Genomic DNA, 56,617 nt, shown 5'->3' with positions numbered 1-56,617 from the left:
TGGCTTCACGGATCGGGAATGACCCCGACCACAGCCAGGAGCCGGATCATGAAACTTCACCACCATCCCCTGTCAGGCCATGCCCATCGCGCAGTGCTGTTCGCCTCGCTGCTTGGCGTGCCCCACGAACTGATCGAAGTCGACCTGGCTGCGGCCGCCCACAAGTCGCCTGAATTCCTCAAGCTCAACCCCTTCGGCCAGATCCCGGTGCTGGAAGATGGCGATCTGGTCATCGCCGACTCCAACGCCATCCTCGTCTACCTGGCGAAGAAAGCCGGCCGCAGCGACTGGCTGCCGGAAGACGCCGCAGGCGCTGCGCGGGTGCAGCGCTGGCTGTCGGTCGCCGCCGGCGAACTGGCCTACGGCCCGGCGGCGGCGCGGCTGATCACGGTGTTCAACGCCAGCTTCAACCCCGCCGAAGTCATCGCCCGCGCCCATGTGTTGCTCGGCCGCCTGGAACAGCACCTGGCCGACCGCCAGTGGCTCGCCGCCGATCACCCGACCATCGCCGACGTCGCGATCTACAGCTATGTCGCCCGTGCACCGGAAGGCAATGTCGATCTGTCCGACTACCCGGCCGTCAATGCCTTCCTCGCCCGCGTCGAGGCATTGCCCGGCTTCGTGCCCTTTGCCCGCACCCCGGCCGGCCTGACCGCCAACGCCTGATCACCGCCGCTCCACATCACGGGAGACACGAACATGGCCGAGCACCTGAAAAAACTGTCTGTTTGGCATGAAGGCGAGCAATTCATCCAGGAAAAAGTCGGCGTCGCCGAGCGGATGGAAGGTGTCGGCCAGCGTGTCATCCGGGATTTCATGCCCGACCAGCATCGCGACTTCTACGCCCAGTTGCCCTTCATCGTACTGGGCAGCGTGGACGGCGAAGGCGATGCCTGGGCAACCTTCCTCGAAGGCGAGCCGGGCTTCATGTCCTCGCCTTCGCCCACGGCACTCGATATCCGTGCCTTGCCGGATCCACAGGACCCGGCAAGCGCGGGGATGTTCGACGGCGCCCCCGTGGGCTTGCTGGGCATCGAGATGCACACCCGCCGGCGCAATCGCATGAACGGCCTGCTGTCGCCGATCGACCAGGGATTCCGGGTGCAGGTAGACCAGAGCTTCGGCAACTGCCCGCGCTATATCCAGTTGCGGGACTTTCGTTTCGACCGTGATCCGCGCACACCGGCCACCGCTCAGCGGGAAACCTTCACCGCGTTCGATGCGGCCGCCCGCGCCTTGATCGAAAGCGCCGATGCCTTTTTCGTCGCCACCTACGCCGACCGTGATGACCGTCGCCAGATCGATGTCTCGCATCGCGGCGGCAAGCCAGGCTTTGTCCGTATCAATGACGATGGTTCGCTGACCATTCCGGATTTCAACGGCAACCTGTTCTTCTCCACCCTGGGCAATATCCACCTCAATGGCCAGGCCGGGCTGCTGTTCGTCGATTACGAAACCGGCGACCTGCTGCAGATGACCGGCGACGCCGAGGTGATCTTCGATTCCCCCGAGATTGCCGCCTTCCAGGGCGCCGAACGGCTTTGGAACTTCTCGCCGCGCAAGATCGTCCGTCGGACGGGCGGGCTCGCCCTGCGCTGGGCCTTCCAGCAGGACGGCGAGGCCGACAGCTCGCTGATGACCGGCGACTGGCGGCAGGCCGCAGAACGCCTGCGCGCCGCCGAACTCGCCAGCCAATGGCGTGCCCTGAAAGTGTCGCGGGTGGTGCAGGAAAGCGAATCGATCCGCTCGTTCCACCTGCAGGCCGACGACGGCGCCGCGCTGCTGCCTCATCTGGCGGGCCAGCACCTGCCGATTCGCGTGCGTCTTGCCGGTTCGGACAAGCCAGTGATTCGCACCTACACCCTGTCGGTTGCGCCTTCCGACGGGCTCTACCGGATCAGCGTCAAGCGCGACGGGGCGGTGTCCCGCCATCTCCACGATCACCTGCACGAAGGCGACACCCTGGAGGTCCGCGCACCGGCGGGCGACTTCACCCTCGACACCGACAGCACCCGCCCGCTGGTGCTGCTGGCGGGCGGTATCGGCATCACGCCGATGCTGGCGATGCTGCGCCACCTGCTGTTCGAGGGCGCACGCACCCAGCGGATGCGCCCGGCCACGCTGTTCTACGCGGCCCGCTCGAAGCAGGACCGCGCCTTCGACCGCGAACTGGCCGACCTGGTCGCCGCCAGCAACGGCTCGGTCAAGCTGGTCCGCGTGCTGAGCGACACCCATGACGCCGAAGCCGGCCGCGACTACGACGCCTCCGGCCGCATCGACATGCCACTGCTCGGTCGCAACCTGCCCTTCGGTGACTACGGGTTCTACCTGTGCGGCCCGCCCGCCTTCACCCAAGCGCTCTACGACGGCTTGCGCAACTACGGCATCGACGACGGGCGCATCCACGCCGAGGCCTTCGGCCCGGCGTCACTGACTCGCACGACTGCCGCGGCGGCCCCTGTGCGTCTTCCGCCAGCGACCGCGCCCGTGGCCGTGACCTTCATGGATTCGCTGAAAGAGGCGCGCTGGACGCCGGAGTCCGGGACCCTGCTGGAACTGGCCGAGGCCCGTGGCCTGTCGCCGGAATACAGCTGCCGCGAGGGCCATTGCGGCACCTGCCGTACCCGCCTGCTCAAGGGGGCGGTCACCTATATCAAGGAGCCCGGCGCCAGCGTCGGTGCCGAGGATGTACTTATCTGCTGCGCCGTCCCCACCGGCGAAGACCCGATCCAGCTTGCCCTTTGACCCATCATTCAATCAGGAGCCATTGCCATGTCACGCCCACCACTGCCCCCGTTCACCGAACAGAGCGCCCTCGAGAAAGTCCGCCTCGCCGAAGATGGCTGGAACAGCCGTGACCCGGCGCGGGTGGCCCTGGCCTACACCCTCGACACCCGCTGGCGCAACCGTGCCGAGTTCGTCAGCAACCGCGCCGAAGCCGAGGCGTTTCTCACCCGCAAGTGGAACCGCGAACTGGACTACCGCCTGATCAAGGAGCTGTGGGCCTTCACCGGCAACCGCATCGCCGTGCGCTACGCCTACGAGTACCGCGACGACAGCGGCCAGTGGTTCCGCGCCTACGGCAACGAGAACTGGGAGTTCGCCGAGGACGGCCTGATGCAGGCACGTCACGCCAGCATCAACGAACACCCGATCAGCGAGGCGCAGCGCCAGTTCCGCTGGCCCCTGGGCCGCCGTCCGGACGATCACCCGGGCCTGAGCCACTTCGGCTTCTGAACAACGATCTGGAAGGATTCGCAAAATGGCACATAATCCCGGGCACCCCGAGGGCGCTCCGGGACTCACCGGAGACGTCCATGACCTGCCCTTAACGCGAAGGAAGAACACCGGTATGGATCGTTGGCTGGCGATGCGCGTCTTCGTCAAGGTCGCCGAGACCGAGAGCTTCGCCAAAACCGCCCGGCTGATGCACATGAGCGCGCCGGCGGTCACGCGCATCGTCGCCGCGCTGGAGGACCTGGTGGGCGCGCGCCTGCTGGTGCGCACCACCCGCTCGGTGAAGACCACCGAAGCCGGCACGCATTACCTGGCGGACTGCCGGCGCATCCTGGGCGATATCGCCGACGCCGAAGCCGCGGCAGCCGGGCATTACCGCGAACCCTCCGGGACCCTGGCCATCACTGCACCGATCCTGTTCGGGCAGATGCATGTGCTGCCGATCGTCACCGAATACCTCGACACCTACCCTGCCATGCACGCACGGACGCTGTTCATCGATCGTCAGGTCAACATCGTCGAGGAGGGCCTGGACCTTGCCCTGCGCATCGGCCACCTGGCGGACTCGGGACTGACGGCGGTGCGTGTGGGCGCTGTGCGCCATGTCATCTGCGGGTCGCCGCGCTACTTCGAGACCCACGGCGTTCCCGCCTCCCCCGCCGACCTCAGGCAGCACCGCATCGTCGCCTCCAACAGTTCCTGGGCTTCGCCGGAATGGCGCTTCGCCGGTGGCCAGCGCATCAGCATCGACCCGGCCTTGCAGTGCAACACCAACCAGGCCGTGATCGACACCGCCCGCTCGGGCTGGGGCCTGACCCGGGTGCTGCACTACCAGATCGGGGCGGCGTTGCTCGCAGGGGAATTGCAGGTGGTGCTGGAAGCATTCGAGGAGCCGCCGCTGCCGATCCATCTGGTGTACCCGGAAGGACGCCAGGCGCCGGCCAAGGTCAGGGCATTCGTCGATATGGCAGTGTCGCGGCTGCGGGGTAATCCGCTGTTCGGCGAGGAATGAAGCACTTCGGCGCCATGACGGCGCCGAAGTAGTGGAAGCACAGGTCGTTACAGCAGGACCGAATGCACCTTGCTGCCGTTCACCCAGGTCTCCAGTACCGGGATGTCACGCATGCCCGCTGCGGACGGATCGGTCCACTGCAACGGGTCTTTCCCCAGAATCACCAGGTCGGCCTGCTTGCCCTCGAGCAGCGAACCGATCTGATGATCGAGGTGGCATTGCCACGCCGCATCGATGGTCACCGCCCGCAGCGCCTGACGGACGTCGATGCATTCGTGTTCGTTGAGCACCCGGTTGACGCCCTTGGGCGCGTGCTTCAAGGCTTCCATCACGCGGCCAACAGCCTGTTCCATGTAGCGCAGCGGCCCGAACGGCGTGACGAAACGGTCGCTGTGCAGGCTGATGCGCAAACCCGCCTTCAACGACGATGCGCAACGGTCCAGCAGGTCCGCACGCTCGGTACCGAGGATGGTTTCCTTGAACGCGTTACCCCAGTAGCCGACGTGTCCGATCAGGAAGCTCGGCGAAATCGCCATCCGCTTCATCAGGCCGATCGCATCGTCATGGAGCAGCGAGCAGTGCTCGATGCGGTGGCGCTGGGCAGCCCAGGCCGGCTCGGTGGGGAACGGACGCTTCGGCGCCGGCGGCGGGGGTACCTTGCTCAGCGCGGTCTGGTAGGCAGCCAGCACGTTGCTGATGGCCTCGTCGCCGTTGGCATGGGTCAGAATCGGCCAGCCGGCGCTGGTTACCACGGCCATCACGTCCGCCAGTTTCCTCACCGGATCGAAGTTGAACAGGCCATAGGCGCCGACGCCCGGCACACTGTGCTCTTCGCAGCATTGATACGGCACGCTCTGCAGCCCGGTCAGGCCCTGGTTGGAGCCGTCAGCGATCAGCTTGATCGCACGCAGGGTGAACAGGCTGTTGGCATCGCTGGACAGCTCGGGCTGGTAGCAGTTGACCCAGGTCATCAGGTCATTGCTGTTGCCATACAGCGCACCGCCGACACGGACCGTCATCGTTGGGGTTTGCGCCAGGGCCTTCATCAGAGTGACTTCCTTCGGCCCCTGGAACAACCCGATGCTGGCATCGAACACGGTGGTGATACCGCGCTCGTTCGCCTCGCGGAACACCGTCTGCAGGCCTTCGAGGATCTGCGCGTCGGTCACCGGAGGCATCACGCCCAGCATGGCCTGGGACTGGTCCTCGGTCAGCACCCCGTCCGGGAACTGCTTGTCGAGACCGGCCGCCTGCAGAGCAGGAGTGTTGGCGTAGCTGATGTGACCGGAGGCATTGAGCAGGAAGATCTTGACCTCGGTACTGATACCGTCGAGGAATCTGGCATCGATATCGGTCCATTCGGTCATCAGCGACGGGTCGATGCCATAACCGCGCACCCAGGCCTGGGGCGGGGTTTTCGCCAAGGCGTCGGTGACGGCTGTACGCAGCCGGGTCTCGATTTCCTTGATGTCATAGCCGGTGTTCAGGTTCTGCCCGTCGAGTGCCGAGAGGTCCGTCCAACTGCTGATGATCGCCGTCGACAGCAGGTGTGCGTGGGGGTCGATCAAGCCAGGCAGCAGCGTCTCGCCGGCCGACAGCGGACGCTCGACCGGGCCGAACCCGGTCATGACATCGCGCACGTAAGTCAGGTCGCCGCTGGCGATGACTTCGCCGTTGGCGATGCCAAGTGCTTCGACGGTCTGGTCGGGATGCTCGGGGTCGGGATAGATGTTGCCGCCATGAAAGATCACGGCCTGTTGCGGGCCTCTGGAGCCCGGTTGCGGAGCCGCGCCCGCCAGCAGGTTTTGCCAGTCCTGATGATCGTGCTCGTAAGCCGGCAGCATGTGGGCACTGCAGCAGGCACAACCGAAGTGATGACGTTCCGACATGATGATTCCTTTCTGTCCGTAGGTAGGGTCTCTGAAATGACATTCAGCATCGCAGGGCATGTCGATCGGCAGCCCGGCCCCGGTGACGCTCTCCGGCGCCAGCCTGGCGGGCTGCGGTGTTGCAGGAAACGCGACGAGAATTGCGGCAGAAGCGCCACAAGAGGTGCGGCGGGAGCTGGAGGGTCATCCTGGCCCCTGCCCACACGCCGATGTAACTTAGCATTACTGAATGACGGTTGTATGCCGCCCCGCCGACGTATGGCAGCTATGGCTGAAACACCCCCGGTGGCGCCAGCGACGGATCGAGGTACTCAAAGGGTTCGGCACGCGTCTGCACTGCCAGGCGCCAGTCGGCACGTACCACACCGTCCGGTTTGCCCATCGACGGCAGATAGTATTCGCCAGGGTCCAGGGTCATGTTGGTGGCCTGGCCCGCCCCGGCATCGACAATGCGCAGGCCGGTCACATCGGTCAGTTGCGCCAGGCCAGGCACGCCCTTGTAAGTGCTGACATGGCTGTCGCCGACCAGCGCAACCCACTTGCCGCTGCCCGGCGCGGCCTGGTTCAAGCCGATCTGGCGGCTGGCAAAGGCACTGAACAGACGATGGCGTAGCGTCCCGCCCAGGTGCTCCAGCCCGTCGAGGCGATAGCTCGCCGCACAATCCAGCGCCACCACCCTGATGCCGTTGGCTTGTGCAGCCTGGACCAGGCGGGTGAAGGTGTACTGGCCCCGAGGGTCGGTGCGGTGGCCCAGGTCGAGGTCACGCAGGTAGTCCTGCAGCGACGCCGGCATTCGCCCGCCGGTGGCGAACTGGTCCAGTTCGAGCTGATGCAGGTCACTCATCAGGTGCTCCAGATAGAACGTGTCGACGCCGCGCCGCGCCAGCGCCGGCAGGTTCTCCATCAGAAAGCGCTTGCTCGCGATGGACTGGTGAGACTCGCCGATCACCACACCGGGCGCATTGTCGAACATCCGCCGGAACGCGACGTCGGCGGGCAGTTCCGGATCAGGGGCAAACAAGGCGCTGCGTGCCGGTATGCCGGGCATTTCGTCGATGAAGCGGGTGGCATCCTCGATCAGCCCCGCGCGCAGACGCAGCAGACTTTCGAGCACCGGATTCAGATGAAACGCCGGGTCGTAGAAGTCGCCGCCCAGCGCCCGCCGAAACTGTGCGCCGAGCAGTTCCCTGACGGCCTCGCGGGCCGTCGGCGGTACTTCATACTCACCGACCGGCACATCGAATTCGCCGTAGTCGAGCACCACACGCGGCGCCGGCGCGACACGGCTGAAGCAAGGGCCACCACCGCGTACGCAGGCACCGTCGACCTGCTCCCACTCCAGGGCCTGGTTCAACCTGACCGGATAGTTGCCGTAGAACGAGAATGGCCGCTCGGGGTCGACCACCAGCCAGCAAGCCAGGCGCTCGTCGTAGCGCACGGCATAGAGCCCGCCATTCATTCGAATGAATTGCCCACTGTCCGTTGTCAGCACTCCGCGGGCGTCCGCCAGCAGCGGCGCCTGCCTTGGAACCACCAGCGGCGCCTGCACCCGCTTGAGGGCCGACGCGGGCGCCCGGACCAACGGAATCAGCAGCAATGCATTGAGCAACAAGGCGATCGCGCCAGTGATCGCATTGACGATGCCGGCCCTGCGTTCGCCGGGGTCATGGGCGTTGACAGCCTGGTTGACGTTCAGCCCGAGTTCGGCGATCCCGGCAATGACCGCCACTACCGCCAACGGCCAGCCCATGGGAAGAAACGGCGAGGCCAGACGCAGGCCGACGCGCAGGTAACCGATCCACATCTGTTGGCGAAGCTCGGCGTTGGAATGCAACAACAGGTCGGCCTGCCCGAACATCTGCAACTGCACCTGGCGGGTCAGCCAGGCGCAACTGTCGCCCTGCATCCGGCGCAAACGCACCTGAGCGACGAATTCGGCCAACGGCCTGGCGGCCCACTGGACGAACTGATGCAGAAGGCTTTCGCTCTTTTCGGCAGCGACCATGCCGGCATGCCCGAGCAAGCGCAGGCGCAGGGCCTCGTCCGCCAGTTGGCCATGCAGCCAGGCACACAACGACGCCTCATCGGCAAAATACTCGAAAGCTCGCTCCTGCCCCGCCAGATACAGGACCAGGCCGCCCGCAGGCAGCCACAGGCAGAAAACATTGACCAGATCGACGCCCAGCACACTCACCGCACCAAAGCACACCCCGCGCAGCGGCGGTCGCACGCTCTCCAGTTCAGCGAGCGTCAACGCCAGTGGCTGGTCGACGCCCAGGCCGTCGAAGACGCCTTGCAACTGCGCGGGCGTCAGTTGTCCGTTGGCACAGGCGGAAACGGCCGATGCCAGGGCCATGATACGGATCGACGTGCGCACTTCACCGTGGTCGGTTTGCCAATACGCACTCAGTTGCTGGCGGTACTGTGCGGCGAAATCGACATCCCACAGCGCATACAAGACCTTTTGCGGCAACAGGCGGATCTCGTTGCGCTCGTCATAGGACTGCGCCTGCGGACCGTCGCGGTAGAAACCACTGTTGCTGTTCAGTAGGTCCGAGTTGTCCTGGTCGTGGGCGTTGAAACGGCGCACCAGCAATTGGGTGAAGGTCATGCTTTCGACCGGCACGCCGCCATGACGAAAGCCGGTGAAGGTCAGCGAACTGGTGGCCGACCACTTGAAGCGATGCCACCAGATCAGATCCGGGTCATCGCTGATGTCCATGCTGCGCAGTATTCCCACCGCCGCCGCATGGGCCTTGTCATGCAGGTTGGGCAGGGTGTCGACGGTCTGCGCAGCCAGGGCTTCGAGCTTGCCGCGCAGTTGCTCGAGAGCAGGAGAAGAGTCCATGGATAAGCCTCCGTGTGGGTGGAGGCAATACTTTGGCCAGCCGGCCCGGCGGGTTGAACCGGGATACATCAGCCCATGAAAAAGGGCACCCGGAGGCGCCCTTGTTTCACATCATTCCCACTCGATCGTCGCCGGCGGCTTGCTCGACACGTCGTAGGTCACCCGCGAGATACCTTCGATCTCGTTGATGATCCGGCCGCTGACGGTTTCCAGCAGCTCGTACGGCAGGTGCGCCCAGCGTGCGGTCATGAAGTCCACAGTCTCGACGGCACGCAGTGCCACGACCCAGGCGTAGCGACGGCCATCACCGACCACCCCCACCGATTTCACCGGCTGGAACACCACGAAGGCCTGGCTGGTCTTGTGGTACCAGTCGGCTTTGCGCAGTTCTTCGATGAAGATGTGGTCGGCACGACGCAGCAGGTCGGCGTATTCCTTCTTCACTTCGCCGAGGATGCGCACGCCCAGGCCCGGGCCCGGGAACGGGTGGCGGTAGACCATGTCGTACGGCAGGCCCAGCTCCAGGCCGATCTTGCGCACTTCGTCCTTGAACAGCTCACGCAGCGGCTCGACCAGCTTGAGGTTCATTTCCTCAGGCAGGCCACCGACGTTGTGGTGGGACTTGATCACGTGGGCCTTGCCGCTCTTGGCGCCAGCCGACTCGATCACGTCGGGGTAGATGGTGCCTTGGGCGAGGAACTGGATGTTTTCCAGTTTGCTGGCTTCGGCATCGAACACGTCGATGAAAGTGCGACCGATGATCTTGCGCTTCTTCTCCGGATCGCTTTCGCCGGCCAGGTTGCCGAGGAACTGGGCTTCGGCATCGGCGCGGATGACCTTGACGCCCATGTTCTCCTTGAACATGGCCATGACCTGGTCACCTTCGTGCAGGCGCAGCAGGCCGTTGTCGACGAAGACGCAGGTCAGCTGGTCGCCGATGGCGCGGTGCAGCAGCGCGGCAACTACCGAGGAGTCGACACCGCCGGACAGGCCCAGCAGCACGTTGGCCGAACCGACCTGCTCGCGAACCTGAGCGATGGCGTCCTCGACGATGTTGGAGGCGGTCCACAGGGCTTCGCAGCCACAGATGTCGAGGATGAAGCGGGACAGGATGCGACCGCCCTGCTTGGTGTGGGTCACTTCCGGGTGGAACTGCACGCCGTAGTAGCCGCGGGCGTCGTCGAACATGCCGGCGATCGGGCAGCTCGGGGTGCTGGCCAGTACGTGGAAGTCCTGCGGCATGCGGGTGACCTTGTCACCGTGGCTCATCCACACGTCCAGGCCGAGAACGCCGTCGTCGTCGACATGGTCTTCGATGCCGTCGAGCAGGCGGCTCTTGCCGACCACGTCAACGCGGGCATAACCGAATTCGCGCAGGTCGGAACCTTCAACCTTGCCGCCCATCTGCTCGGCCATGGTCTGCATGCCGTAGCAGATGCCCAGTACCGGTACGTTCAGGTCGAACACCGCCTGCGGCGCGCGCGGGCTGTTGGCTTCGTGGACGGACTCGGGGCCGCCGGCGAGGATGATCCCGCGCGGGTTGAAGGCGCGGATCGCTTCATCGTCCATGTCGAACGGGTGCAGTTCGCAGTACACGCCGATTTCGCGCACGCGGCGGGCAATCAGCTGGGTGTACTGGGAACCGAAGTCGAGAATCAGGATACGGTGAGCGTGAATGTCGAGGGCCATGACTCAATCTCTGATGCAGCTGCAAGCTTCAAGTCGCAAGCTGCAAGTTGATCTGGGGGGAACGCGGTAGTTGCTGCGGGGCAACTACCGCTTGAAGCTGAAAGCTTGTAACTTGCCGCTGGAGGCGTCAGCCGACCCGGTAGTTTGGCGCTTCCTTGGTGATCTGTACGTCATGCACGTGGGACTCGGCCATGCCGGCACCGGTGATGCGCACGAACTCGGGCTTGGTGCGCATCTCTTCGATGTTGGCGCTACCGGTGTAGCCCATCGAGGAGCGCAGGCCGCCCATCAGCTGGTGGATGATCGCGGCCAGTGCGCCCTTGTAGGGAACGCGGCCTTCGATGCCTTCCGGAACCAGTTTCTCGGCGCCGGCCGAGGAGTCCTGGAAGTAACGGTCCGAGGAGCCCTGGGCCTGAGCCATGGCGCCCAACGAGCCCATGCCGCGGTATGCCTTGTAGGAACGGCCCTGGAACAGTTCGACTTCGCCCGGTGCTTCTTCGGTACCGGCGAACATCGAGCCCATCATCACGCACGAGGCGCCAGCGACGATGGCCTTGGACAGGTCACCGGAGAAGCGGATGCCGCCGTCGGCGATCAGCGGGACGCCGGTGCCTTCGAGGGCTTCGGCAACGTTGGCGATGGCGCTGATCTGCGGCACGCCGACACCGGCGACGATACGGGTGGTGCAGATCGAGCCCGGGCCGATACCGACCTTAACCGCGTCGGCGCCGGCTTCAGCCAGGGCCTTGGCGGCGGCGCCGGTGGCGATGTTGCCGCCGATCACCTGCACTTGCGGGAAGTTTTCCTTGACCCAGCGAACGCGGTCGATCACGCCCTTGGAGTGACCGTGGGCGGTGTCGACCACCACCACGTCAACGCCTGCAGCGACCAGGGCCGCAACGCGCTCGGCGGTGTCCTTGCCGGTACCGACGGCGGCGCCGACGCGCAGACGACCCTGGTCGTCCTTGCTGGCCAGCGGGTAGGCCTTGGCTTTTTCGATGTCCTTGACGGTCATCATGCCCTTCAGGTTGAAGTCGGCATCGACGATCAGGACTTTTTCCAGGCGATGCTTGTGCAGCAGCTCGCGGACTTCGTTCTTGTCGGCGCCTTCCCGGACGGTGACCAGACGCTCTTTGGGCGTCATCACTTCGCGCACGGTGGCGTCCAGACGGGATTCGAAACGCACGTCACGGGAGGTGACGATACCGACCAGGTCGCCGTTGTGCAGCACCGGTACGCCGGAGATGTTGTTCAGGCGGGTCAGCTCGAACAGGTCGCGCACGGTGGCGTCGGCGTCGATGGTGATCGGGTCCTTGACCACGCCGGCCTCGAACTTCTTGACCTTGCGCACTTCGCTGGCCTGTTGCTCGACGGTCATGTTCTTGTGGATGATGCCGATGCCGCCTTCCTGTGCCATGGCGATGGCCAGGCGGGCTTCGGTCACGGTATCCATGGCGGCGGAAACCAACGGAATGTTCAGCTCGATGCCACGGGTCAAACGGGTCTTGAGACTGACTTCGTTGGGAAGTACCTCGGAATAGCCAGGTACAAGGAGAATGTCGTCGAAGGTCAGGGCTTCTTGGCTGATACGCAGCATCGCGGGGGCTCCCGGGCGGGAAAAATGGAAGCGCGCCATTATACTCATGCGCGCCAGTTCGCTCAATGTAAAGATGGGCCTTCGGTCAGTTGCCCGAACGCTTCACCCGCACCACCGCCACCGGCTGATCCAGCCAGTCGGCGAAGTCGTCGAGGAAGGATTGCCGGAAACCGGCCTCGGCCCACCCATTGAAGATGAAACCCAGGTTGGAAAAGGCACACGGCTGCAGGAACAGAAAGCCGTTGATGTCGTCTTCATGGCCGCATTCGGGGCAGGTGAAGTTGTCGGTCTGCGCCGGCATCCACTCTTCCAGGCTGTCGAACAGTGCCTCGCCTATTTCCTGGCGGCACTCGGGGCAGCCCGCCTCTTCGAGGAAGTCGTCCAGCGGCGTATAGATGCAGCGTTTGGTGATGACTTCCAGGCCGTTGATGCGCTTGCCGTACGGCAGCAGTTCCGGCCGCTCCACCACCTTGCGTGCACCTTCGCCGATGGCGTGCCCCATGCGGTTGCCGCTGAAGCCGCAGGTGCTGAGCCCTTCCTCGACGATCTTCTCGCGCACCAGCCAGCGCAGGATGGCCCGCGCACGGGCTTCGTGCACGGGAATGGTGGACATGCGGGGAACGATGATGCTCTGGATGATCATGACAACAGCCGGGGTGCTCAAAGCGCCCAGTTTACCTCACTGAGGTAGCGGCCGATCAGGGCAATGCCGCTGCACAGCACCAGCCAGGTCACCAGCCGCACGAAGGCTTCCCGGGACATGTTCAGGGTCAGCCGGCGACCGATGCGCAGGCCGAGGAACATCACCGGCAACAGGCACACGGCGAGCAGCAGCAACGGCCAGTCGGCGTACACCCCGGCGACCAGGAACAGGCTCAGGCGCACCACCGTGCTGCAACTGATCAGCGCGCTCTGGGTGGCCCGCGCCTGCTCGGTGGAAGACAGGCGGGCATTGAGGTACAGCGCATACAGAAAGCCGCCGCTGCCGAACAGCGCGCCGAACAGCCCACCCACCGTACCCGCCGGCACCGCCCAGGCCGGCGCCAGATTGGCCGGCTTGACCTTCACCGCCAGGCTGTACAGCGCGTAGGCAGTGACGAACAGCCCCATCAGCAGCATCAGCACATCGGCCTTGAGCTGCAGCAGGAAGATCACCCCCAGCGTGCAGCCCAGCGCCATGAACGGCAGCAAGCGCAGCAGTTCGCTCCGGGCCACCGCCTTGCGCGCCGGCAGCCAGTTGCCAAAGGCGGCAACGAAATCCAGCAGCACCAGCAGCGGGATGATCCGCGACAGCGGCATGAAATTGATCAGTACCGGCCCGGCCACCAGCGCAGTACCGAACCCGGCAATGCCGAACACCACATAGGCAGCCGCCACGCCAAGCAGGATCGGCAGCCAGTCAATCATCGAAAACGGCAGTTGGGCGAACAGGTCCGACAACATCGAGACAGCACCTCATGGATTTTTCCGACACCTTACCCAGCCATCACCCATGCCGACTAATATGCAATATCGCCATCAGCCATCTCGAAACGGCATAGCTCATGATTTCCACACGTCAACTGCGTTACTTCGTCGAGATCGCCGAAAGCGGCAGCTTCAGCGCCGCCGCCGAACGCCTGTACATCGCCCAGTCGGCCCTCAGCCGGCAGATCCGCGAACTGGAACAGCAACTGGACACCGCGCTGTTCGAGCGCACCGCCCGCCAGCCGCGCCTGACCGCTGCTGGCGCAGCCTTCCTGCCTCGGGCCCGACAGGTGCTGCAGGACCTCGACAAAGCCGGAACCCTTGCCCGCGAAGTCGGCCAGGGCCTGCGCGGCAGCCTGCGCCTGAGCCATTCCAGCACCGTACCGCTGACCGGCACCCTGCTCCAGCGCCTGGGCGGGTACCTGCGGGAGAACGCCGGCGTGTCGATGGAGATCGCCCAGCTGTCCTCGGAAGGCCAACTGGAGGAACTGGCCGAGGGGCGCCTGGACATCGGCCTGCTGCGCCTGCCCGTCCTGCGCCAGCACCAGGGCCTGTGCGTAGAGCCGCTATTCGAAGAGCCGCTGTTGCTGGCCGTCGCCGACAGCCACCCACTGGCCGGACACGACAGCGTGCACCTGGCGGACCTGGGTGAAGAGCCGTTCATCTCCATCCCCCACCGCCAGCGTGGCGGCCTGAGCTACCTGTCGGCGGAGCTGTGCATGGCCGCCGGTTTCTTCCCCCGACCGGCGCGAGTGGTATCGCGCAAGACCACTCAGTTGCAGCTGATCCAGGCCGGCTTCGGCGTTGCCCTGTTGCCGCGTTGCATGCAGGACATCGCCCCGGCCTCGCTGCGCTTCATCCCGCTGGCCGACCCGCGTTGCATCAGCACGGTCGCCATCGCCTATCGGCGTGATGCCGGGCCGCTGGTCAGGCAATTCCTCAGCCACATGCACGACACCCCGCCTCGCGATCCTTTATAGTGCCACCCCATGATCAGAGACCCTTTCGAACGCCTCGGCCTGGACCGTGAAGTCCTCACGGTCAGCCAACTCAACGGCCGCGCCCGCGTGCTGCTGGAAGATGTCTTCAGCAGCATCTGGGTCGAGGGCGAGATATCCAATCTCGCCCGCCCGGCTTCCGGCCACGTCTATTTCACCCTCAAGGACAGCGGCGCCCAGGTGCGCTGCGCGCTGTTTCGCAACAACGCCGCGCGGGTGCGCCAGGCGTTGCGTGATGGACTGGCGGTCAAGGTGCGCGGCAAGGTTTCGCTGTTCGAAGGCCGCGGCGACTATCAACTGATCCTCGACACCGTCGAGCCGGCCGGCGACGGCGCGCTGCGCCTGGCCTTCGAGGCCCTGAAGGAAAAGCTCGGCGCCGAAGGCCTGTTCGCCGCCGAACGCAAGCGCGCCCTGCCCGCTCATCCCCAGCGCATCGGCATCATCAGCTCGCCTACCGGCGCGGTGATCCGCGACATCATCAGTGTGTTCCGCCGTCGCGCCCCACAGGTGGAGCTGAACCTGATCCCCACTGCCGTGCAGGGCCGCGAAGCCATCGGGCAGATCGTCCGCGCCCTGCAGAAGGCCGACGCCCAAGGCTTCGACGCACTGATCCTGGCCCGTGGCGGCGGTTCGCTGGAAGACCTCTGGTGCTTCAACGAAGAACCGGTGGCACGGGCCATCGCCGCCTGCGTGACGCCCATCGTCAGCGCCGTCGGCCATGAAACCGACGTATCCATCAGTGACTTCGTCGCCGATGTCCGCGCGCCCACGCCGTCAGCCGCTGCCGAGCTGCTGGCGCCGGACAGCAGCGACCTGCAACGCCGCCTCGAAAGCCTGCAACGCCGTCTGCTACTGCGGATCCAGAGCCGCCTGGCCCACGACCGCCTGCGCCTCGACAGCCTGACCCGGCGCCTGCGTCATCCCGGCGAACGCCTGCGCCAGCAGGCCCAGCGCCTGGACGACCTGGACATGCGCCTGCGCCGCGCCTTCGAGCAGCGGCTCAACCAGCGCCGCGAGCGCCTGGCACGCCTCGACACCCGCCTGGCTGCGCAGCACCCCGGCCGCACCCTGGCCTTGCTCAAGCAGCGTCTCGACAACCTCGCCGAGCGCCTGCCACGGGCCATGCGCGAAACCCTCAAGGGTCGCCGCCAGCAACTTCAGGCTCAGGTGCAGATGCTCGAAGTGGTCAGCCCGCTGGCGACCCTCGGCCGCGGCTACAGCATCCTCCTCGATGAGCGCGGCCAGGCGATCCGCAGCGCCGCCCAGACCCAGAACGGCCAGCGCCTGAAGGCCCGCCTGGGCGAAGGCGAATTGCTGGTGCGGGTCGAAGACAATCACCAGACGCCGGTCACGCTCTCTCTACTGGACTGAACCCATGCCAAGACTGTTCGCCTCGCTGCTCCTGCTGTGCCTGACCTTCGCCAGCAGTGCCCACGCCAGCTACATCACCCGCCAGTTGAACAAGCCGGTGCCCGGTGGTGTTGCCGTGGTCGATCTCGGCCCGTCGGCCCAGCCGCTGACCGCCCGCTTCGACGGCAAACCGGTACTGGTGGTGAGGGAGCAGGACAACTGGCTGGCCATCGTCGGCATCCCGCTGACCCAGAAACCCGGCAGCGCCAGCCTGGTCCAGGGCAACCGCACCCTGACCTTCAGCGTCGGCAGCAAGAAGTACCAGGAGCAGCACATCACCCTGAAGAACCAGCGCCAGGTCAACCCCAACCCCGCCGATCTCAAGCGCATCGACGCCGAGCTGGCCGAGCAGCTGAAGGCCTACCGCAGCTTCAGCCCCGGCACCCCGAGCAACCTGATCCTCGACAAGCCGGTCAGCGGCCCGCTGTCGAGCCGCTTCGGGGTGCGCCGCTTCTTCAACGGCGAAGAACGCAACCCGCATTCCGGCCTGGACTTCGCCGTGCCCGCCGGCACGCCGATCAAGACGCCGGCCAACGGCAAGGTGATCCTCACCGGCAACTACTTCTTCAACGGCAATACGGTGTTCGTCGACCATGGCCAGGGCTTCATCAGCATGTTCTGCCACCTGTCGAAGATCGACGTGAAGCCCGGTCAGGTACTGACGCGCGGCGCCGTGGTCGGCAAGGTCGGCGCCACCGGCCGCGCCACCGGGCCACACATGCACTGGAACGTCAGCCTCAACGATGCGCGGGTGGATCCGGCGATTTTCATCGGCGCCTTCCAGCCCTGACCGGCAAGCGAGACGGCGCACTTGCGCCAATCCAAAAGACCGCGCAATAGGCGCGGTCTTTTTCGTTGCGAAGCGCGATTAAATGCCGATAAAAAGCTGTTTCCGCACATTTCTATCAAATTTTCCCAGGTGCTTGCCATCTTTCACCCCACTGGTTAGGGTTGAGGGCATGAAAACCGCCAAAACCCTCATCCTGCTCCGCCAACACCGCAGCCTCTGCCTGGTCAGCGCACGACTACCAGGCTGAATCGCGTCGCCTCGCCCCCTCCAAAAAATTCGTATTCGGCAGGCCCGTTCCAGGCCGCATCAAACAGGATTGCTCTGATGACCATGCTCAAAGACCCTTCGAAGAAGTACCGTGCCTTCCCGACCATCGACTTGCCCGACCGTACCTGGCCGTCGAAGACCATCACCGCAGCGCCGATCTGGTGCAGCTCCGACCTGCGCGACGGCAACCAGTCGCTGATCGAGCCGATGGACTCGGAGAAGAAACTGCGTTTCTGGAAGACCCTGGTCAGCGTTGGCGTGAAAGAAATCGAAGCGGCCTTCCCGTCTGCGTCGCAGACTGACTTCGACTTCGTGCGTACCCTCATCGAGGATGGCCACATCCCGGACGACACCACCATCCAGGTCCTGACCCAGGCCCGCGAAGACCTGATCTCGCGCACCTTCGAGTCCCTGCGTGGCGCCAAGAAGGCCATCGTCCACCTGTATAACGCCACCAGCCCGTCGTTCCGCCGCATCGTCTTCAACCAGGACAAGCAAGGCGTGAAGGACATCGCGGTAAACGCGGCCAAGCTGTTCGTCAAATACGCGGCCCAGCAGCCGGAAACCCAGTGGACCTTCCAGTACTCGCCGGAAACCTTCAGCGCCACTGAAATGGAATTCGCCAAGGAAGTCTGCGACGCGGTGATCGAGGTGTGGAACCCGACGCCTGAGCACAAGATCATCCTCAACCTGCCGGCCACCGTCGAAGTCTCGACGCCGAACGTCTACGCCGACCAGATCGAGTGGTTCTGCCGCAACGTCAGCCGTCGCGACAGCGTGATCATCAGCCTGCACTGCCACAACGACCGTGGCACCGGCATCGCTGCCACCGAACTGGGCCTGATGGCCGGTGCCGACCGCGCCGAAGGCTGCCTGTTCGGCAACGGCGAGCGTACCGGCAACGTCGACCTGGTGACCCTGGCCCTGAACCTCTACACCCAAGGCATCGACCCGGAGCTGGACTTCTCCGACATCGACGGCGTGCGCAAGGTGGTCGAAGAGTGCAACCAGTTGCCGGTGCACCCGCGTCACCCGTATGTCGGCGACCTGGTTCACACCGCGTTTTCCGGTTCGCACCAGGACGCCATCCGCAAGGGCTTTGCCCAGCAGAAGGAAGGCACGCTGTGGGAAGTGCCGTACCTGCCGATCGACCCGGCCGACATCGGCCGCAGCTACGAGGCGGTGATCCGCGTCAACAGCCAGTCCGGCAAGGGCGGTATCACCTACCTGCTCGAACAGGAATACGGCATCAGCCTGCCACGTCGCATGCAGATCGAGTTCAGCCAGGTCGTCCAGGGTGAAACCGACCGCCTGGGTCTGGAAATGACCGCCCAGCAAATCTACAACCTGCTGCACCGCGAATACCTCCAGGCCAACGCGCCGTATGCGCTGGTCAGCCATCGCCTGCAGGAAGAAAACGGCCACAGCGCCGTGGAAGTGGAAGTCGCCGGTGAAGGCGAGACCACCCTGCACTGGCGCGGCAAGGGCAACGGCGCCCTGGAAGCCCTGGTAGCCGGCCTGCCGGTATCCGTGGAAATCATGGACTACAACGAACACGCCATTGGCGCCGGCACCAATGCCAAGGCCGCGGCGTACATCGAACTGCGCGTTGCCGGTGGCCGTCCGGTCCACGGCGTGGGCATCGACGAAAACATCACCACCGCCAGCTTCAAGGCGCTGTTCAGCGCGCTGAACCGCTCCCTGAGCCAGCAGTCGGCGAAGGCGGCGTAAGCCCCGCTCGCTGAACCCGAAAGCCCGCCTGGCAACAGGCGGGCTTTTTTATTGCCTGGGAGATCGCATCGCCGGCAAGGCCGGCTCCCACGGGTACTGTGCAGGAAGTCCACCTTGTGGGAGCTGGCCTTGCCAGCGATGGCGCCGGATCAGGCAATGCCCACAGCTGGAGAGCGCTCGAAATCCGGGCAAAAAAGTGCCGGTGTCAATTCTTTCGCGCAAATCAAGAAGGACTTGAAACCGTATATGGGACAGTAGGTTAGCTCCTTTCGGGGCCGCTTAGAAGAAGAGCGGCGTTGTCGGCTAGGAGCGACATAGGAGCGTTGGGAGAGAAAGCCGCATCGCACTGTGTAGTGCTGGATTGCCGAGGAACGGCGGGCCTGTCGCATCATCATAGCCCAACAGGCTCGGCGGCATCCAGAATGAAGAACGCGCAGCCTGGGCTGCGCGTTCGATGGATGCCGTTGAATAGCATGCGGTGCAATCATGGCGGCTTCGGTGGTGTGCTGCGGGTCGCCGTGCCCTTCCTGAATCCTCGATCCCCCGCCATGAACGCTTCCAGCATATGCGGGATCAGCGTCGCCGCATCAACGGCCTCGCCATACGCCTGCGCGTGTAGCGCGGCGTAGCGGTCGAGGTCGACTTTCAAGCTGGTCGGGCAAACGAAAGTCAGCTTGGTGCTCTCGGTCTTCGGCAGCGGGCCGAGCCGCAGCTTCTTGGTCGTGCTCATCGTGAAGTCCCCCGGTTGAAGAACAGCGGCTGGTACGGCCGCAGCACCAGATCCCGGTTGACGATGATGCGAACCGGCAGGCCCGGCCGTTGCGTTAAGGTCGGCTGGATGTTGAGGTTGCGCCGGGTCATCTCCTGGCCGACCTGATTGATGCTGTCCTGCGCGCTGTCGCGCCCAGCGATGATGACGCGATCACCATCCTGCCGGTTCTCCGGCGCGGCCAGCTCGGCACCGACGCCCAGCAGCGTGGTGAGTGCCGCACCGGCAAAGATGCGGCCCCAGTGGTAGTCCACATCGTCCTCCAGCCCGGCATAGCCGGCTGGGTCGGTGCCGGCCAGGTTGTCGAGCGTGAGCGAAGACGTGTCCGGCAGGATGATCCGGTTCCAGACGACTTGAACGCGGCTCTGCCCGTAGCTGACCTGGCTGTTGTATTTGCCCAGGATGCGCGAACCCTGCGGAATCAGCAGGAAGCGCCCGGTGGCTGTGTCATAGACCGGCTCCGTCACCGTGGCGATCACGTCGCCGGGCAAGTCCGACTTGATGCCCGTCACCAAGGCACCTGCGACCACTGTTCCGGCCATAACCTGATACGGCGAAATTGGCAGAGTCAGATTGCCGGAATTACGGGTTTCAGTGGGGCCAGCTTTCATGAAAGCCTCTTTCTGGTCTTGCCGGTTTTGCACCGCTGTCGGGTCAGCAGGTTGGGCCGCCGTGGAGGCCGGCCCGGCCGCCAGCGGGTCAAACGCCGCATTGGCGGCGAAGCCCGGCGCAGCGGCCACCTGTGTCTGCGCTACCGGCGCCGCATTCTGCCCACCCGAGCGGAAGAACACGGACGAGGCCGCGGCCGCCTCGGCTTCTTTTCGCAGGGCATCGTTCGGGTCGTGACCGGGGGCCGCGTAGGCAGCCGTCGCCGGTTGCTGCGACTTCACGATAGCCGGGCCAAGATCGCCCGGCAGCGGTGGCCCTAGTTCGGGAACGGCAGGCAGCAACGCCGGCGGCAGCTTGGAATAGTCCGTCGGCAGCGCATCCAGTCCTTCCGACTTTGACACGCGATCGACGTTGTAAAGCTCGGTCTGCTCGCCTGTGCTGCGTCGATGAGGTTGCAGCGACCACATCAGCGCGCCGAGCACGGCGACCGCTAGGACGCCGGCAAGGATGGCCAGCGAGCGCCGGTTCAGGCGTGTGACTGGACGCGGCTGGGCGCGCAGCGCCACTGCCTCCGGCGCCACCTTGTCCGCCTGCGGCGCGGCAAGGTCGGGAGTGTCATCCTGGCTCATGGTCAGTTCCTCCGTGCAACACCATCGGTGCGCTCGATCCGCACCACGTCGCCGCCATCGCCGCCCAGCCGCAGTTCGGCCGCGCCGAACAGGCGATCCACGACGTAGTACGGCGAGCGAAAACGGTAGTTCACCAGTTGCCCGTCGCCCTGCGCGCCGATGACAAACAGCGGCGGCAGCTCGCCCTGGGCGATGCCCGGCGGGAACTGGATATAGACCTTCTCTCCATCATCGAAGGCGCGCAGAGGCTTCCACGGCGGGTTGCTGCCCGATACCGCGTAGCGGAAGCGGATCTTGTCCAGCGACAGGCCCGTATCGACAGGCGTTGTTGCCTGCGCTGCCTGCGCCTGGCGCTGCAACGCGAGCATTCGGTCTTTCGGATAGTCCCAGGACACCGACGCCATCCATGCCCTCTCGGTCGAGGTCAGCTCCAGCAGGTAGGTGCGCCGACTGGTGGTGATGACGAGATTGGTTTTCAGACCGGAGCGGATAGGCTTGACCAGCACATTGACGCGCAGATCGGCCCCGCCGCCGCTGGACGTGTCGCCCACGATCCAGCGCACGGTATCGCCGGCGGCGACCGTTACCAGTTCCTCGCCCGGTTGAAGCGAAACCACCGTCACGCGCCCCGGCGACGCATAGACCTGATAAAGCGCGCCATCGGTGAACGGCCACACCTGAATCGCGTTGACGTAGCCCTCACGGGTAGGCGCGATACGCGCTTCTGCATTGGCACGGGAAACGCGCACCTTTTCGTCGGCCGGCTCCGGCGCAACGGGGGCCTCATCGAGTTCCGGCAGGGGCTTCAACTGCGCCGGCAGCGCCAGCGGTTCAGGGACGGCGACGACTTCGACGGGCTTGGGCGGTTCGGGCAACGGCTGGGCCAGCACCGTCTCGTCGAGCGAGATGGATGGCGGCGGCTTCCCCTGCGAGGCGCAGCCCGCGAGGGCCAGCAGCGTCAAAGGAACAACGTAAAGGCGGAAACGAAGTTTCATGGTTTGGCTCCTTCGGAAGAATCCAGTTCGCGGCTCCATGACAGGCCGTTGACGTAGATACCCAATGGGTTCTTGAGCAGGCGCTGTTCAGTACGCGGGGTTTGCAGGACGGTCGAAAGCACGGCGTTCCAGCGTTCGGTGCCGGCGGGCGCACCGTTGACATAGCGCTGCTCTGTCCAGCGCACGTTGAAAGACGTGTCGCTCGCGCGAACCACGCTGGTGATTTGCACCGTTACCGATTCCTTGCCGATGCGGGCGAATGGGTCATTGGTGCGGGCGTAGTCGTTGAGCACCGCCGCGCCCTTGTCGGTGGTGTAGTCGTAGGCATCGAGCCAGTTCTGCCGCACCACGATGGGGTCGATGGACAGCGAGCGAACCAGCGTCACGAAGCGCGCCAGGTGGTGCGCGATCTGCGCGTCGCCGGGCCGGTACGGCGTGGCGGCCTCTCCCACGGCGCGCACCTGCCCGGCTTGATCGACCTCGATGACATAGGGCGTCACGATGGACTGCGCCGAGCGCCACACCAGGCCGCCGGCCATCAACAGCGCGAGCACTAGGCAGCCGAAGGCCATCAGGCGCCAATTCTTCGCCTGCACGCGGGCGGAGCCGATACGGTCGTCCCACACCTGGGCGGCGGCTTGATACGGGGTGGCAGGCTGCGGCGTATCGGCGTAGCGCACCTGCGGTCGTTTGAATCGCATGGGTGTTCTCCTTGAAGGTTAGGTATCGGAATCCCGCAGGCTCGGGCCTTGCCCGGAGCCGCCGCCGTCGCCGCCGCGCAGCGTGTGGGCGGCAGTGGTCGCGGCATGGGTAGCCTGCTGGCGGCGGTGCATCCGCTTGGCCCAGGCCGGTTGCTGTTGCTTCTGCGAGCCTGCGGTGCCGTCTGCGGTCTGGCCGGGGCCAGCACCGTCGCTGCCGGCTTCTGTGCCGTTCCAGCCAGCGCGGAAGGAGTCGGCCACCTTCTGCCCAACAGCGGAAGCACCAGAGGTGACGCTGCGGCCTGCGGCTTGTGCGCCAGTCTTGGCGACATTGCCGAGGCCAGCCGCCGCGCCCTTGGCACCGCCGCCGGCCGCAGCGGAACCGGCCTGGAACGCCGATCGGGCACTGCCGGCCGCCGAAGTCGCGGCACGCGCACCGGCACCGGCCAGCTTTGCGGCCGCCGGGGCCATTCGTGCCCCGGCCATGACGGCGCCGCCCACGCCCGTTACGGCGGCGCCGATGGCAACGCCGGTGCCGACAGCCCCGACCGCAGCACCAGCCATCGCGCCCGCACCAAGCTGTGGCGCACCGGACACCAGGCCGGTGGCGATACCGGGGCCGAAAATGCCCAGCGCCAGCAGCGCGAGCGAGGCCAGCATCACGACCAGCGCGTGGTCGATGGATGGTTCGTCGGGATGCACCTGGAACTCGGCGAACAGGCCTGAACCGATGCCGACGATGACGGCCAGCACCAAGACCTTGATGCCTGACGACACCACGTTGCCTAGCACCTTTTCCGCGAGGAACGAGGTCTTGTTCCAGAGTGCAAACGGGATCAAGACGAAGCCGGCGAGCGTAGTCAGTTTGAACTCGATCAGCGTGATGAAAAGCTGTACGGCCAGCACGAAGAAGCAGAGGATCACCACCAGCCAGGCGATGAACAGAACCACGATAGGGTCGATGTTCACGAACACCTCGGGGAACCCAGCCATGTCCCCGATCTGTTCCAGAATCGGCGCGGCTGCGTCGATGCCGGTCTTCGCCAGCCGGCCCGGCTGAAGGAAGTTCTCCATCGTGATGGCCGAGCCGGTAGCGGTAATTCCCAAGCCGGCGAACGAGCGGAACACGATGCTCGCCAGCCAGTTGAAGTTGCCGATGATGTAGGCGAACGCGCCGACACAGAGCACCTTGCGCAGCAGCTTGGCGATCACGTCGTCGCCCTGGCCGGTGGCGTGGCTCATGGCCCAATACAGGCCAGCGATCGTCATGTCGATGACGATGAGCGTGGCGGTGAGAAATGCCACTTCGCCCTGCAATAAGCCGAAGCCCGAGTCGATGTAGCGCGAGAACGTATCGAGGAAACGGTCGATGATGGTCACGTCGTTCATGGCGAATCCTCGGGCGGAGTGAGCGGAACGGCGCCCTCTGGCAATTCATCTGCGGGCGTATCGAAGCTCGGCGGAATCGGCGGGAGTTCAGCCAGCGAGTTGTATTCATCCGGCCCGGTATGGCCGGCGAAGAAGCGCCGCCGGAAGGCTTCAGCGGCGGCGCGGCAGGCATCCTCGCCCACGGCCTGCCGGTCGGCCGCGCATTGCCCGCGCAACGCCTTGAGCCGCACCGGATCTGCGGCCAGGGCGTCGGCCAGGTTCTCGGCCGGCTGCTGGCCGCACGCGGTCAGCAGCACGGCCATCAGGACGGAAGCGCATCGCATGGCCGCCTCCGGTCAGTTGTTATAGAAGTTGACGGACTGCGGCGTGTACGGCGTGCCGGTGCCCAGAAAGCGCCGCCGCACTTCGCGGGCGCGCTCCATAGCCGCCGCTTGCCGCGCCAGTTCCAGTGAAGCGGCCCGGTCTTGCGTGATCTGGAGCTGCTGCGCCTGGATCGACTGCTTGGCCTGCAAAGCCAGGAGCTGGTTCGTCGCCTGCATCGCTTGCAGCGCGCCGGTGGCCGACTGGCTCTGGCTCACGAGATCGGCCAGCGCGCTTTCGTCTTGGGCGAGGTTCTGCGACACCTGCGCCTGCATCCGCATCGCGGTGTGCAAGCCGTTCAAGGTGTTCTGCCAGCGTTCGCGGGCGTCCTGTGCCATGCGGTCGCCGCTGATGGTGGCGGCGTACTGTTCCGGGTACAGGCGGGCGAACGTGGCATCCATGCTCTGCACGTCGTAGGCCAAGCCGCGCGCCTCGGCGATCAGGCGCTCGGTGGTGGCGAGCGTCGAGCGCAGGCGGTTGACGATGTTGAAGTCGAGATTTGCCAGGTTCCTGGCCTGGTTCATCAACATCTGCGCCTCGTTCTGAAGCTGGTTGATCTGGTTGTTGATCTGTTCCAGCGTGCGCACGGCGGTCAGCGTGTTCTGCACGAAGTTGGACGGGTCGAACACCGTCAGCGCGGATGCGGGCTGCACGGCCAGCAGCGATACCGACAGCACGGCAGCGAGTGAGACAGAGAGCAAACGGGGCTTGGTCTTCATGGTGAAACCTCCAGCGGTTGAGAAGCGAGAAAGGAAGCTGCCGCCGGAGCGGACGGCAGCAGGTCGGCGGCCCAGCCGAGGCCGCGATGGCGCAGCCACGCGCCGGCGAAGCCGGGAGCGCCGGCCTGCGTCAGCACGCGGTCAATATCGCGTTGGTCTTGAGGGGTGGATGCGCCCGCGAATGCGAGCGCGACAGGCCCCAGGTCGAGGTCGAACAGGCGATTGCCGAGGCGCGACTGGTAGTAGTAATCGCGCTTGGGCTGTGCGGTCGCCACGATCTCAATCTGGCGGCTGTTCAAGCCGAAGCCTTCGTAGATCGTGCGAATCTGCGGCTCGGTGGCCTGCGGGTTAGGTAAGAAGATCCTGCTCGCGCAGCTTTCGATGATGGCTGGCGCGATGGTCGAGTCCTTGATGTCGGCCAGCGACTGCGTGGCAAAGATGACGCTGACGTTCTTTTTTCTGAGCGTCTTGAGCCATTGCCGGATGCGGGCCGCGAAGGACGGCTCATCGAGGAACAGCCACGCTTCATCGAGGATCAGCAGCGTGGGCGCGCCGTCAAAACGTTCGTCGAAGCGGGCGAACAGGTAGCGCAGCACTGCTTGCACGGCGGCGGGGCTGTGCATCAGTTCTTCCATCTCAAAGCCCTGCACGTCGGCCATGCCCAGCCGGTCGTGGTCAGCGTCCAGCAGCTTGCCGTGGGCGCCGCCCAACACATAGGGCGCGAGCGCTTGGCGCAGCGCGTTGGACTGCAATAACACCGACAAGCCGGTCATGGTGCGCTGCTCCACTGGCGCACCGGCAAGGCTTCGCAGCGCCGACCAAATGGCAGCCTTCTCGTCCGGGCCGACCGTCACGCCTTCGTGCAGCAGCCGGCCCTCCACCCATTCGGCGGCCCAGGTGCGGTAGCCCTCGTGGGCTATTCGCGCGAGTGGCTGGAAGGCGATGCCGCCATCGGCACCGAGGTCGTAGTGCTCACCGCCAAGGCCGAGGATGGTGGCGCGCATCGAGCGCCCCATGTCGAAGGCGAAGATCCGCGAGCCGAAGTAGCGCCGGAACTGCATGGCCAATATGGCGAGCAGCACCGACTTGCCCATGCCGGTCGGCCCGGCGACAAGGGTGTGCCCCACGTCGCCGATGTGCGTCACCAGCCGGAACGGCGTCGCGCCATCGGTGCGGGTGACGATCAGCGGCGGGCCATCGAGGTGTTCGTTCTTCTCCGGCCCAGCCCATACCGCTGACATCGGCATCATGTGCGCCAGGTTCAGCGTCGAAACGATGGGCTGACGCACGTTCGCGTATGCGTTGCCGGGGACGGACGACAGCCAGGCATCGACTGCGTTGAGGGTTTCGGGGATGGTCACGAAACCCCGGCCCTGGATGACGCGCTCCACCATGCGCAGCTTCTCGTCGGCCACGGCCGGGTCGGCGTCGAGCACCGTCACCGTGGCGGTGAGGTAGCCGAAGGCGACTTGATCGCTGCCCAGCTCCTGCAAGGCGGCATCGGCGTCGGCGGCCTTGTTGCTGGCATCGGTATCGACCAGCGGGCTTTCCTGCTGAAAGATCGTTTCGCGCAGCAGCGCGATGACGTTCTTGCGCTTGGCGAACCATTGGCGCCGCAAGCGCCCCAATTCCCGTTCCGCCTCGGCTTTGTCCAGGCACAGGAAGCGCGTACTCCAGCGATACGCAAAGCCCAGGCGGTTGAGGTCGTCCAAGATCCCCGGCCAGGTCGAGGTCGGGAAGCCTCGTACCGACACCACGCGCAGGTGCTGATCGCCCAGCATGGGCGCCAGGCCGCCGACCAGCGCGGCATCGGCCAGCAGTGCGTCGATATGGAACGGCACGTCGGGCACGCCGACGCGATAGCGCCGCGTGGAGACTGTGGCATGCAGGTAGGTCAGCGTCTGGCTATCGTCCAGCCAGGCAATCTCCGGCATCACACCATCGAGCAGGTCGAACACGCGATCGGTCTCTGCCACGAAGGAATCAAGCCGACCACGCCAGTCCACACCCTCAGTGGGCCGGTTCTCGTACAGCATCCCAGCCGCACGGGCGCGAGACTCTTGCGGCGGTAGGTGTTGCAACGTGAAGTGATAGACGCTCTCGAAATGGCCATCCGACTCCTCGAACGCCGCGCGTCGCTCCTCATCCACCAGCCAGGACAGTGGTTCGGGAAAGGAGGATTGCGGATAGCTCGATGCCCGCATCCGCTCGGCCTCGATATAGAAGGCCCAGCCAGACCCGGTACGGCGAAGCGCGTTGTTCTGCCGCGCCGACGTGGCAATCAGCTCGCCCTGTGTCGCACTGTCCAAGTCGGGGCCGCGAAACTGGAACGTGCGTTGAAACGAACCATCTTTGTTCAGCACAACGCCCGGCGCGACCAGCCCGGCCCAGGGCAGCCAGTCGGCAAGCAAGGCCGGGCGCTGACGATATTCGGCAAGGTTCAGCATGGCGTCCTCCCCTCACACGTCCAGAAGCGGGCGGTGTTTGATATGCCGCGCGAAGACCTGCATGAACTGCGGATCGACGCGCGCACCCCATACGGCCAGCGAGTGGCCGACGATCCAGAGCACCACGCCGGGAATCCACAGTTGCAGGCCCAGCCCGACGGCGGCGGCTAGCGTGCCGTTGGCAATCGCCACGGTGCGCGGCGCACCGCCCAGCAGGATCGGCTCGGTCAGCGAGCGATGCAGCGGCACTTCAAAGCCCGGAAGATCGGTGGCCTTACTCATACGACGGCCCCTCCGGAGAAGCTGAAGAACGACAGGAAGAACGAGGACGCGGCGAACGCGATGGACAGGCCGAACACGATCTGGATCAGCTTGCGAAAGCCGCCGCTGGTATCACCGAACGCCAGCGCAAGCCCCGTCGAGATGATGATGATCACCGCCACGATCCGGGCGACTGGCCCTTGGATGGATTCGAGGATGGAGGTCAGCGGCCCTTCCCACGGCATCGAGGAACCGGCGGCCTGCGCCGTGCCCGCCAGCAACAGCATCAGCGCGGCCAGCAGCAGCCCTTGCCCTGCGGGACGGGCCAGGTGGCGCAGCCGCGCCATGCTGGACAGGCGAGAAATAGGATTTACGGAAAGACGGAAAGCATCAACGTGCGTCATGGCAGTTCTCCAGGTTGGTCAGGGGTCGAGGAAGGCGCAGCGGCAGCGGCTGCAAGAGGAACCGGCGGCAGCTCGGGAAACGGCGTTTCCAGCGCATCTGTCAGGCGATAGCCCGCACCGTCGAAGCCGACGACACGGGAGATGGTTTCGACGTGACGTTTGCGGCCACGGCCTGCGATGTGAATCACCACGTTGACCGCCTCGGCGATCAGGGCGCGGGGCGGATTCACTGCCACTTCGAGGATCAGTTGCTCCAGACGCAGCAGTGCGCCCAAGGCGGAGCCGGCATGGATGGTGGCAATGCCGCCGGGGTGGCCGGTGCCCCAGACCTTCACCAAGTCCAGGGCTTCGCCGCCACGCACTTCGCCGACGATCACGCGGTCAGGCCGCAGGCGCATCGTGGCCCGCACCAGCTCGGTCATTGTGACGACGCCGGCGCGGGTGCGCAGCGGCACATGGTCGCGGGCCGCGCATTGCAGCTCGATGGTGTCTTCGAGCACCAGCACGCGGTCGCCTGTGGCGGCGATCTCGGCCAGCAGCGCGTTCGCCAGCGTGGTCTTGCCGGTGCTGGTGCCGCCGGCGATCAGGATGTTCTGCCGCTCGCGCACGGCGCGGCGCAGGAACTCGGCCTGCCCGGCGGTCAGGATGCCGTCGGCCACGTAGCGATCCAGGCCGATGATGCTCACGGCCCGCTTGCGTAGCGCGAAGGCTGGCCCCGGGGCGGCCGGAGGCAGGATGCCCTCGAAACGCTCGCCGGTTTCCGGCAACTCGGCGGTCAAGAGCGGCTGGCCGCGATGCACCTCCGCGCCGACATGCGCGGCGACCAGGCGGATGATGCGTTCACCATCGGCCTCGGGCATCTCCACGCCCAGCGGCGAGCGACCCGACGACAGCCGATCCACCCACAGGGTGCGATCGGGGTTGAGCATGATTTCCACAACATCCGGATCTTCGAGCGCAGCGGCGATCAGCGGCCCCATCGCCGTGCGCAGCATCTGGATGCGGCGATCCTGGGACGCCGCGGCGGATGAGCGAGATTCAGGCGGAATCTGCGGAACGGCACTCATGACGCACGCTCTGCAGCTCGCTCATCGGCGGACGCCATCGCTGCTGCGTCATCCATCCGCATCGGATCGGGGTGCAGTTCCTCCACCACGTCGCGCACCAGACTGCGGCCACGCAGCAGGTGGCGACCCAACTGCTCGACGAACTGCTCGAAGCGCGCTTTGCCCTGGGCGCGGGCCGCGTCCTTGTGGGCTTCTGGCACCGGCGTGCTGATGGTCAAGAAATAGCGGATGAACAGCGCCAGCGTTTCGATCTGGATGTTCTGGTCGCGCTCCATGCGTTCGGTCTGCCGCGACAGTCGATCCAGCCGCTTGGCAATGGCGGCCTCACGCTGGTCGCCCGCATCGGGTGACAGCCAGGACGCCAAGGCCGCTGCGACGATGGAGGACTTGGACACGCCTTTCTTGGCGGCAAGTTCATCCAGGCGCTTGGCGTGCTCGGGCTGGATGAAAAGATTGAGGCGGTATTGGCTCATAGGTCGATTCCGTCGTTGGGGTCGAGAGAAGCCAGCCGGGCCGTGCGCTGCATGGCCGGGTCGAGCTGGCCGGGAAGCGGGAGCGCCAGGTCGTCGTCATCGAGCAGCTCCAGGTCGTTCGCACACGCGTCCAACTCGGGCTCGTAGGCGACGGTTTCGGAGAGTTCGAGCTGGCGGCGCGGGCCGCCGTCATCGGTGCCGCCCGGACCATCGGCGGATACCGAGGTCGGCGCCGTAGGTACGGCCGGGATCGCCAAGCCGCTCCAGTCGTCGGGGCGGGCTGGCGGCGCGTCGGCGTACCTCCCGACTGCGAGCACGGGCGGTGGCAGGACGCGATCCTTGAAATTGGCGTCGACGTAGTAACGCAGCTTCTTCGCGCGGATCGGGGCAACGCTGGACACCATGACTACGGCGTCCTCAGGTGGAAGCTGCATCACCTCGCCGGGCGTCAGCAGCGGACGTGCAGTTTCCTGACGCGACACCATCAGGTGCCCCAGCCACGGAGCGAGGCGGTGGCCCGCGTAGTTGCGCTGCGCGCGAAGCTCGGTGGCGGTGCCGAGGGTTTCGGAAATCCTTTTCGCCGTCCTTTCGTCGTTGGTGGCGAAAGTCACCCGGACATGGCAGTTGTCGAGGATGGAATGGTTCTGCCCATACGCCTTGTCGATCTGGTTCAGGCTTTGAGCGATGAGAAAGCTGCGGATGCCGTAGCCGGCCATGAAGGCAAGCGCGGACTCGAAAAAATCGAGGCGACCCAGCGCCGGAAACTCGTCCAGCATCAGCAGCAGCTTGTGCCGGCGCGCGATGCCATCGCTGCCGTCGAGCGATTCGGTCAGCCGCCGCCCGATCTGGTTCAAGATGAGCCGGATCAGCGGCTTGGTGCGGCTTATGTCGGAGGGCGGCACCACCAGATAGAGCGATACCGGGTGCTCGGCGGAAATCAGGTCGGCGATGCGCCAATCGCAGCGCGATGTGACTTCGGCCACGGTCGGGTCGCGGTACAGGCCGAGAAACGACATGGCGGTGGAGAGCACGCCCGATCGCTCGTTGTCCGACTTGTTGAGCACTTCGCGGGCAGCGGATGCGACAACCGGGTGAGGCGCATCGCCCAGGTGCTTCGTCGTCATCATCCGGTGCAGCGTCAGCTCGAACGGACACGCCGGGTCGCTGAGGAAGTTGGCGACGCCGCGCAGCGTCTTGTCCTCGCCTGCGTACAGAACATGCAAGATTGCACCGACCAGTAGCGCGTGGCTGGTCTTCTCCCAATGATTGCGCTTCTCTAACGCACCTTCAGGGTCAACCAGAATGTCGGCGATGTTCTGCACGTCGCGCACTTCATGTGCGCCGCGCCGGACTTCAAGCAGCGGGTTGTAGGCGGCCGACTGCCTATCGGTGGGGTTGAAAAGCAGGCAGTGCGAAAAGCGCGAACGCCAGCCCGCCGTGATCTTCCAGTTCTCTCCCTTAATGTCGTGAATGACGGCGGACGCCGGCCACGAAAGCAACGTAGGCACCACCAAGCCCACGCCCTTGCCCGAGCGCGTGGGTGCGAAGCTCAGGACATGTTCCGGCCCCTCATGTCGGAGGTATTGGTCGTCGTGTTGGCCGAGGAAGACGCCCGCCGGGAGGGTCAGTCCAGCTTTGCGGATGTCGACGGCATCGGCCCAGCGTGCCGAACCATAAGTCGTAACCAGCCGCGACTGCCGAGAACGCCATACCGACATGGCGATGGCGACGAGTAAAGCGAACAAACCGCTACCACCCGCAATCGCACCGCCTGTGTCGAAGACGTGCGGCGCGTAGGCATCAAAGAAGAACCACCATTCGAACAAGCGCCACGGGTGATAAACCGGTACACCTAGAAGATCGAACCAGGGCGATCCGAGGCGTACTTGATAGCCAAGGGTCGCTGCTGTCCATTGTGTGGCGCCCCAGACGCCGGCGATCACGATGCCGATTACCACAGCGATCTGGCCGAACAGAACGTTCGTCCCTTGCATGACCTGTCCTCCGATTTCTCCTGCGCTGGTGTCTCATTGAAAGCGTTGCACAGGGGGTGTCGCAGGCGTCAGGATCGGTTCTGGGCTAGTGCCGGTCAAAGACCGTTCGCAGCACAATGGTCGAGGGAAAAGAAAGAATGAGCGCGGTGGCGAGTCAAAGAAAAGCGCCGCAAGCGAAAGCGCACTGCGGCGCATACAGAGTTCCAAGCAAGTTACCCAAAAAAAGCCGTCAATGGGCCTTGCTTCCACTCATAGGCAATATTTAGATATCATGAAAAACGATGATATTTAAGATTGGAATAAAAATGAAAAATATCAAGAGTATGGATCTCAACTTGCTCAAGGCGCTGGACGCATTGTTAGACGAACGCAATGTGACACGGGCGGCGGCCCGTCTGGGACTAACCCAGCCGGCCTTGAGTGGCATGCTGACGCGGTTGCGCGAGAGCTTCGGTGACCCGCTTTTCGCGCGCTCGCAGCGGGGTATCGTTCCAACGCAGCGGGCGCTGGATCTAGGGATGCCTGTCAAGCAGGTGCTCGCCGAAATCGACGCGCTGCTCCAGCCACCTTCCTTCAATCCGGCCACCGCACAACTGACCTTCTCCATCGCCGCGACGGACTATGCGCTGCGTGCCGTTGCTGTCCCATTTCTATCGGCACTTAAACGGCACGCACCGCGTGTACGAGTCTCATTAGTGCCAGTCGAGAGCGGGCAGCTACAGAACCAGCTTGAGCGCGGTCAGATCGATTTAGCCCTCCTGACGCCAGAGATCACTCCGCCAAATCTGCATGCCCGAGAGCTGTTCAAGGAACACTATGTGTGTGTCCTGCGGGAAGACCATCCTGCGGCTATGGGGCGCAAGCTGACCGTTAAACAGTTCTGTGCTCTCGACCATGCGCTTGTTTCCTACGATGGTGGAGGTTTCCGCGGCGTCACCGACGATGCGCTAGAACAGTTGGGCAAACGACGCAGCGTCACACTGTCGGTCAAGAGCTTTCTGATCTTGCCAGACATCCTGCGTGCCAGTGACATGGTTGCGATCTTGCCGAGCCGCTTGGTCGCCGGTATGGACAAGCTGGCTATCTCCCTGCCGCCGGTGAAGATACCGGGGTTCACCAAGACGGCTGCTTGGCACGAACGCACCCATCACGATCCAGCACATCGCTGGATACGAGCACTGCTGTTCACTTCCTGTGCTAACAACAAGTAGGCAAGATCGCTCCTATCGTCATGCTCAGCACAACTCTACCTCGCACTACAAATAAGCAATCAGTCGGCTCAATTGGAGACGCGCCCTTTCGTAGCGCCGCTGCGAGATAGCCTAGTCGGTGGATGGCAGAACCTAGGCCTTGATATCATATTTTATGATATCAAAAATAGAAACTTAGGATTTCACTTATTGCAGATGGAGGCTCATGATTTGCTCCATGACCACTTGAATGACGCAGCCACCCCTGTTGCGTCATCGACATTTTGTGAAGGAGCTTCGATATGAGCAAGCAACAGAACGCCATCCTCTGGCCCGAAGGCTACACGCCGGGCTTTACTGAGAATTTCGCCTCCAATGAGATCATCGCCGCCGGCTTGAGCGCGGCCGACGTATGGCCTCTACTCGTCACACCATCGCTGTGGCCAAGCTACTACGCCAACTCGGCTAACGTGTGCTTTCATGACGGCAAAGGCCCGGTACTGGCCGACGGCGATCGGTTTTACTTCGAGACCTTCGGCTTCCCGGTAGAGGGGCAGTGCAACGAATACGTGCCACCTGCGGATGGGCAACCCGGCCGCGTGGCCTGGCACGGCTGGTCCGGCGAGGAAGGCACAGATACGCGCCTGGATGTGCATCACGCCTGGCTGGTTGAGAACCTGGACGGCAGGCGCGTGCGCATCCTCACGCAGGAAACTCAGAAGGGCAAACCGGCCGAGGAGCTGCACAACGCCAAACCCAACCCGATGATCAACGGCCATCAGGACTGGCTCGACAGCTTGGTCGAGGCAGCGCGCAAAGCCAAGCAGGCGTAGTGGTCTCCGGCCGCTTGATCCCAAGCGTCTGAACGGAGAAAACCATGATGAGAACTCCCCTCAGGATTCTGCTGGTCCTGACTTCGCAGGCAACGATGGGCGACGAACTGCTCAACCGCGAATGGTTCCGCAGTCGGACCGAAGCGAAGGTGCTGATCGAACGTTGGCGACAGTTCTACAACGAGCAGCGGCCGCATAGCGCGCATGCTTACAAACCGCCGGCGACGATCCGGCGCAACTGGATCCAATCCGATAGCATCCCCTCCGAACTCACTGCCTGACTGGCTACAAAGTTCGTACTCAGGTCACCTTGGCGCAGGCACTGAAGGTGGAGCCACCCGGAATGGGTGCTCCCACCGCCTTACGCGCACTGGCTCGAACTCTCCCGAGGCGCCGGCAAGCTCGTCACATAGCGACTAGAGAGAGGAGGTGACCGTACGAGTTCCCAGCGCCCGATCCACTCTGGGAGCTGGGTCGCCTAGCGACTACGCTACCAATGGAGCTAGCGATCAACTCGATAACTTGAGCGTGATAACGCCCAGGATGATCAACGCCACGCCAAGGTATCGCATCAGGGAGGTTGGGTCGCCATAGAAATGAATTCCGACTAAGAAAGTTCCCGCCGCTCCGATACCCGTCCACACCGCATAAGCAGTCCCAATCGGTATCTGACGCTGAGCAAGCCATAGGAAGGCGCCGCTAATTGTCATGAAAGAGACGGCTACTGCGACCCCACTCCAACGCGATGTTGGCTCTTGCGCCATTTTCAGCCCGACCGGCCATCCGATTTCAAACAATCCAGCCAAAACAAGATAGATCCAACCCATTGCGATTCTCCTTCAAATTTTTCATATCCGGCATACATACTCCGGCATGACCACCAGCTTAGAACTTCGGCGGCTCTTTAGGCGTGGTGTGGGGCACATCGCCATCTTCGTAAAAGCGCTTTCGCGTAGCCTCGGCAACCCGGTTACATAGTTGGTCGCCCAGCATTGGTCGATCCAACTTGCATTGCTTGCGCAACTCTTTCAGACGCTCAGGATTGAGCGCTAATTCATCGACTGTCGGAAGGTTGGCTTTATCTGGTTTCCCAGATGGGCTGCAGGCTGCCAATGTCGAGGAAAGCAATATGAGAGCAATCTTCTTCATGGTTAATTTTCTTTGGGAGATTGTGTGATGGTTTACCGCCGACCTTTGGCATCTGGAGATTTGATCGAATGAACGCGTTCCATGAAGCGAGTCAGCATTTCTGACGGCTCGCTGGCCGGCCGTAGTAGATAGGTCGTGAGCATTGGCGAACGTCCAGTCAGCGGCCGTGCGACCACCCCCTGTTCCCTGCTGGCTGTGATATGCGCGCCTCCTGTGAGGCCTAGTGCAAGTCCCGCCGAAACCAGGACCATCATTAGATCGCTGGAAGTCACGCGTTCGGCAATCAGTGGCTCTATGTCCACGCGACGTAGCACCCGTTCAACTTGCCGAGCATGGCCCTCACACGCCACCGCGTCGCAGAGCACCAGCGGATACCGCAACAGCTCTTCTAGGGGAATCTGTTTGTGGGATAGCAAGGGGTGCCGTGCGGGCACAGCTACCATCAGAGGGTCACTCCACACCGGCACGGCGATGATGCCTTCGCCGACTTCATCCGATTGAGCGAAGCCGAGATCGTACAGTTCGCCACACAATCCCTTGATTTGCTGTGCCAAAGGCACCTCGAAGAAGCGAACTTCCACTTCCGGCTCTTCCTGCCGGCAGAGCGCCAACAACGCAGGCAGGCGCGATGGCGTGATTCCATCAGACAATGCAATACGGAGCTGGCAATGAAAGCCATTGGCTGCGGCGTTCACACTGTCGCGCGCCTGCTGCAAAGCTGCGAAGACACGCGGCACGCTCTCAAAGAAGAGCCTGCCCGCACGAGTCAAGCGGGTGCTCCGAGTGGTTCTCGCAAATAGCGCTACGCCCAACTCTTCCTCAAGTTCCTTGATGGCGCGCGACAGCGGCGATGTCTCTATGTGGAGGCGCTCTGCGGCTCGGGCAAAGTGCAGCTCCTCTGCCACCGCCAGAAAGTAGCGCAGGTGTCGAATTTCCATGTTCGCATTCCTCATCACTCAGGCCTCACCACCTTCGCCTTGCGTCACGCTATTTAGCTAGCCTTCGCAAGCTGCTCCAGCATGTTTCTGCGATCAAACAGGAGAGCCGGATAATGCTTTTGCCAGGACGCCCCATTGCATGGCTGTCTCGGCCCGCGTGCGGATCAGCGAAGCCTGCGCTGACAGCACCCCGGCCTCAGCCTCGGCCACCACCGTGGCGTCCACTTGTCCCGCCTCGAACAGACGTCGGCTGCGATCGAGCTGACGCTCCGCGACTGCGACACCCTCGGCCTGATGCTCCAGTGCTGCGTGCTGCGTATGCCAACCGAGATATGCGTTCTCTACGTCCTGCAAAGCACTCAACAAAGTGCGCTCGAACTCCGCACGGGCAGCTCGGCTGCGCGCCTCTCCGGTCTCGATGCCGGCACGGATCGCGCCACCATCGAAGATCGGCAACGACACCCCGGCCCCAAGTGAAAAAATGTTTCCAGTGATGCGGGTTCCCACACTCTCTACGCGCTGCCGTCCGCCGCTCAGGTCCAACACCAGCCTGGGGAAGCGTTCGCCTTCGGCTGCGTTCCAGCGCGCGGTTTCGGCGGCGAACTTCGCTTCGGCGGCGCGCACGTCGGGCCGCTCACTCAGCAGGTCCGCAGGTATGCGTGTCGGTGTCCAGTCCGGGACGGCGAGCGACGCAAGAGTTGGGGAAGCTGCAGGCGCTCCGGGCGTTTGTCCCACTAGTACATCGAGTGCATGCGTCGCCTCGCCGCGCGCACGCCGCAGTTGCTCTTGCTCCACGCGCAGTGCGACGACGCCGGCGCGGGTACGCTCGATGTCGAAGCCGGTAGCTTGTCCGGCCTCGAACTTCCGTTGCATCAGCAAGACGAGTCGTTCTGCGGATGCCAGCCGCGCCGCGGCTAGCGCTTCGAGCTCACTGGCTTGGCGCTGCTGCACAGCCGCCGACACTGTTTCAAACGCGACCTGCCACCGCGTGGCAACCCACGCTTGTTCGGCTGCCACCGCATCCAGGCGCGCACCTTCTGCTGCCTGCGAAAGCCGTCCCGACAGGTCTGCCTCCCACGATGCGGACAACGTGGCGCGGCCATCATTGCCGATTGCAACGTTCTCTGAATAGTCGCGTCCTCGAGTTGCCTGCGTGCCCGCGGACAACGAGGGGAGCAGGGAGGCCCGTGCTCGCCGCGTGGCGGCCGATGCCTCGTCCACGCGCGCTCGCGCAATCGTCAGTTCGGTATTGCGCTCCAGCGCCGCCCGGACCAAGGCATTGAGGTGCGGATCGCCGTAGGCCGTCCACCAATCGACGGGAAGAGTACGGCGGGACGATTTGTCCAAGATGCCTTCACCTCCCTCTTCATTTGAGAAATGGGCCGGTACATCCAGGCGAGGTGGATCGGCAGAGTGCGGGGCATGGCTGCAGGCCGCAAGAAGCAGTAGCGGAGAAATCATGGCAATGAGGCGATAGCGTTCAAGAATTTGAGACATGGCAGCTCCTTGCGCTCCGAAAAAGTCTTGACGGACTGTTGTATGGCTTCTACTATACCGTCTGGACTGTATATGACTCAAGCTTTTTTGGAGCACGACCATGCCGCCCCGCGCGAAAACAAAGTTGCCCCCCCCGTCCACTGCCCATAGCAGCGCCGATGCGCAGCCCGGCCTCCAGCAAGGAGCCCAGCGAACTCGCGACCGCATCCTGCAGGCCGCCCGCGAACTGGTGCTGGAGGAAGGTGCCAGTCGCTTGACACTGGACGCCGTCGTTGTGCGGGCCGGGTTGAGCAAAGGGGCGTTTCTCTATCACTTCAAGACCAAACGCGATTTGTTCGTGACACTGATCGACGAGATGATCCGGGCGTTCGACGCGGTACAAGCCAATCACGAGCGCAGGTTTGCCGGAGATCCGGACCCCTGGCTGTCGAGCCAGGTGGAAGCGATGCCCGACGACGAGATGCAGAAGATGGGCGCAGCGCTGCTCGCGGCAGCTGCGGAAGATCCAACACTTCTCGACCCACTGCGCGAGTGTTACCGCGTGCAGTACGAACGCGTGCGTCGATCCCCGCGTGGCACCGAGACCGCGGCACTCATCATGCTGGCATTGGATGGCGCCCTGTTCGCCGATCTTCTGGGTTTGCCAATACTCGCACCCGCAGAGCGGCGGCATTTCTTTCGGGCGCTCCAGGATCTCGCCTCGGGCCATCTCGAACTTGTCCCGGCAAAAGGACGCACATGAGTCGCGTCCGTAGCGGTGTCATGACCGCGTGCGCACCGCGCTCCTTGGCGGTTGCTTGCACACTATCCATTTCGACTCTGCTCTCAGGGTGCGGAAACTCGCAATCCACCGTATCCGAGCCTCCGCGCGCAGTGAAGCTCGCCGCCGCGCAGTCGGATCTCCCGCATAGCTCTCGCATCGAATTGACTGGCTCGGCGCGAGCAACCGAGCGCAGCATCCTAGGATTTGAAACAGGAGGACGGATCGCCAAGTTGAACGTCGACGTGGGTGAACGGTTCTCCCGCGGCCAAGTCCTGGCAGAACTTGATGCGCAACCTGACCGGCTTCGCGTGACACAAGCGCAAGCATCCCTGGCGGCCGCCGAAGCCGGCCTGATGGATCGACGTGTACAGACAGATCAACAGCGCCGGTTGCTCGAAAGCGAAGTCATCTCCCCTGCTGCGTTCGAGAGCGCGAAGGCGCAGCTAGCGGTCGCAGAGGGTCAAGCGCGCACTGCCAAGGCGGCGCTTGGCCTGGCCGAACGAGCACAACGTGGCACGATGATCGTCGCTCCTTTCGATGGTGTCGTGGCGGAAAAGCTGGCTTTGGCGTTCACCGACATTGCTGCTGGTGCGCCGGTATTTCAGGTCGACGGCGTGCGCAGTGGCACTGAGATCATCGCGAACGCGTCTACTACACAGGCACCTCACATAGATGTCGGCCAACGCGCAGAACTGAGCTGGAGCGGAGCCGAACAACCAATCCGAGCGGTGGTACGTCGTGTCGGTCTGCGCGCCGAAAATGGCTCGCTCCTACCCGTGGTGCTAGTGCCTGAAGATAACGCGCAAGCGCGCGCACTTCGGCCAGGTATTCCCGTACAGGTCGTGCTCGACGCACCTGCGGCAACCTCCAAGACCTCTCGGCCCGAGACTGTATCCATACCTTATGCCTCGCTGGTGCTCGGCACGAAGCCGGGCGAGGCTTCCGTCTTCGTCTACACCCCTGAAGATAAGAAGGTGCACCGTCGCGCGGTGCGCTTCACGCCGGTACAGGAAGGAGACAGCGCGCGCGTCCTCGCTGGACTCAAGCCCGGCGAGACGGTGGTTGCCGCCGGAGGAGGATGGCTCACCGATGGACAGCCAGTGACACCACTGGAAGCCACCACTCAATTGACCAAGCGCTAACGCGATCCACCAGGTTACTTCATCATGAAGATCACCGAGATGGCGCTGCGCGCCAGTCGACTTACCTACTTTGTAGCGCTCATCATTTTCGTCGCCGGCATCGCGACCTTCCTGAATTTTCCTTCTCAGGAGGAGCCGACTGTCACGGTCCGCGATGCGATGGTCACGGCGTTGAACCCGGGGCTGCCCGCCGAACGCGTTGAGCAACTCATTGCCCGGCCGATCGAGGAGCGCTTGCGCGAACTGGCAGAGGTCAAGCGCGTGACGAGCACCGTGCGCGCAGGCAGCGCCATGATCCAGGTCACGATCTGGGACCGCTACACCGACTTGGCACCGATCTGGCAGCGCGTCCGGGCCAAGGTCGCCGATTCGAAGGATGCCTTACCACAGAGCACGATGGGGCCTTTCGTCGACGAAGACTTCGGCCGCGTCGCGGTTGCCTCGATTGCGGTCACTGCACCAGGTTACTCCATGAGCGAGATGCGCGTCGCGCTCAAGCAGATGCGCGACCGCCTGTACACCGTGCCTGGTATTGAGCGCATCACTTTCTACGGCCTGCAGGAAGAGCGCGTCTATCTCGAATTCGATCGGCCTAGGCTCGCGCGATTGGAGCTGACACCACAGGGGGTGATCGACCAACTCGTCAAACAGAACGTCGTCGCTTCGGGTGGACAAATTGTTGTCGGCGGCATCAATGCAACCTTGGCGGTCAGTGGCGAAGTGCGTGACGCTCCCTCCCTGCGAGCAATGCCGATCGCGCTGCCACGACCGCAAAGTAGTACGGCGCCCGTGCCGACGATCGCATTGGGTGAACTGGCGCAGGTGAGTGTGCGGCCAGCCGATCCGCCGGAATCTGCTGCCATCTACAAAGGCCAGCCCGCTGTCGTCATGGCGGTTTCGATGGCCTCCGGTCAGAACGTGGAGCAGTTCGGAAAAGCGCTCAAAGCACGGGTTGCAGACCAGGAGAAGCTGCTGCCGGCGGGTTTCGATCTGTCATACGTCACTTTCCAGGCCGATGTCGTCAAGCACGAGATGGGCAAAATGAACCACGTCATGATGGAGACGATCATCGTCGTCCTCGGTGTCGTCGTGCTATTTCTCGGTTGGCGCACCGGGATCATCGTGGGCATGATCGTGCCGTTGACGATCCTCAGTGCACTCATCGTCATGCGCGCGATGAACATCGAGCTTCAGAACGTCTCGATGGGCGCCATCATCATTGCGCTCGGCTTGTTGGTGGACAACGGCATTGTGATTGCCGAAGACATCGAACGCCGCCTGGCCGGTGGCGAAGATCGTAAGCATGCCTGCCTCGAGGCGGGCCGCACGCTCGCCATTCCGCTGCTCACGTCCTCGCTCGTGATCGTGATCGTGTTCTCGCCGTTCTTTTTTGGCCAGAACGCCACGAGCGAGTATCTGCACAATCTCGTGGTCGTGCTGGCACTGACGTTGTTCGCTTCGTGGCTGCTGTGCCTGACTGTCACGCCCCTATTGTGCTACCACTTCGCCAAACCCCATCACAAGCAGGAGCAGGGCGACGCCTATGACACCCGCTTCTACCGTGGCTACCGGCGCGTACTGGAGTGGGTGCTCCACCATAAGGCGGTCTATGTAGCGTCGATGATCGCGGCGCTTGCCATTGCGCTGTATGGCTTCACCACCCTGCCGTACGATTTCATGCCCAAGTCCGACCGGCTTCAGTTCCAGATTCCGGTGCAGCTCGCCCCCGGTACCGACTCGCGCGAAACGCTCGCCCGCGTGAAGCAGATCAGTGGTTGGCTGGGCGACACGAACATCAATCCAGAAGTCTCCGATCACATCGGCTACGTCGCCGATGGTGGCCCGCGCTTCATCCTTAGCCTGAATCCACCACTGCCGGCATCGAACATCGCGTACTTCGTTGTCACATTGAAGCCGAAGAGCGACATCGACGCCGTCCTCGCCCGCACCCGCAGCTACTTTGCGCAAGCACATGGCGACGTGCGCGCCGAGCCCAAGCGTTTCTCGCTCGGTGCGACCGAGTCAGGGACTGCCATTTATCGCGTCAGCGGTCCGGATGAGGAGGTATTGTTGGGGGCCGCGTCCAAAATCGAAGCAGCGCTGCGCAAGCTGCCCGGCACCATCAACGTCAAGAACGATTGGGATACGCGCGTTGGCCGCATCGACGTACGGGTCGACCAGGACCGCGCGCGTCGGGCGGGCGTGACGACTGAAGACATCGCTGGCGGGCTGGATGTCCGCTACAGCGGCAGATCGATCTCGGTTATTCGCGACGGTGACACCTCCGTCCCGATCGTCCTGCGCAGTATCGTAAGCGAGCGTCGCAGCACGGCAGACGTAGGCGCGACGCTCATCTATCCCACCAACGGCGGTCCAGCGGTGACGCTGGCTCAGGTCGCAGACGTATCGCTCGCGAGCGAGCCCTCGGTCATCCAACGGCGCAATCTCATCCGCACGATCACCGTGCAAGGACAGAACACCTCTTACACCGCCCAGGAGATCATCAACCGCCTGGCGCCTAGCGTCGCTGCCCTGGACCTGCCCGCGGGCTACTCGGTTGAACTTGGCGGCGAGATCGAGGAAGCCGCCGAATCGAACGCCGCGCTGTCGACCTACATGCCCCTCGCATTTCTGGCGATGCTGATGCTGTTCGTATGGCAGTTCAATTCTTTCCGCAAGCTCGGTGTGATCCTCGCGACGATCCCTTTCACGCTTATCGGCGTGGTATTGGCTCTGAAGCTGACCGGCACACCTTTCAGCTTCATGGCGACCTTCGGCGTACTGGCCCTGTTCGGGATCATTGTCAACAACGCCGTGCTCTTGCTGGAACGCATCGACCAGGGGCTAGCGGAAGGCCTGCCACGCCATGAAGCCTTGGTTGGGGCCGCGATACAACGGCTTCGTCCAATCGTGATGACCAAGGTCACCTGCATTTCGGGACTGGTGCCACTCATGCTCTTCTCCGGACCATTATGGAAAGGGATGGCGATCGCGATGATCGGTGGGCTGGCACTCGGAACGCTGGTGACGTTGGGCTTGATTCCGCTGCTTTACGAAGTCCTGTTTGGAATCAAGCGAATTGGGCCGTGGAACCTGAGTGTCGCCACCGCGCATGGAGATCGCTCATGAGTCTCTTGCGAGCCGCCGCGTGCTGCGCATTCTCAGAATTCGTATGCACCCACGCTTCATGCGTATGTCTCGCTAGGCTTATGCGATTCAGCACCCATCCGCTGATCTGGAAATCCTGGTCGATTGTCATTGCCGCAGGGGTTCTAGGAGCGGGCTATCCACTGGGCCTGCGGGCCATCACGGCGGGCGGTCCGATGCGCTGGGTCGGCCTCTGTGTGGCAGTGACGTGCATGGCGGCCAGCGGCGCACTTTTGTGGTTCGCGCTCAAGCGGATTCCGATCAGCGCGGCCTCTGCAGCCTGGGCAGGAATCGGGCTACTTGGAAACTTGGGCGTCGGCGCCCTCCTACTAGGCGATGTCGCATCGGTAACGCGCTGGTCTGGCACCGCCCTCATCGCAGCAGGCATTGCCTGTCTTAGTTTCGTTTGATCAAGGAGACCCATTATGAAGAGCAAAACTGCATTGATCCGCGGCGGCATCTTTTTTTGCGTAGCAGGCGCGCTCTCTGGATGCGCGACCAACAGCATGACGCGCTCCGGATTTCTCGGCGACTACGAGAAGTTATCGCCGACACGATACGAGAACGTACTGATGTACCGCGCAGCGGGATTCGAGCCCAAGCGTTATGCCGCTGTCGTGGTGGAAGAAGCGCAGATCAAGACCGCCTCGGGTCGCATCGATGGGCTCGATGACGCGCAGCAGCGCGAAGTGCTAGACCATGTGACGAGCGAACTGAAACGCCAGGAAGGCAAAAGTCCCGCCCCCCCAGGTGGCGCGGGACAGGTTCGGGTGCGTGTAGCGGTCACCGAACTGCAGACACCGAATCGGGCAGTCAATGCAATGACGACCCTGCTGGTTGGACCCGTGACGACGGGTGGTGCCAGCCTAGAGTTCGAAGCAGTCGATTTAAGGACGGGACGCCGGGTTGCTGCCGCCAGTTGCTTCGAGCGCGGCAACGTCATTAAAGAGTTCGCCGGTTCGTACACATTGCTGGGTCATGCCAAAGCGGCGATCACGAACTGCATCGAGCGCATCGACAGCGCTTGGCGGGACACGCAGCCATGAGCAACGCTTCACAGGCTTGGCTCCGGCAGGATGCCATGGTCGGCGGTGATCACAAATGGCTGGCGGGTGGCGACTGGACGATAGAGCACTACGCCAGTCTGGCAAAATCCGTGTCCGCCGCCCGCATCAGTCATGCCGAGGGGTACGCCACTCCCTTACTCGACTGGACGCAAGTCCAGAGACTGGACACCGCCGGCGCGGCTCTGCTGGTGGAAATTCTCGGGCCAGACTCGATACTCGACCGGCCGGAGGCAGCTCCAAATCTGTCCTCGGATCGCCTCGCCCTAATGAGAGCGCTGGCCGCCGCTGCTACCGATCAGCAGAAGACGGAGAAAGCAGCGGTGAGCGGGAATCCTCTGCTCCGCGGTCTGGGACGCATAGGCCTGACCTTGGAACAGGGCTGTCGTGCGTGTCTTGGTCTGGCCGGGTTCGTGGGCCAGATCATCGAAACATGGAGCCGTACCGTTCGTCACCCGCGTCGCTGGCGCGCGACCTCGGTGATCGCTCAAATCCAGCGATCAGCGGTGGACGCCATTCCCATCGTGGCGCTACTGAGCTTCATGGTAGGAATGGTGGTGGCGTTCCTGGGAGCAACGGTGCTGGCCAACTTCGGTGCGAGCATCTTCTCGGTGCATCTGGTCGCCTTCTCGTTCATGCGCGAGTTCGGAGTGCTGCTCCCGGCCATATTGATTGCAGGCCGTACCGCAAGCGCGTACACCGCCCAAATCGGTTCGATGAAGGCAAATGAAGAGATCGATGCGCTTCGCTCCAACGCGCTCGACCCCATCGAGTTACTGGTGCTGCCACGCGTGCTGGCGCTTCTTGTGTCCTTGCCACTGCTCACCTTAGTAGGCATCTTGGCTGGCATTGCGGGCGGCGCCACCGTATGCGCACTGAGCTTGGAAATTCCTCCCGCACAGTTCCTTGCCATCGTGCAGGAAAAAATCGAGGTGCGCCATTTTCTTGTCGGAATGAGCAAGTCCCCGCTCTTCGCGGTGATGATCGCCGCTATCGGCTGCCATGAAGGGTTCAAGGTCGCCGGTAGCGCTGAGTCGGTAGGCGACCACACGACGTCTAGTGTCGTGCAATCAATCTTCATGGTGATCCTGATAGACGCCATCGCTGCACTGTTCTTCATGGAGATGGGCTGGTGAGCGCGGTGAAGCAAGACACCGACAACGGTGTGCGACACGCTATTGAAGTGCGCGGCCTGGACAACAGGTTTGGAACCCAGCAGGTCCATCAGGACCTAGACCTGGACGTGCGGCGCGGGGAAATCCTTGGCGTGGTGGGAGGGTCAGGCACCGGGAAATCCGTGCTCTTGCGTAGCGTCGTCGGGCTGCAGAAGCCGCATTCGGGCGTGGTCCGTATCGGGGGGCGCGACCTACTGCGAGCCCAATGGCTTGCGCGCGCGCGTATGGAGCGAAGGTTCGGCATTCTGTTCCAGAAGGGCGCGTTGTATTCATCGCTGACCGTCTTGGAGAACGTCGCTCTTCCTTTGATCGAGCATGTCGGTCTGGCGCGGCCTCTTGCCGAGCGTTTGGCAAGAAGCAAGCTGGGCTTGGTGGGGTTGCCTGCCGGAGCGGGAGACAAGTATCCGGCCTCGTTGTCCGGAGGCATGGTGAAACGAGCAGCACTGGCGAGAGCCTTGGCGCTTGATGCGAACATCCTGTTTCTTGACGAACCCACCGCAGGACTGGATCCAATCGGGGCTGCATCTTTCGACCAATTGATTCTGACCCTGCGCAATGCACTGGGCCTCACGGTGTTTCTGGTAACCCACGACCTCGATACGCTGTACACCATATGCGACCGTGTCGCGGTCCTGGCGAACCAGAAGGTACTCATCAACGACGGCATCGAGGCAGTCGAGCGCTTCAAGCACCCGTGGATACAGGAATACTTTCACGGCCCCCGTGGCCGTGCGGCCGCACAGGCCACTGGTGCTTCCAGCCAAGAGACGCAGCCATGAAACCCCTCCGCATCTGCATCATTCTTCCGTCGCGCACGCATTGGGCTGGGCGCACGCAATATTTAAACTCTGAGAACGAGGTGGTCTGATCATGGAACCACGTGCCCATCATGTATTCATTGGTCTGTTCGTCGTGCTGCTCGGTGCGATTGGTATTGGCTTCGCGCTTTGGCTCAGCGACACACGTTCCGACCACGATTACCAGTATTACCGGATTATGTTCGATGAGCCAGTGACCGGGCTTACGCCCGGCAGCCAGGTTCAGTACAGCGGAATCACGATTGGCGAAGTCGTTGCACTTTCTCTTTCACCGCGAGACCCAAGGCGGGCGATAGCGCGCGTACGCATCAATGCCACCATCCCGGTCCGGCAGGATACCCGCGCTGAATTGGTCATCACGGGAATTACCGGCAACGCGGTGATCGAGTTGAGCGACGGTGGGCCAAACGTGCCATTGCTGGATCGGAGAGAGGACGAGGAACCGTTGATCCTCGCACCACGTTCGGCGATGGCATCCCTGGTCTCCGGTGAGGGGAACAGCATGACGACACTCAACGGCATCTTGCTGCGCACGCAGGAGTTACTGTCGAAGGAGAATTTGGCTCTTGTGCACCGCAGTCTGGTGAATCTTGAACAGACCACGGGCGCGGTCGCTGACCAGAGGGCCGAGATCGCGACGTTAATCAGCAATCTGACCGAAGCAAGCAGAGAATCGACAGCTGCCGTGCGCCAAGCAAATAGCACTCTTCGCGATGCCAACCTGCTACTAAATAACGATGGTAAGCAAATCATGGTGAACACGCGTGATGCAACGGCATCCCTCGAACGCGCCGCTTTCAGGGTTGAGACGCTACTGCAAAACAATCAGGAATCGCTGAACCAGGGCTTGGCCGCCACAGGTCCTGCCATGCACGAACTCCAGCAGGCGCTGGCCAATCTAAACACCGTGCTGCGCCGACTGGATCGCAATCCGGCGCAATACCTGCTCGGTGGAGAGAACATTGAGGAAACCAAGCCGTGAACACTTCCGCCAGGATGATTCCCGTCGCTGCCGTGACTATGACGCTAGTACTCGGCTTGTCCGCGTGCAGTGTGCTTCCCAAAGCAGCTCCAATGGTCACCTACAAATTGCCCGACTATCACATCGCCCAGGCGGAGAGTACGCCGCGCGCCGTTCCGGGACCCGGGGCGCTGCGCGTCTACGCCCCTGAGAGTAGTCGCGTCCTGGATTCGGAGCGGCTGTTCATTGCGCAGCCCGATGGTCGCTTGTCGGCTTGGCAAGGAGTGCGTTGGGCCGACCCCGCACCGGTGCTGCTGCGTGACCGAATCGTCGAAGCCTTCATGCGCGATGGGCGGTCGACTTCCGTGATTACCGATAGCACCCCAATGAGCGCCGATATGGAGTTGCGCAGTACGCTGCGGGCGTTCCAGCTCGAATACCGCGGCACTGAAGCGATCGCCGCGGTTCGGCTCGATGTGCAACTGGTCGATCCGGCCAAACGGACTGCTATTGCCAGTAGACGCTTCGAAGCAATCCAAGCCACAGGCAGCAAGCGAGAGGCCGATGTGGTGAGCGCGTTCGGTGTCGCCACGGATATATTGGCCGGGCAGATCGTTGAATGGGCAGTTCAGGTCGGGGCAGCGCGTTTGCGAGTTGCACCGGAATTGGCAAGCAACCATGCACCCACAGCGTCGTCGATAAGCACAGACTAGTCGTCTTAACGGAGCACAGAAGCTAGGGCCAAAACGCTGCTCGACACCTTAACTCGGTACGACAGCCTACGGCCCCGATCCAATCCCAGGACCTCTTTGCCGTCCAACCTCCCATGACACACCGCCGCCGCGTACAGTCGCGGCGATCTGCTGCCCCAGTCGTGGCTCGATTATCGGCCGCCAAGGCACCAGACTGAATCCCATGCCGTCATCGAGCAGCGCATAGCGACCGCTGGCGAGCATGACCGAGCGCCGGTAGATGCCGGCTACGCGCTGCCCGTCTGTGACGTGCCGATGCTCCAATCCGCTATCGGCGGCAATGTGCTGGGCGGCCTGCGCCAGCTCCCGATTGCGCAGCGTTTCCAGCAGATTCCGGGAGAGAATCAGCCGCTGCCCGCGCCGCTGGGCCAGCCCCTGTTCTTCGAGGAAGTCGGCGCGCTGCTGCAAGGCTTGCCTAGCATCGCCGCCAAAGCCCAGGTCGCCCAGTCCCTTGCCGCCGCCGATCAACTGCTGATCCAGCCAGGTCGCGCCGATGACGCGGGCCTGCCGTTCAATCGGCAGATGCGATTTCAGTTCGACCGCCACGCCGCCCAGCCGCTGCGCGTCGTACTGGCGGCCACGCTCGGCCAAGTCGTCCGGCACCTTCCATAACCCCTCGGCCACGCGCTCCACGATGCCGGCCCGCCGTAGGGCTTCCAGCCGGCGGATATGGGCCGCCACAGCCTCTTGCGGGTCGCGGCCGGGCTTGGCTCGGCCTTGCTCGATCGCCAGGTGGTGATCGGTGCGGTACAGGCCATTGCTCGCCAGCGTGGCGATGTTCTTGTCGGCCGCCCGCACCTCGGCGGAACCGCGTACCTCCACCACCGCGCCGATGGGATAGTTCGCCAGCTCGTCGCGGGCGTCCAACGCGACGTAGTGGGCTTTGCCGTCCAACCCGTCGATGACCAGATAGCCGCGGTCGTGCAGCTCGTCGGCCAGACCCTTAGCAGCCACGCGACCGACGATAGTGCGGCCGTCGTCGCCCGGCTCGAACACCGCCAGCTCGCGAGGCTTGCCGCTCATGGCCCGCTGCATCGTTCGGATGATGTCGCCACGCTCGCCCAGGGCACGCAAGGTCTTCTCCGCGTCCGCATGGACGGCCCAGGTGCCGGGCTGCACCTCGTCGGCCAGGCCCAGGCGCTGCAAGTGTTGCAGGCGGCCGATCAGCAGCAGGCGCTGGCGTTGCAGCCGGGGTTCGTTGAAGCGTTCGATCTGCACCCGGCCATCCTCGCCGGCCTCGCGCTGCAACGTGCGGTCGAGGCTCGTCCACCGCTCTTGCTCCACCTCGCGCTGCAAGGTCTGCTGGATCTCCAGTTCGGTGCGCGGCCCCAGCCATTCCGTCGCCAGCTCGGCGGCGCGATGGCGGAAGCCGTGGGCGATGTAGTCGCCCGCGATGATGAGGTCTTTGCCGGTATCGTCGCGTCCGCGCACGATCAGGTGCGTGTGCGGGTTGTCGGTGTTCCAGTGATCGACCGCCACCCAATCCAGCCGCGTCCCCAGGTCGGCCTCCATCCGGTTCATCAGGTGCCGGGTGTAGGTGCGCAGGTCGTCCAGCTCCGCACTGTCTTCAGGTGAGACGATGAAGCGGAAATGATGTCGGTCGTCCTGGCAGCGTTCCTTGAAGGCATCGAGGTCGGCTTCGTCGGTCTGCGGCCCGTAGGCACGGCCCGGCTCGCCGTTCCGGCCGGCACCGTCGCGCTCGATGTAGCGCAGGTGCTTGGCGAGCGACTGCGGACTGGCGTTGCGCTGGTTGACCAGCAGCGTCTTGATGGTCACGCGCCGTGACATAGGGGTCAGCTTTGCGCCTGCGAAGCGCGCCGCCGTATGGCCGCGTCCAAGCCGTGAGCCGGGCCGCTGGCCGGCGTGCTGGCCGCTCCCGCCAGCGGTAGGACGGCGCACCGCCGACTTGCCGCCGCTGGCCTTGCCAGCCTGCTTGAGCACCTTGGAAACGAAGCTCTGGCCCTGGCCTTTGCCTCGGTTCTTCGGCGCGCCAGGGCGCACCCAGAAATCATGGTCGCCGCGGTCGGTCATGGCTGTGCTCCCTGCAAGCTCCGGCGTGTCCGAGCGTGCGAAGCACGCGGACATGCCTGCATCGGCGCGTGCCTCGCGCCCCACGCGGCACGGCGGCGAAGCCGCGCCGTGCCGCGCCACCCCCACGTGCAGACTGGCTTTGCGGGCGGCAGAGTGCCGAACCCTTTTGTCTTGCCTTCCGCCTTTGCCCCTCGCTCCCGCTCCGGGCATCGGCGGCCCGGCGGCGCTGCTGCACGAGCAGCCAGCCCGCCGGCGAACACGCCAATGGCCGCAGGCCAGGCGCGTTCGAGGCAAGACGCCTGCACGTTGGGCGGCTGCGCCGAAGGCAGCGCGAAGTGCGGTGCGAATGCACCCGCACTGCACGCGCGACGACACGGCGACGAACAGTAGAACGACATGCCCGATGGCACGATGAGAGGCGCGGCAAAGTGCAGCGAATCGGCGGCCATCATGGACGTGTCTCCAGCCAGATCGGATGCGCAACGCCGATCACGGCGAACGCGCTGACCGGCCCGAAATAGCGGCTGTCGAACGACGCCGGGTTGGTCGCGCTCAACAGGAACAGTTCGCCCGGTTGGAGACGGCGGCAAAGCTGCAAGGATGGCAGCGGCCGGCCCAGCCGGTCGGCAGGCAGGGCGGCGGCCACCGGCACGCCGTCGATGCGAACCTGGCCGGCGACGATGCAAACGTGTTGTGGCGCGACTGCGCCCACACGTTTGAGCAGCGGAACGCGGGTCGGCAGGTAGCCGCGCTGCGCAGCCAGCATGGCGGCCCTGTCGGGCAGCGGCATCAGCACGATGCTGTCCACGGACAGCGGACGTGGCCGCGAGGCGGTGCGCGGGTCGAACGGTTCGATGCGATACCAACCGACCGCCACGCTGTCGGACGGGTTGTAGGCCATTCGCGGCAGGGGCTGCACGAACGCCGCCCAGGCCAGCGCAGCGAGGCCGACGGTGGCGAAGCCTGCCAGCACGAGGCGAGCGCGCAGGCGCGAGCGAGGATGCGGCACGGGGCCGGTCGTGGAAATCGTGGTCATGGCAATGCCCTCCCGGCCAGCCAGGCGGCGTGCCGTTCTGCGGTGTATGTGGGTAGCGCCGAGCGCGCTGCGAGCCGGTTCGCGAGCGTGCGCCAGTACGCGGGCGATGTGTCTGCGGCTGCGATGCCCAGCGCCTCGATGCCGTCGATGCGTTCCAGCACGGCGCGCACGTTGGCATCGCCTTCGGCGTGCAGCAGCAGACGCGCGCCCGGCTGCACGCCGGGGATGCGCTGCACGGCGTCCAGCGGCGTGGCGGTCTGCATCACCATGAGCTGCCAGCGGATCGTGCCGTAGTCGTTGGCCTGCCAACGGATGCGGCACAGAACCGCGTTCGGCAGGAACACGGCGCAGCGCCGCCAGCGGTCGAGCTGGAGCGTGCGCGCCGGTTCGCCGAAGCGCAGGTAGAGCTTGAAGCGCGGTTCGATGTAGGCCAGCGCCACGCGCGTCAGCGGCACGTTGCCGGCCTGGCCGGCGAGTGTCGAAGGCGCCGGCGGCGGCGCAGCCGTGGGCGCACTTGCTTTGGGGGTGTGGGCGGTCGAAGCGGATGCGTTCACGGCGTGCCCTCCGGGGGAAACTCCCGCTCCAGCAGGTCGCGCAGCAGTTCGGCTACGGTCACGCCTCGCGTGAAGGCCGACACCTTGATGCGCGCCCGCATGGCGGGCGTGATGTCGAGCGTCAGTCGAGCGGTGTAGAGGTCGCCTTTCTGCACGGCATCTGCGTCGCCCTGGCGAATCCACGCTTCGGCGTGCGGATTCGCTGGGGGACGCGCACCGATGCCGACGCGCTTGCTGCGTGGTGGTGGCTTCCCAGTCATGTCGGCCACCGCAGCAGTTCGTCGGTGAGCGCGGCGATCTCGCGGGCAGCGGCGCTGTCGGGCGCGGTTTCGCGGGCGAGCCGGCCAGCGGCTACGCTGTCGGCAAAGACGATGCGCTGGTGGATCTCCGAGCGCAGCGCGGGCAGCGGCTGTTCGGCCAGCGATTGCCGTGCCTCCCTGCCGATGATGGTGGTGCTGACGCGCCGGTTGATGACGAAGGCCGCGCGCAGCGCTGGCCGGAACACCTGTGCTTCGCGGATCAGTGCGACCATCTCGGCAGAAGCCCATACGTCGTAGGGGCTGGGCTGCACGGGGATCAGCACGCGCTCGGCCGCCAGCAGCGCGGAACGCGCGAGGGCGGCGATGCGCGGCGGGCCGTCGATGATGATGTGATCGGCCCGCCTGGCGAGTTCTGGCGCTTCCTGATGCAGCGTTTCGCGGGCAAGGCCCACGGCGCTGAACAGACGGGGCAGGCCCTGCTGGCTACGCCGCTGCGTCCAGTCGAGCGATGACCCCTGCGGGTCGGCATCCAGCAGGATGACATGCAGGCCGCGCATCGCCAGTTCGCCGGCGATGTGCGTGGCGAGCGTGGTCTTGCCGACGCCGCCTTTCTGGTTGAGAAACGCGAAGATCATGGCGCGGCCCTCCGAGCTGGAAAGCCGGCCTGGCCGTGCCGTTTCGTGGTTGTCCACCGAAACGGCGCGCTTCTACTAAAAGTTATGTATTTCTTGTTAGGTAAGTTAGAGGGAACGCAAACCCGCGCCGTTGTTGGCTTTCCGGCGTTTTCGTACTCCTGATAGCACGAGGGTCGTACTCCTGATAGCACGATACCCGGTACTCCTGATAGCACGAGGCCGTCCACAGGTTCTCCCGCAGTTATCCCCGTGCCGCGTGCGGCACGGGCCGGAAGGTCAGCAGCTCGGTGTTGTCGTCCGGCATCCGCTCGATGCCGAGGACGTAGCCGGGCAACGACTGCCGCGCCACCAGGGCGCGCACGTCGTAGGCGAAGTCCGAGAAGCGGGCCGCGCTGCCGGATTTGCGGTACAGGTGTCGGAAGTCGAATTGCCAGCCGTGCTCCTGCCGCCCGCCATGCTTGCGCACCAGGCGGTACAGCCAGCGTTCGATACCGCCCTTCAAGCGGAAATAGGCCGGGTCGATGGTCAGCACCAGGGCGGCGTCGAGCACGCCGGCATAGAACCAGTCCGGCAAGATCAGCTCGATGCCCAGCGGGGTGCCGCTGGCGTCGGCGAGTTCCTTCCACTCGTTGATCCACGAGAAGCGATGCAAGCGCCTTCCCGTGGTTTCGCGGATGGACGTGGCCACCGTGGTCGATTGCAGCCGGTCGAGGGCGGCCTTCAGGCGCTGGTAGTCGTTGAGGGACGTGCCGCGCCCGATGAAGCGCAAAATCTCGTAAGGCGTGGCGCGTATCCAGCGCGACGGGCGCAGGCCCGCGTCGCGCGCCTCCACGATCTGCGAGGCGGCCCATATCAGCACGTCGGCATCCCATATCGTTGCGATGCCGTGCTCCTGCGTGCCTTCCACGCGAATGGTGACGTTCCCGCTGCGGAAGTCGATCGGCGCCGTGCGCCGCGACTTGGCAAGCGAGAAGAACGGAAAGGCCATCAAGTCCTGGGAATCGCGTGGCGCCATGTCGCCCGGCAGCGCGCGGAACAGATCGAGCTGTTCGCGCTGCGGCAAGGCTTGCCCTGGCGGGCTGGACATGGCGAAGGCCACCCACGCGCCGACGATCAGCGGCCATCACGGTAGTCGCCCGCGTGGCGCTCGGCGTATTCGGGATCGGACGTGGCCTCGTAGCTGCGCTGGTCGGCCCAGGCATCGAGGTCGGACACCGCGTACATGACGCGGCGGCCGAACTTGCGGAACTTGGGGCCGCCGCCGATCACCCGCTGCTTCTCCAGCGTGCGCGGCGACAGCCGCAGGTAGTCGGCGGCTTCGTCGTTTGTCAGGTAGCGTTGAGGCTGCGAGGTCGCAGTGACGGCAGCGGCGGCAGGCCGCGAGGGAGCAGGTCGCATGGGATGTACCTCCATCAAGCCCGGCCACACCACGCGGCCGGATAGAGGCACTCTCAAGAAAGCAAGGCTTCTTGCTAAGGGACGATTCGCACGGGTCGAGAAACGTCCCCCCTAATGCGACGGGAACATTGGAAGCTGCGCTAGTCGGCGGTAGCCGCCGTGCATCAGCTCATCGCCGCGGCGTACCAGCCGCCGTACGCGGGCACGCAATGCACTGTCTTTGTGCCAGTCGGCCGCGACGGCATCCGCGCCGAACAGACCTTCGCCCACCTCGCGCAAGGAGGCTCCCGCGAGGGTCGCGTCGAGCGCTTGCAAGGTATGCAGTTCCAGCAGCGCGGCGGGCGTGGGGCGGGAGCGGGCTGTTGCCACAGGCGTGGCCACGGTTGCGGCAGATAGCGCATCCAGCTTCGCAGCGAGCGTGCGGTAGCGCGCACAGGGCGTGGCGCAGGCGCGTGTGGCGTAGAGATAGGCCGAACCATCTTCCAGGTCGGGTGCGAGTGCCAGCCGAACGCAGCAGCCTGGCCAATGCGATACGAGCACCAGGCGCTTGCCGTCGTGGGTCAGTTGCTTGCGCCCAGGAATGCGCCAGAACTCGAAGGTATGCGCATCGGGTGGTGGGTCGGCGTCGGGGTATAGCTGCACCACGGCATCGTGATCGGGGAACCAAGCAGGATGTGCGTCGCGCGCATCCAGGCCGGGATCTTCCAGCAGGCGCAGGCCCCAGGCCTGCGCCGCATCAGGCTTGCGACGCCGGCGTAGCCAGTCGCGCCGGTAGCTTGGATTCCTGCGCAAATACTCCCAAGCCAGCGCTGGGCCATCGAGGTGCAGCGTGTAGAGATACGCGGCCGTGGGATACCAGTGTTGGCTGCTGCGGTCAGTCATGGCGAAACCTCCCTGTTTCTGGGAACGTCGCCACAATTCCGCTGTGCGGGAGCTATCGAATCGCCATCAAGTGGTCATCAAACTCGGGTTACGCTTTAACTGCTGGTGTCAAGACAGATTCGCTCCAGTGCATTGCCGAAATCGTCTAAATGCGACGACTGCACCGCCCGGAAATGGGGTGCAGCATTGAACACCGTGCCGAATCTCGCGCCTGGCATCATGACTGTTTTGGTCAGGAGCGCACCACCCTGGTGCAAGCATGCGGATCAAGACTTGCCAGGTCTTGGCTAAGACCGAAATAGTCACAATGCGATACTTTTTGCCTGGTCGCGCTGGAATGCGTCAATCGGTGATCGAACCGTTTTCCTGAGCCAGTCGAACGTATTCCGACAGCGGCCGCGTCGGCTGGAAATACCGATCTCGTATCACGGGCTGCTTGAGCGGCCCGACGATGGACGCCAGATCGGACAGCTTCACCGTCGCCAGGGCAGGCATCCCGATCCCGAGGTCGATCAGGCCGTAGGCCGTATCGCCATCGGTCGGATCGAGCGCGGCCAATAGCCAGGTCGCATGTGCGTCCGGTGTGAACAGGCGCACCACGGGCAGCGGGTCACATTCCTGGCCTGCGGCGCGGGTGAGGCCGTGGGCCAGTAGGTGCACCCGGTCTTCCTCGGTGACAAGCGTGGTCAAGGCCGCGCCCCTTCCACGAACACACGCAATCGCCGAGGCGCATCTGTGCCTGCGGACGGATGCACGTATGCGCAAGCGCACGAAGCCGCAAAAGCGGAGAGGCACGAAGGCGTATTGGTGGAAGTCAGGAAAGACACGGATGCGGTTCCCTGGGTCTGAGGAAATCCGCAGATGCGGATCTCCGTAAAAGCACGGAAAAGGAAAACATCACCACCAAATGAACACTATAGATTGTAGTCCTATAGGGCGCAATGGGCTGTCATCTTGGTTTTTTGGGGAAACCATAGGTGGCAGCGAAGAACTCATTGGCAGCGGCGATTCGGACGGTAAGGAAGGCGCGTGGTTTGAGCCAGGAAGCGTTCTCCAACGTGTCCAGTCGCACCTACATGAGCACGCTGGAGCGCGACCTGAAAAGCCCAACCATCCAGAAGCTGGCCGATCTGTGCGAGGTCATGGAAGTGCATCCGCTCACGCTGCTCACATTGGCTTATGCCGGTGACAGCACCCGCGAAGCTGATGAATTGCTGGCACAGGTGCGCCAGGAACTCAGGGCGATATTGGAAGAGCCCGACACGCCTTAGCGCGTTGGCGTGTGGTACTGAATTGCAGCAAGCGGAGCGCGCAGCGCCGCAGGCGCGAAGGCGTGAGGGATTGAAGCCGGATGGCCGTGACGGCTTGCCGGCACGGGGCGAAGCCCGAAAGCCCGGCGGCGCTTACAGCGCCGACACGCCACACACCGCTCGTTGACACGGATTGCGAGCCACAAGGCACGCATGCAGGCCCGCCGTGACGGGCGTATCCAGCACGCGGCAGCAGCAGAAATCCTGCGCGTGCGGTGCTGCGATCAGCAGCATCGCGCCCCGCCGCAGTGGGCGGGACGCGGTAAGCGGCTGTCAGGCCGCCTTCGGCTTGTTGCGCGACCAGATCAGGTCGTGCGTGCCGTCCTCGTTCTCGATCAGGCGGGCATAGACCGTCGCCGGGAACGAAGGGTCGTCGATGGATACGGACAGGTATTCCCGCCCGGCCTCGCTGGTCTTCTTCCACGCTGCGCCGACTTCGTGGCCAGCCGCTTGCAGGTGGAAGTCGGGGGCGTTCTCGGTGTCGCCCTTGTCGTTGGGAACCAGCTTGACCTTGACGTTGAGCGTCAGGGTGCGAAGCGTGCCGGTGAAGCCGTCTTTCTCTGCGGTGAAGGTGCCGATGTTAGCCATGATGTTTCTCCTTTCGGGTTGAACAAGGTCGCGCCAGTGCGTCCTTGTTGTGATCCGGCCGGCGGGGGATGGGCTGGTCGCACCGCACAGCGGTCGCAACAACGTGGAGAACCTGGAAGCGAAAAGAATTTGTCCCGCGAGGAATGCGCGCAGCGCAGGGGAAATTGTTTTCGCTGCAAGGTTGCGGCCATCAAGCACAAGGCGCAGCCGCGCCACCGCCAGGATTCACAACAAGACAAGGACGCACAGGCCGCCCGCTCCCGAATGGAGACGTGGCCAACTCGGCATCCCCGCGTGACGGCTGCACCGGCTTGCGCCCTGACGCGGGCCAGGTCAATGCCCCGACGACAAGGCCAGAGCGCCCCTGCCGCAGCTCACGGCCACATACTGAGGCGTGGTGTGGAAGCTCCATAGAAGCGAGGCTGGGCGGCGTGTCGGTGAACCGTCTTTCGTGACGTACAGACAACGAACCGCCAGCGTCGGGGACGGCACGCTTTCGTGCAACCTGCCGCAGCAAGCCGGGGCGTAGCCACACCAGCCCCGCCCATTGCGGCGGGGCTCGGTCGAATCGTTGGCGGCGCGATGCGCCGCCACACTTGCTGGCTTCGTGGATTTCGCGCACGAGCGCCCTTGTGCGTGGCCCCATCGCCGCCTGTCCGAAGGCGGCGATGGGGCGTTTTGGCTTTGAGCAGTGAAACCGGGCGCGGCCACCGCCGCGCCCGGAGTTTTCGACCACCGGCCCCAA

53 protein-coding genes and 1 pseudogene are annotated in these 56,617 nt (G+C 64.1%); 21 read left to right on the top strand and 33 right to left on the bottom strand.

The annotated features are described in order from the left end of the window. The first annotated feature begins 48 nt into the window (after positions 1-48). The 4 genes from AC05QJ_RS07255 (at position 49) to AC05QJ_RS07240 (ending at position 4,249) form a co-directional block, all read left to right on the top strand. Entirely contained in the window at positions 49-666 is a 618-nt protein-coding gene (locus AC05QJ_RS07255) for a glutathione S-transferase family protein (protein ID WP_476746227.1), read from the top strand. Positions 667-699: 33 nt separating this feature from the next. Then, the gene (locus AC05QJ_RS07250) at positions 700-2,745 is read left to right on the top strand and encodes an FAD-binding oxidoreductase (RefSeq protein WP_476746226.1); all 2,046 of its coding nucleotides are present in this window, start codon (positions 700-702) and stop codon (positions 2,743-2,745) included. Between the two features lie 27 nt (positions 2,746-2,772). Further along, positions 2,773-3,237, top strand: coding sequence for a nuclear transport factor 2 family protein (locus AC05QJ_RS07245; protein WP_476746225.1), 465 nt, complete (start codon positions 2,773-2,775; stop codon positions 3,235-3,237). Positions 3,238-3,352: 115 nt separating this feature from the next. Next, on the top strand, positions 3,353-4,249 hold the full coding sequence (locus AC05QJ_RS07240) for a LysR family transcriptional regulator (RefSeq protein ID WP_476746224.1): 897 nt from the start codon (positions 3,353-3,355) through the stop codon (positions 4,247-4,249). 47 nt (positions 4,250-4,296) lie between these two features. On the opposite strand, the gene AC05QJ_RS07235 is transcribed toward AC05QJ_RS07240, so the two are convergent. From AC05QJ_RS07235 to AC05QJ_RS07210, 6 genes are all read right to left on the bottom strand, one after another. Beyond that, the gene (locus AC05QJ_RS07235) at positions 4,297-6,138 is read right to left on the bottom strand and encodes an amidohydrolase (protein ID WP_476746223.1); all 1,842 of its coding nucleotides are present in this window, start codon (positions 6,136-6,138) and stop codon (positions 4,297-4,299) included. 265 nt (positions 6,139-6,403) lie between these two features. Further along, entirely contained in the window at positions 6,404-8,986 is a 2,583-nt protein-coding gene (locus tag AC05QJ_RS07230) for a membrane-targeted effector domain-containing toxin (RefSeq protein ID WP_476746222.1), read from the bottom strand. A 111-nt stretch (positions 8,987-9,097) separates the two neighbouring features. Further along, positions 9,098-10,675 (bottom strand): glutamine-hydrolyzing GMP synthase, encoded by a 1,578-nt coding sequence (gene guaA, locus AC05QJ_RS07225; protein ID WP_064301686.1) that lies wholly within the window; start codon positions 10,673-10,675, stop codon positions 9,098-9,100. A 127-nt stretch (positions 10,676-10,802) separates the two neighbouring features. Further along, complete coding sequence (guaB, locus tag AC05QJ_RS07220; protein ID WP_476746221.1) at positions 10,803-12,272, bottom strand: IMP dehydrogenase; 1,470 nt, start codon at positions 12,270-12,272, stop codon at positions 10,803-10,805. 85 nt (positions 12,273-12,357) lie between these two features. Further along, on the bottom strand, positions 12,358-12,915 hold the full coding sequence (locus tag AC05QJ_RS07215; RefSeq protein WP_476746220.1) for a sugar ABC transporter ATPase: 558 nt from the start codon (positions 12,913-12,915) through the stop codon (positions 12,358-12,360). Between the two features lie 17 nt (positions 12,916-12,932). Then, on the bottom strand, positions 12,933-13,703 hold the full coding sequence (locus tag AC05QJ_RS07210) for a sulfite exporter TauE/SafE family protein (RefSeq protein WP_476747886.1): 771 nt from the start codon (positions 13,701-13,703) through the stop codon (positions 12,933-12,935). Between the two features lie 113 nt (positions 13,704-13,816). Here AC05QJ_RS07210 and AC05QJ_RS07205 point away from each other — a divergent pair, with 113 nt between their 5' ends. The 4 genes from AC05QJ_RS07205 to leuA all read left to right on the top strand — a co-directional run bounded on the left by AC05QJ_RS07205 (position 13,817) and on the right by leuA (position 18,935). Beyond that, positions 13,817-14,719, top strand: coding sequence for a LysR family transcriptional regulator (locus AC05QJ_RS07205; protein ID WP_476746219.1), 903 nt, complete (start codon positions 13,817-13,819; stop codon positions 14,717-14,719). Positions 14,720-14,728: 9 nt separating this feature from the next. Beyond that, complete coding sequence (gene xseA / locus AC05QJ_RS07200; protein WP_476746218.1) at positions 14,729-16,108, top strand: exodeoxyribonuclease VII large subunit; 1,380 nt, start codon at positions 14,729-14,731, stop codon at positions 16,106-16,108. A 4-nt stretch (positions 16,109-16,112) separates the two neighbouring features. Continuing rightward, positions 16,113-16,937: a peptidoglycan DD-metalloendopeptidase family protein gene (locus AC05QJ_RS07195; protein WP_476746217.1), complete on the top strand. Its 825-nt coding sequence runs from the start codon at positions 16,113-16,115 to the stop codon at positions 16,935-16,937. A gap of 324 nt (positions 16,938-17,261) precedes the next feature. Then, on the top strand, positions 17,262-18,935 hold the full coding sequence (gene leuA / locus AC05QJ_RS07190; protein WP_476746216.1) for a 2-isopropylmalate synthase: 1,674 nt from the start codon (positions 17,262-17,264) through the stop codon (positions 18,933-18,935). A gap of 484 nt (positions 18,936-19,419) precedes the next feature. Here the strand turns inward: leuA and AC05QJ_RS07185 are convergent, their stop codons facing one another. Genes AC05QJ_RS07185 through AC05QJ_RS07125 form a run of 13 tightly spaced genes read right to left on the bottom strand, consistent with a single transcriptional unit; the run spans position 19,420 to position 31,749 of the window. Further along, positions 19,420-19,665: a DUF2274 domain-containing protein gene (locus AC05QJ_RS07185; RefSeq protein ID WP_000108283.1), complete on the bottom strand. Its 246-nt coding sequence runs from the start codon at positions 19,663-19,665 to the stop codon at positions 19,420-19,422. After that, positions 19,662-20,942, bottom strand: coding sequence for a TraB/TrbI/VirB10 family type IV secretion system protein (locus tag AC05QJ_RS07180; protein WP_003092274.1), 1,281 nt, complete (start codon positions 20,940-20,942; stop codon positions 19,662-19,664). The genes AC05QJ_RS07185 and AC05QJ_RS07180 overlap by 4 nt, the downstream gene beginning before the upstream one ends. Positions 20,943-20,944: 2 nt before the next feature. Then, complete coding sequence (gene trbG / locus AC05QJ_RS07175) at positions 20,945-21,937, bottom strand: P-type conjugative transfer protein TrbG (RefSeq protein WP_000776560.1); 993 nt, start codon at positions 21,935-21,937, stop codon at positions 20,945-20,947. Beyond that, a complete protein-coding gene (trbF, locus tag AC05QJ_RS07170) occupies positions 21,934-22,638 on the bottom strand; it encodes a conjugal transfer protein TrbF (protein WP_001211312.1) in 705 nt (234 codons plus the stop codon). The genes trbG and trbF overlap by 4 nt, the downstream gene beginning before the upstream one ends. An 18-nt stretch (positions 22,639-22,656) precedes the next feature. Further along, positions 22,657-24,024: a P-type conjugative transfer protein TrbL gene (gene trbL / locus AC05QJ_RS07165; protein ID WP_023093366.1), complete on the bottom strand. Its 1,368-nt coding sequence runs from the start codon at positions 24,022-24,024 to the stop codon at positions 22,657-22,659. Beyond that, a complete protein-coding gene (locus AC05QJ_RS07160) occupies positions 24,021-24,347 on the bottom strand; it encodes a hypothetical protein (RefSeq protein WP_014603538.1) in 327 nt (108 codons plus the stop codon). The genes trbL and AC05QJ_RS07160 overlap by 4 nt, the downstream gene beginning before the upstream one ends. A gap of 12 nt (positions 24,348-24,359) precedes the next feature. Beyond that, on the bottom strand, positions 24,360-25,103 hold the full coding sequence (gene trbJ / locus AC05QJ_RS07155) for a P-type conjugative transfer protein TrbJ (protein ID WP_003092277.1): 744 nt from the start codon (positions 25,101-25,103) through the stop codon (positions 24,360-24,362). Beyond that, complete coding sequence (gene trbE, locus AC05QJ_RS07150) at positions 25,100-27,550, bottom strand: conjugal transfer protein TrbE (protein WP_000933135.1); 2,451 nt, start codon at positions 27,548-27,550, stop codon at positions 25,100-25,102. The genes trbJ and trbE overlap by 4 nt, the downstream gene beginning before the upstream one ends. Positions 27,551-27,562: 12 nt before the next feature. Beyond that, complete coding sequence (locus AC05QJ_RS07145) at positions 27,563-27,832, bottom strand: VirB3 family type IV secretion system protein (RefSeq protein ID WP_003092280.1); 270 nt, start codon at positions 27,830-27,832, stop codon at positions 27,563-27,565. Beyond that, positions 27,829-28,215 carry a TrbC/VirB2 family type IV secretion system protein gene (locus AC05QJ_RS07140; protein WP_000150010.1) on the bottom strand — a complete coding sequence of 129 codons (387 nt, stop codon included), beginning with the start codon at positions 28,213-28,215 and terminating at the stop codon, positions 27,829-27,831. The genes AC05QJ_RS07145 and AC05QJ_RS07140 overlap by 4 nt, the downstream gene beginning before the upstream one ends. Further along, positions 28,212-29,282: a P-type conjugative transfer ATPase TrbB gene (gene trbB, locus AC05QJ_RS07135; protein ID WP_023093367.1), complete on the bottom strand. Its 1,071-nt coding sequence runs from the start codon at positions 29,280-29,282 to the stop codon at positions 28,212-28,214. The genes AC05QJ_RS07140 and trbB overlap by 4 nt, the downstream gene beginning before the upstream one ends. Continuing rightward, complete coding sequence (locus AC05QJ_RS07130) at positions 29,279-29,755, bottom strand: ribbon-helix-helix protein, CopG family (RefSeq protein ID WP_000085131.1); 477 nt, start codon at positions 29,753-29,755, stop codon at positions 29,279-29,281. Before AC05QJ_RS07130 ends, trbB begins: the two co-directional genes overlap by 4 nt. After that, the gene (locus AC05QJ_RS07125) at positions 29,752-31,749 is read right to left on the bottom strand and encodes a conjugal transfer protein TraG (RefSeq protein WP_001163195.1); all 1,998 of its coding nucleotides are present in this window, start codon (positions 31,747-31,749) and stop codon (positions 29,752-29,754) included. The genes AC05QJ_RS07130 and AC05QJ_RS07125 overlap by 4 nt, the downstream gene beginning before the upstream one ends. Before the next feature lie 305 nt (positions 31,750-32,054). Between AC05QJ_RS07125 and AC05QJ_RS07120 the strand changes: the two genes are divergently transcribed. The 3 genes and pseudogenes from AC05QJ_RS07120 to AC05QJ_RS07110 form a co-directional block, all read left to right on the top strand. Beyond that, positions 32,055-32,960, top strand: coding sequence for a LysR family transcriptional regulator (locus AC05QJ_RS07120; RefSeq protein WP_023093368.1), 906 nt, complete (start codon positions 32,055-32,057; stop codon positions 32,958-32,960). A gap of 281 nt (positions 32,961-33,241) precedes the next feature. Continuing rightward, a complete protein-coding gene (locus AC05QJ_RS07115) occupies positions 33,242-33,772 on the top strand; it encodes an SRPBCC family protein (protein ID WP_000043569.1) in 531 nt (176 codons plus the stop codon). A gap of 101 nt (positions 33,773-33,873) precedes the next feature. Further along, positions 33,874-34,053, top strand: a pseudogene (locus AC05QJ_RS07110) (integrase core domain-containing protein); the annotation flags it as partial. 228 nt (positions 34,054-34,281) lie between these two features. Here the strand turns inward: AC05QJ_RS07110 and AC05QJ_RS07105 are convergent. From AC05QJ_RS07105 to AC05QJ_RS07090, 4 genes are all read right to left on the bottom strand, one after another. Then, entirely contained in the window at positions 34,282-34,599 is a 318-nt protein-coding gene (locus AC05QJ_RS07105; protein ID WP_000539741.1) for a DMT family transporter, read from the bottom strand. Between the two features lie 58 nt (positions 34,600-34,657). Then, positions 34,658-34,921, bottom strand: a complete 264-nt coding sequence (locus AC05QJ_RS07100) for an EexN family lipoprotein (protein ID WP_000717310.1) — start codon at positions 34,919-34,921, stop codon at positions 34,658-34,660. A 32-nt stretch (positions 34,922-34,953) separates the two neighbouring features. Next, entirely contained in the window at positions 34,954-35,859 is a 906-nt protein-coding gene (locus AC05QJ_RS07095) for a LysR family transcriptional regulator (protein ID WP_000405670.1), read from the bottom strand. A 93-nt stretch (positions 35,860-35,952) separates the two neighbouring features. After that, on the bottom strand, positions 35,953-37,356 hold the full coding sequence (locus AC05QJ_RS07090; RefSeq protein WP_000078291.1) for an efflux transporter outer membrane subunit: 1,404 nt from the start codon (positions 37,354-37,356) through the stop codon (positions 35,953-35,955). A gap of 100 nt (positions 37,357-37,456) precedes the next feature. Between AC05QJ_RS07090 and AC05QJ_RS07085 the strand changes: the two genes are divergently transcribed. The 9 genes from AC05QJ_RS07085 (at position 37,457) to AC05QJ_RS07045 (ending at position 47,139) form a co-directional block, all read left to right on the top strand. After that, positions 37,457-38,098 carry a TetR/AcrR family transcriptional regulator gene (locus tag AC05QJ_RS07085; RefSeq protein WP_024944154.1) on the top strand — a complete coding sequence of 214 codons (642 nt, stop codon included), beginning with the start codon at positions 37,457-37,459 and terminating at the stop codon, positions 38,096-38,098. After that, the gene (locus tag AC05QJ_RS07080; protein WP_003092290.1) at positions 38,095-39,261 is read left to right on the top strand and encodes an efflux RND transporter periplasmic adaptor subunit; all 1,167 of its coding nucleotides are present in this window, start codon (positions 38,095-38,097) and stop codon (positions 39,259-39,261) included. The genes AC05QJ_RS07085 and AC05QJ_RS07080 overlap by 4 nt, the downstream gene beginning before the upstream one ends. 24 nt (positions 39,262-39,285) lie before the next feature. Then, entirely contained in the window at positions 39,286-42,390 is a 3,105-nt protein-coding gene (locus AC05QJ_RS07075; protein ID WP_003092293.1) for an efflux RND transporter permease subunit, read from the top strand. 80 nt (positions 42,391-42,470) lie between these two features. Next, complete coding sequence (locus AC05QJ_RS07070) at positions 42,471-42,818, top strand: DMT family transporter (protein WP_038421338.1); 348 nt, start codon at positions 42,471-42,473, stop codon at positions 42,816-42,818. Between the two features lie 15 nt (positions 42,819-42,833). Then, positions 42,834-43,454 carry a DUF3313 family protein gene (locus tag AC05QJ_RS07065; protein ID WP_000837791.1) on the top strand — a complete coding sequence of 207 codons (621 nt, stop codon included), beginning with the start codon at positions 42,834-42,836 and terminating at the stop codon, positions 43,452-43,454. Further along, positions 43,451-44,608, top strand: a complete 1,158-nt coding sequence (locus tag AC05QJ_RS07060; RefSeq protein ID WP_000063629.1) for an MlaE family ABC transporter permease — start codon at positions 43,451-43,453, stop codon at positions 44,606-44,608. The genes AC05QJ_RS07065 and AC05QJ_RS07060 overlap by 4 nt, the downstream gene beginning before the upstream one ends. Positions 44,609-44,613: 5 nt before the next feature. Beyond that, positions 44,614-45,426 (top strand): ABC transporter ATP-binding protein, encoded by an 813-nt coding sequence (locus AC05QJ_RS07055; protein ID WP_024944155.1) that lies wholly within the window; start codon positions 44,614-44,616, stop codon positions 45,424-45,426. A gap of 91 nt (positions 45,427-45,517) precedes the next feature. Further along, the gene (locus AC05QJ_RS07050; protein ID WP_000433686.1) at positions 45,518-46,447 is read left to right on the top strand and encodes an MlaD family protein; all 930 of its coding nucleotides are present in this window, start codon (positions 45,518-45,520) and stop codon (positions 46,445-46,447) included. A gap of 92 nt (positions 46,448-46,539) precedes the next feature. Further along, positions 46,540-47,139 (top strand): ABC-type transport auxiliary lipoprotein family protein, encoded by a 600-nt coding sequence (locus AC05QJ_RS07045; protein WP_003124411.1) that lies wholly within the window; start codon positions 46,540-46,542, stop codon positions 47,137-47,139. A 66-nt stretch (positions 47,140-47,205) separates the two neighbouring features. On the opposite strand, the gene AC05QJ_RS07040 is transcribed toward AC05QJ_RS07045, so the two are convergent. From AC05QJ_RS07040 to AC05QJ_RS07000, 9 genes are all read right to left on the bottom strand, one after another. Then, positions 47,206-49,209: a relaxase/mobilization nuclease domain-containing protein gene (locus tag AC05QJ_RS07040; RefSeq protein ID WP_000132148.1), complete on the bottom strand. Its 2,004-nt coding sequence runs from the start codon at positions 49,207-49,209 to the stop codon at positions 47,206-47,208. A gap of 448 nt (positions 49,210-49,657) precedes the next feature. Continuing rightward, complete coding sequence (locus AC05QJ_RS07035) at positions 49,658-50,245, bottom strand: S26 family signal peptidase (RefSeq protein ID WP_003092304.1); 588 nt, start codon at positions 50,243-50,245, stop codon at positions 49,658-49,660. Beyond that, positions 50,242-50,799 carry a DUF2840 domain-containing protein gene (locus AC05QJ_RS07030; protein ID WP_023093372.1) on the bottom strand — a complete coding sequence of 186 codons (558 nt, stop codon included), beginning with the start codon at positions 50,797-50,799 and terminating at the stop codon, positions 50,242-50,244. The genes AC05QJ_RS07035 and AC05QJ_RS07030 overlap by 4 nt, the downstream gene beginning before the upstream one ends. Then, the gene (locus tag AC05QJ_RS07025) at positions 50,796-51,059 is read right to left on the bottom strand and encodes a hypothetical protein (protein ID WP_000147048.1); all 264 of its coding nucleotides are present in this window, start codon (positions 51,057-51,059) and stop codon (positions 50,796-50,798) included. Before AC05QJ_RS07025 ends, AC05QJ_RS07030 begins: the two co-directional genes overlap by 4 nt. After that, the gene (parA, locus tag AC05QJ_RS07020; RefSeq protein ID WP_003092312.1) at positions 51,056-51,694 is read right to left on the bottom strand and encodes a ParA family partition ATPase; all 639 of its coding nucleotides are present in this window, start codon (positions 51,692-51,694) and stop codon (positions 51,056-51,058) included. The genes AC05QJ_RS07025 and parA overlap by 4 nt, the downstream gene beginning before the upstream one ends. A gap of 241 nt (positions 51,695-51,935) precedes the next feature. Continuing rightward, a complete protein-coding gene (locus tag AC05QJ_RS07015) occupies positions 51,936-52,781 on the bottom strand; it encodes a replication initiator protein A (RefSeq protein ID WP_022652188.1) in 846 nt (281 codons plus the stop codon). A gap of 26 nt (positions 52,782-52,807) precedes the next feature. Next, positions 52,808-53,092, bottom strand: coding sequence for a helix-turn-helix transcriptional regulator (locus AC05QJ_RS07010; protein WP_001247107.1), 285 nt, complete (start codon positions 53,090-53,092; stop codon positions 52,808-52,810). 111 nt (positions 53,093-53,203) lie between these two features. Further along, complete coding sequence (locus AC05QJ_RS07005) at positions 53,204-53,974, bottom strand: DUF2285 domain-containing protein (protein ID WP_003092318.1); 771 nt, start codon at positions 53,972-53,974, stop codon at positions 53,204-53,206. Positions 53,975-54,316: 342 nt separating this feature from the next. Beyond that, positions 54,317-54,664, bottom strand: coding sequence for a DUF2958 domain-containing protein (locus tag AC05QJ_RS07000; protein ID WP_016487838.1), 348 nt, complete (start codon positions 54,662-54,664; stop codon positions 54,317-54,319). A 287-nt stretch (positions 54,665-54,951) separates the two neighbouring features. Here AC05QJ_RS07000 and AC05QJ_RS06995 point away from each other — a divergent pair, with 287 nt between their 5' ends. Continuing rightward, complete coding sequence (locus tag AC05QJ_RS06995; RefSeq protein ID WP_006379425.1) at positions 54,952-55,245, top strand: helix-turn-helix domain-containing protein; 294 nt, start codon at positions 54,952-54,954, stop codon at positions 55,243-55,245. Between the two features lie 312 nt (positions 55,246-55,557). On the opposite strand, the gene AC05QJ_RS06990 is transcribed toward AC05QJ_RS06995, so the two are convergent. Continuing rightward, positions 55,558-55,872, bottom strand: a complete 315-nt coding sequence (locus tag AC05QJ_RS06990; protein WP_001273857.1) for a DUF736 domain-containing protein — start codon at positions 55,870-55,872, stop codon at positions 55,558-55,560. Positions 55,873-56,617 lie beyond the last annotated feature (745 nt).

This window comes from Pseudomonas sp. TUM25319 (assembly GCF_056388475.1).
This window is presented reverse-complemented; position numbering and strand designations above follow the sequence as displayed.

Coding starts and splice junctions, on each gene's coding strand:
- parA (WP_003092312.1), bottom strand. CDS start 51,694: ATGATCTTCGCGTTTCTCAACCAGAAAGGCGGCGTCGGCAAGACCACG.
- AC05QJ_RS07025 (WP_000147048.1), bottom strand. CDS start 51,059: ATGACTGGGAAGCCACCACCACGCAGCAAGCGCGTCGGCATCGGTGCG.
- AC05QJ_RS07095 (WP_000405670.1), bottom strand. CDS start 35,859: ATGGAAATTCGACACCTGCGCTACTTTCTGGCGGTGGCAGAGGAGCTG.
- AC05QJ_RS07195 (WP_476746217.1), top strand. CDS start 16,113: ATGCCAAGACTGTTCGCCTCGCTGCTCCTGCTGTGCCTGACCTTCGCC.
- AC05QJ_RS07245 (WP_476746225.1), top strand. CDS start 2,773: ATGTCACGCCCACCACTGCCCCCGTTCACCGAACAGAGCGCCCTCGAG.
- guaA (WP_064301686.1), bottom strand. CDS start 10,675: ATGGCCCTCGACATTCACGCTCACCGTATCCTGATTCTCGACTTCGGT.
- trbG (WP_000776560.1), bottom strand. CDS start 21,937: ATGAAACTTCGTTTCCGCCTTTACGTTGTTCCTTTGACGCTGCTGGCC.
- trbJ (WP_003092277.1), bottom strand. CDS start 25,103: ATGAAGACCAAGCCCCGTTTGCTCTCTGTCTCACTCGCTGCCGTGCTG.
- AC05QJ_RS07185 (WP_000108283.1), bottom strand. CDS start 19,665: ATGAGCACGACCAAGAAGCTGCGGCTCGGCCCGCTGCCGAAGACCGAG.
- AC05QJ_RS07250 (WP_476746226.1), top strand. CDS start 700: ATGGCCGAGCACCTGAAAAAACTGTCTGTTTGGCATGAAGGCGAGCAA.
- AC05QJ_RS07075 (WP_003092293.1), top strand. CDS start 39,286: ATGAAGATCACCGAGATGGCGCTGCGCGCCAGTCGACTTACCTACTTT.
- AC05QJ_RS07140 (WP_000150010.1), bottom strand. CDS start 28,215: ATGACGCACGTTGATGCTTTCCGTCTTTCCGTAAATCCTATTTCTCGC.
- AC05QJ_RS07240 (WP_476746224.1), top strand. CDS start 3,353: ATGGATCGTTGGCTGGCGATGCGCGTCTTCGTCAAGGTCGCCGAGACC.
- AC05QJ_RS07040 (WP_000132148.1), bottom strand. CDS start 49,209: ATGACCGACCGCGGCGACCATGATTTCTGGGTGCGCCCTGGCGCGCCG.
- AC05QJ_RS07145 (WP_003092280.1), bottom strand. CDS start 27,832: ATGAGTAAGGCCACCGATCTTCCGGGCTTTGAAGTGCCGCTGCATCGC.
- AC05QJ_RS07235 (WP_476746223.1), bottom strand. CDS start 6,138: ATGTCGGAACGTCATCACTTCGGTTGTGCCTGCTGCAGTGCCCACATG.
- trbE (WP_000933135.1), bottom strand. CDS start 27,550: ATGCTGAACCTTGCCGAATATCGTCAGCGCCCGGCCTTGCTTGCCGAC.
- AC05QJ_RS07015 (WP_022652188.1), bottom strand. CDS start 52,781: ATGTCCAGCCCGCCAGGGCAAGCCTTGCCGCAGCGCGAACAGCTCGAT.
- AC05QJ_RS07060 (WP_000063629.1), top strand. CDS start 43,451: ATGAGCAACGCTTCACAGGCTTGGCTCCGGCAGGATGCCATGGTCGGC.
- AC05QJ_RS07105 (WP_000539741.1), bottom strand. CDS start 34,599: ATGGGTTGGATCTATCTTGTTTTGGCTGGATTGTTTGAAATCGGATGG.
- AC05QJ_RS07205 (WP_476746219.1), top strand. CDS start 13,817: ATGATTTCCACACGTCAACTGCGTTACTTCGTCGAGATCGCCGAAAGC.
- AC05QJ_RS07035 (WP_003092304.1), bottom strand. CDS start 50,245: ATGACCACGATTTCCACGACCGGCCCCGTGCCGCATCCTCGCTCGCGC.
- leuA (WP_476746216.1), top strand. CDS start 17,262: ATGACCATGCTCAAAGACCCTTCGAAGAAGTACCGTGCCTTCCCGACC.
- AC05QJ_RS07215 (WP_476746220.1), bottom strand. CDS start 12,915: ATGATCATCCAGAGCATCATCGTTCCCCGCATGTCCACCATTCCCGTG.
- AC05QJ_RS07115 (WP_000043569.1), top strand. CDS start 33,242: ATGAGCAAGCAACAGAACGCCATCCTCTGGCCCGAAGGCTACACGCCG.
- AC05QJ_RS07065 (WP_000837791.1), top strand. CDS start 42,834: ATGAAGAGCAAAACTGCATTGATCCGCGGCGGCATCTTTTTTTGCGTA.
- AC05QJ_RS07090 (WP_000078291.1), bottom strand. CDS start 37,356: ATGTCTCAAATTCTTGAACGCTATCGCCTCATTGCCATGATTTCTCCG.
- AC05QJ_RS07005 (WP_003092318.1), bottom strand. CDS start 53,974: ATGACTGACCGCAGCAGCCAACACTGGTATCCCACGGCCGCGTATCTC.
- AC05QJ_RS07160 (WP_014603538.1), bottom strand. CDS start 24,347: ATGCGATGCGCTTCCGTCCTGATGGCCGTGCTGCTGACCGCGTGCGGC.
- AC05QJ_RS07125 (WP_001163195.1), bottom strand. CDS start 31,749: ATGCAAGGGACGAACGTTCTGTTCGGCCAGATCGCTGTGGTAATCGGC.
- trbB (WP_023093367.1), bottom strand. CDS start 29,282: ATGAGTGCCGTTCCGCAGATTCCGCCTGAATCTCGCTCATCCGCCGCG.
- AC05QJ_RS07230 (WP_476746222.1), bottom strand. CDS start 8,986: ATGGACTCTTCTCCTGCTCTCGAGCAACTGCGCGGCAAGCTCGAAGCC.
- AC05QJ_RS07130 (WP_000085131.1), bottom strand. CDS start 29,755: ATGAGCCAATACCGCCTCAATCTTTTCATCCAGCCCGAGCACGCCAAG.
- AC05QJ_RS07045 (WP_003124411.1), top strand. CDS start 46,540: ATGGTCACCTACAAATTGCCCGACTATCACATCGCCCAGGCGGAGAGT.
- trbL (WP_023093366.1), bottom strand. CDS start 24,024: ATGAACGACGTGACCATCATCGACCGTTTCCTCGATACGTTCTCGCGC.
- xseA (WP_476746218.1), top strand. CDS start 14,729: ATGATCAGAGACCCTTTCGAACGCCTCGGCCTGGACCGTGAAGTCCTC.
- AC05QJ_RS07180 (WP_003092274.1), bottom strand. CDS start 20,942: ATGAGCCAGGATGACACTCCCGACCTTGCCGCGCCGCAGGCGGACAAG.
- AC05QJ_RS07085 (WP_024944154.1), top strand. CDS start 37,457: ATGCCGCCCCGCGCGAAAACAAAGTTGCCCCCCCCGTCCACTGCCCAT.
- AC05QJ_RS07050 (WP_000433686.1), top strand. CDS start 45,518: ATGGAACCACGTGCCCATCATGTATTCATTGGTCTGTTCGTCGTGCTG.
- AC05QJ_RS07100 (WP_000717310.1), bottom strand. CDS start 34,921: ATGAAGAAGATTGCTCTCATATTGCTTTCCTCGACATTGGCAGCCTGC.
- trbF (WP_001211312.1), bottom strand. CDS start 22,638: ATGCGATTCAAACGACCGCAGGTGCGCTACGCCGATACGCCGCAGCCT.
- AC05QJ_RS07010 (WP_001247107.1), bottom strand. CDS start 53,092: ATGCGACCTGCTCCCTCGCGGCCTGCCGCCGCTGCCGTCACTGCGACC.
- AC05QJ_RS07255 (WP_476746227.1), top strand. CDS start 49: ATGAAACTTCACCACCATCCCCTGTCAGGCCATGCCCATCGCGCAGTG.
- AC05QJ_RS07120 (WP_023093368.1), top strand. CDS start 32,055: ATGAAAAATATCAAGAGTATGGATCTCAACTTGCTCAAGGCGCTGGAC.
- AC05QJ_RS07070 (WP_038421338.1), top strand. CDS start 42,471: ATGCGATTCAGCACCCATCCGCTGATCTGGAAATCCTGGTCGATTGTC.
- AC05QJ_RS06990 (WP_001273857.1), bottom strand. CDS start 55,872: ATGGCTAACATCGGCACCTTCACCGCAGAGAAAGACGGCTTCACCGGC.
- guaB (WP_476746221.1), bottom strand. CDS start 12,272: ATGCTGCGTATCAGCCAAGAAGCCCTGACCTTCGACGACATTCTCCTT.
- AC05QJ_RS07080 (WP_003092290.1), top strand. CDS start 38,095: ATGAGTCGCGTCCGTAGCGGTGTCATGACCGCGTGCGCACCGCGCTCC.